A 57,671-nucleotide genomic window follows, 5' to 3' on the forward strand; every position below is an offset into this window, starting at 1 on the left:
GATCTTTTCACTTCCTACTATTTCTACATTTGCTGCCTTTAACATTGCATCTGCTGCCTCGATTGAAGCAGTTAATCCTCTTGTTTCAATTACTCCTAATGAATCACTCATGTAAATACCTCCATATTTTAATTGTTTTGAATTAATCTTAAGAAAGCTTTAATAATTTATTAACATCACTGTGTGGGCGTGGAATTACGTGAACAGCCACAACTTCTCCTACTCGTCCTGCTGCTTCTGCTCCCACTTCTGTTGCTGCTTTTACAGCACCAACATCACCCTTAATGATCACAGATACTAGCCCTGATCCGATCTTTTCACTTCCTACTATTTCTACATTTGCTGCCTTTAACATTGCATCTGCTGCCTCGATTGAAGCAGTTAATCCTCTTGTTTCAATTACTCCTAATGAATCACTCATTATTTTCTTCCTCCTCTAAAGTTCTTGTTTGGTTTTTCTTTGTATTTGTCTTTCTAGTTGGCTTCTTTACTGCTAATTTCTTTTGTTTTGGTGGATTACTTGGTATAGCATACTTTAAGATTTCAGGGTGTGGATTCGTAATCATCACTGCATTTTTTAACGGTTGATCTTGCTTTGTCTGATTGACTTGCTTAGCAGTAGCAATTGCCATGGTGACATCAGATATAGACCCTCCAACAATAAGTGAAACTAGTTTTCCACCCAACTGATTATGACTGGCGATAAATTCGACCCCGACTGATTTGCTAACCTGATCCAGCATTTCCATCGCAACAGAAAAGTACTTTGTTTCTATTACACCAATAGCTTCATACTGTGTCATGGTTTTTCACCTTCCTTATGTGGAAGCAGCTTGCCATACATGCCTTCATCTGGTTTCGGAATCGTTTTGATGGCAAGAACCTCACCATGATGAGAAGCCTGGTCTGCCCCAACCTCTAATGCCGTTTGAATAGAGGCTAAATCCCCTGTTATCATAATCGTTCGTATGCCTGAACCGACTTGCTCTACCCTAATCACTTCCACAAAAGCATGCTTGCTCATAGCATCAATAGCAGTCATTGCTGTCACAGTTCCTATTACTTCCATCAATCCTAATGATCTTTTCATATATATTCCCCTAACTTACTAGCTCACTATGGACGTTTTACTTTCCCTGTACTCAGTAGCTTTTCAAGACCTGGTGTTTGATGTGAAAGCATCCTTGTCACAATATCTTGTTGTTCAATGTATTGACTGGCTACTTGTCTGGCAGTTTCTAATGCAACTTTTACATCCGATACATTACCGGTAAATTTAACTTGAACGACTACAGGAATGGTAGCATGATCGCCAGTAACCGGATTATTACAATCCATTGCTTCAATCTCAATATCTGCTGCCTTACAAGCTTGATCCATTGCTGCCATTGCCACACTAAAGCCTAAAACCTCTAAAAGACCTACTGCTTGTCCCATCTAGCTTCACCTACCCTCTGATATTGAAACCGCCATTAGCAATTACAGTTCTCCGTTGTCTTGTAAAGGTCCTTGCTGATGTGACACCTTCACCTGTTGGTCCAGCAATCGTCATTGTCGTGAAACCTTCCCCCTGGAAGCCAACCCCCGACAAAGAGGAGCCGTTATTAACAAAAATGGTAGTACCAATTGCTTTAGCGAATTTTGTCACATTACTAATATGATTAGAGTGCATGACAGCAGTATGACGGTTACCATGTTCTGCCTTAACGGCATTTTCAATTGCCTCGTCAATTGATTTCACTCTTACAATTGGCAAAATTGGCATTAATTGTTCTAATTGGACATAAGGGTGATTCGCCTCGACTTCACAAATTAACAGCTTGGTTTGGACATTATGAATGCCAATTTGTTCTAATATGCGTGTTGCATCTTTTCCAACCCATTCCTTTGCTATTAAGTAATCTCTTGATAAATAGGAGCAACCTCCAGGGATGCCATCCGGATTTTCTTTGAGAGTTAAGCTCATTACTTTATCTAATTGCTGGTGATCCAACATATAAGCACCTTGATTTAGCAACTCAAAAATCAAATCATCAGCTACTTGATCCAGTACAAATACTTCTTTTTCAGCTATACATAAAAGATTATTATCAAATGAAGCACCTTCTACGATATCTTTTGCAGCTTGAGTTAGATCTGCTGTTTCGTCAACAATAACAGGAGGATTCCCTGCCCCAGCACCAATTGCTTTTTTACCTGACTTTAATAAACTCTTTACCATTCCCGGACCACCTGTTCCTACTAATAGCTTGACAGATGGATGATTCGCTATTTGCTGAACTGTTTCAATCGTAGGCACCTTCACCATTGTAAGCAAATTCTCAGGTCCACCAGCTTTTACAATCGTTTGGTTTAGTAATTGAATCATTTCACGAGAACTTTTTTTAGCTGATGGGTGTACGTTAAAGACAACTGCATTACCCGCAGCAATCATACTAATTCCATTATGAACGATTGTGTCGAGTGGATTGGTTACCGGTGTTACTGCTCCAATCACACCAAATGGTGTTTGCTCAACAAAGGTTAGTCCATCATCACCTGAAAAGGTTTCCGTAGTTAATATTTCAGTTCCCGGTGTTTTTTCAACTGTTAGGGATAGTTTCTTCACCTTATCTTCGTAATTACCAATCCCTGTTTCTTCTAATGTCATTTTGGCAAAATACGTTACTTTTTCTTTCACTGCTTGCCGAATGGAATGAATAATGAGTTCTTTGTTTTCAAGATTATATTGCTTCATCCACTTTTGCTGGGCATGTTTAGCCGCTTCAATTGCGTCAGCTACCTCTTCAAACACGCCATCATAGCTAGTATGAACAGCTGTAAAAGTTGTATTGTTCTCCATATCAGCAGATGAAAGCTGCTTCATTTTCAATGGTTGATGTACTTGGGCGCCTGTATATTGTCTTTCTCGATTATCAATTGCTGCTTCAACATTCTTTAGCACAGAATCAATAATGGTCTGAATATCTTTTTCATTTAATTCCAACTACAATGCGCCTCCTTTCTGTAGTTGCTCAATCACTCTTTTGGTAACTTTTTCTACTATATTTTGGATAACTTGTTCTTTTGTACGATCCATTGATTGCTTTTGCTCTGTTACATTACAAGGTGGGACACCACCAGTTTTGATCCCCATTTTGTTACGGATTTCAATTAGATCGGATATTTGATTACAATTTAATTCATTAGCTTTGTTCAAAATATTAGTAGAGTAGGTCAGCATTAATGCATAATGCTCGAGTGATTCCATTCGGTAATAGGCCTCAAACAGGTCACGTCCCCACGTTAATGCACCATGATTGGCTAGTAGTACTGCATGATGATCTTTTATCAGTGGGGTAATGGAATCAGGTACTTCTTCTGTACTTGGTGTTGCATATGGAGCAACAGGTACTCTTCCCAGCAGGACAACTGCTTCAGGCGAAACTGGTTTTTCTAGATTAATGCCAGCAATCGCATATGAGGTTGCCATCGGCGGATGGGCATGCACGACTGCATTCGTTTCTTCACTTTCCTGGTAGACTCTTAAGTGCATTTTCACTTCAGAGGATGGTTTCCGATTACCTGCTATAATCGTACCATCCAGTCGCATTTTTACCATCATATCAGGAGTCATAAATCCTTTACTTACTCCAGTAGGTGTTGTCCAGATTGTGTCAGGACCAACTCGGACAGAAATATTACCATCATTGGCAGCGACGAAATTCTTCTGATAGACACGTTTGCCAATTTCGACAATCCATTTTTTCGCTTCAAAATCACTATAATATTTCGTTTGATACATGAATATCCCTCCTTCCTAATCGCTGCGTTATTATTCAAATATTTTTGCTAAATTTTCTTTGTATGAAGGAGATATAATTCCCTTTTCCGTAATAATCCCCGTTATCAGAGAATGATCCGTTACATCAAATGCTGGATTATATGTTTTTACATCTGCTGGTGCCATTGGCTCACTGTACCATTTCGTTTTGATTTCTTCCTCAGAGCGTAACTCAATTTCAATATCTGCACCTGTCTCTGTATTTAAGTCTATTGTGGACATGGGAGCACAAACGTAAAAAGGAATTTCATAATGCTTCGCTAAAATGGCAACCCCTGATGTACCGATTTTATTCGCCACATCACCGTTTGCTGCCACCCGATCACACCCTACTAGTACAGCTTGTACTTTATTTTGACTCATGACAATAGAAGCCATGTTATCACATATTAAGGTAACATCGACTCCCGCTTCATTTAATTCCCATGCTGTTAAGCGGGCACCTTGCAACAATGGTCTAGTTTCATCAGCATAAACTTTGAAATCATAGCCTTGTTCCTGACCTAAATAAATCGGAGCTAAAGCAGTACCGAACTTTGCTGTAGCAATTGTCCCCGCATTACAGTGTGTAAGAATACCCCAACCAGGCTCTAGTACTTCTAATGCATAACGGCCAATTGCTTCACAAACTTTTTGATCTTCTTCTTTTATTGTATTTGCTTCTTCCTTTAATGCTTGTTTGATGGTAGTAATTGGTGAATTTATTTCACTATTTAATCTTGCTTCCATTCGATCTAAGGCCCAAAAAAGATTCACTGCGGTAGGTCGAGAAGAAGCTAATTTTTCTTTAGCTAACTTGAATTCTTGAGAAAATGATGCGAAATTTGTGGCCTTACTGTTTTTGGTTACGATGTAAATACCATATGCAGCAGCAATTCCAATCGCTGGAGCACCTCTTACTTTTAATTGATAAATGGCATCCCAAACATCGTCTACAGATTTTAGATGTAAATACTCTTTTTTATTCGGTAACTTTGTCTGATCCAACAGTATGATCGCGTCATTGGCATCATCAAGTTTCACCGATTCGATAACAGTAATATGTTCAGACATGTTATCTCCCCTTTTTTGTTACTGTAAATACTGGCTAATTATCCATTATATGAATAGAATTTCTTCAGCCCTTACTAATGGAACCTTTTAACTGGAAAGATCGTTTTACCTGATTTACAAAATCAGTTCCGGATTTATACGTATCTCGTTTTAAAATAAATTGCTTTGCAGCTGTTAAGCAACATTGCTCTGCTCTTTTACGTGCCTCTTCCTGTTCAATTGTAGTAATATCCGCTACTTTAGCAAGTCCAATGATACGGCGACACAACTCTAAACCAGTTACTGCTGCTGTATCTTTTAATATCGTTTCGAGGTAATATTCCTGAAAACCATCGTAACTAGCGACAAGGTCTTTTTCTGACTGATCCCATAATGTAATAAATTTTTCTTTAAACAAATCAATTACATCGCTAATAGTATTCAATAGATAAGTAGTAAATAGTTGTTGTTCCTGTTCATTGTCAATTGTTGCTTTTCCATTAGCGTAAGCAAAAATCAAATTAGCCACAACATTACCGATGTCATAACCAGCAGGACCATAAAAAGCAAATTCAGGATCAATTACTTTCGTACTGTCTTTTTTAATAAAAATAGATCCAGTATGCAGGTCCCCATGGATAAGTGACTGAGCATGAGTCATAAATTCAAACTTTAACTTCGCTGTTTCTAGCAGTAATTCTTTATCTCCCCATATTTCTTGTTCCACAAAAGAACGTGTGGCAGGAAAAACTTCATTGCGCTCACAATCATAAAAGGGTTCCGTGTAAACAAGGTCCTCACTAATTTCACACAACTCTGGGTTAATAAAGCTTTTCACTAAATCCTTTTTGTCCTTGTGATTCATCACAACATCTGACGTTAGTAGTAATGTTTTTACCATAAACGTTGTAATATGGTCTGCAAATTCCGGAAATGTTTCGTGCTTCATTAAAGCTGCTCGCATAATTTCATAGTCCGACAAATCCTCCATTGCAAAGCAGTTCATAATCGGGTCATACTGATAGGTCTTCGGCGTATACGCTGGTGCATAGTCATATTGAATTTTTAATATATCACTTTCGATTCTGTTTCGGTCAGGCGAAACTTTAAATTCATCAGAGATTCTCGCTACCGGTCCAGCTTGTTTAAGAATAAGTGAATCACCATTTCTTTCATCAATGATTCGAAAGACATAGTTTAAATTGCCATCACCAATTTCTTTACATGTTAGAACAGCATTCTCTTTAAAATAACTCAACTTCGCTTTCGCGTATTCGACTGCCTGATCTTCGTTCATGGTAAAATATCCAGTTGAAAAGTCAGTCATTTTTATACCTCCTATTTCAATTTGTAGTAAGTTATCGCTAATGCCAATGCAAATACGCCACCTTTAACGATATCCATTGCATAGTATGGCACGGACATCATTACTAGACCATTTGCCAAAATACCGATTAACACAGCTCCGACGAAAGTTCCAAACGCATTGGGTTTACCGGCTCCTAATACCGATAATCCAATAAATGCTGCAGCTACTGCATCCATTAAATAATTTCCTCCAGCGTTAATTTCAGCTTGCATCACTCGTGAAGCGAGTACGATTCCCCCGATAGCTGCTAAGAGTGCTGATAATACGTATGCCAGCACTTTATATTTATTAACTGGAATACCGGATAATCTTGCAGCTTCCTCGTTGCCGCCGATTACATACATGTAGCGACCGTGCTTTGTATAGGTAAGAAATATATGAACAATAAATACAATTACTAACATAAGAATGATGATATAGGGTGCCTTTCCTATCAGGGAGAAGACCTCGGTAATTTTCCCTTCAGAGTAACTCCCATCCGGCATAATCATATTTTCAGAGATCGTGGCACTTTTTGTATAAGTGAGGGCAACTCCTTGAACCACAAACATTGTTGCCAAAGTTAGTAACATATCTGGTATTCTCATTTTTACAATTAAGAATGAGTTTAGTAAGCCGACTAAAACCGCAGCCAATAGAGCAACGATGATAGAAATAAATGTCGGCTGGGCATACCAAACAAACATAGAGATAACTACCGCATTTGCCAAAGATGCAACTGATCCAATTGATAAATCAAAACCATTTACAGATAAAGAAATCGTTAATCCAACCGCTATGATCGTTACAATTGAAATGGAACGTAATATATTTTCGATATTACTCCATTGCAAAAATGCTGGATTAGCAATCGAAAATACAACTATTAATAAAACAATCGTCATTATCGTTCCATATTTATATAGAAATTGAAAAAAATCGAATGATTTTCCGTTTTGTTTCGGAGAAGAAAGTTTGTTAGACGTATCGGAATCGGAACTTACACTCATGAATCCCTTCCCCCTGTCGAATAGAATAATAACTGATCTTCAGTAGTTTTATCGGTCTTTAATTCTTTTACAATTTTGCCGTCATAAATCACATAAGATCGATCTGTTATACCAATAATTTCGGCTAACTCACTTGAAGCATAGATAATCGCTTTTCCTCTTTTAGCTAATTCGAGAATTAATTTGAAAATATCCTTTTTCGAACCAACATCAACACCTTTTGTCGGTTCATCGAAAATATAGACATCTGCATCAGCTATCAGCCATTTGCCAATTGCAATTTTTTGCTGATTACCTCCTGAAAGGTTGGCGAGCTTCGTATGAACAGAGGGTGTTTTGACACCTAAGTTCTCCACCATTTCAGTGGCAACTTTTTGTTCTTTCTTAAAATCTAAAAAAGACAGATGAATTACAAATGACGATAGATTAGCGGAAGTTAAGTTTGTTTTTACATTTTCTTCTACTAAAATTCCTTCTTTGCGACGTTCCTCAGGTACTAGTGCAAGTCCATATTTAACTGCATCATTTGGATGACGAATGTTTATTTTTTCTCCTCGCAGTCTAAGATTACCTTGTACTCTACCTGATTCACCGAACAATGCTTTACATATCTCGGTTTTACCTGCACCTACTAAACCTGCTAAACCTATTACTTCCCCTGCGCAAACATGAAAGGTAACGTCTTCAACCCTTTCATCATCACGCAAGTGCTCAACTTCAAAAATTGGTTCTTTGATTTCCCGAGGGATTTTAGGAAATTGTTCTTCCATCTGTTTCCCTAACATTTTTTCCACTATATCATTAATGGTGACATCTTTAATTAGATCATAACTGACAAATTGGCCATTACGCATGACGGTAATTTCATCGCATATTTCAAACAACTCTTGTAATCTATGTGAAATAAAAATGATCCCTACTTTATTGCCGCGTAACTGACGAACAATTTCAAACAGTTTTTCCGTTTCCTTGTTACTTAATGGTGCAGTTGGTTCATCTAAAATTAAAAAACGACACTCTCTCGATATAGCACGTGCAATTAATATCATTTGTTTTTCTGCCAAAGTTAATGTACTGACAAGACGACGAGAAGATAGATCAATATTTAATGTATTTAAAAGTTTCGAAGCTTCCGTATGTATGTATGCATAATTAACGAACTGCTTTTTTCCCATCCCATTAACCATTTCATTTAACATAATATTTTCACCGACAGATAAATATGGAATAAGTGCTGTATCCACCTCTTGATACACTATTTGTATACCTAAATCTTTCGCATCCTGCGGTGTATTAATCGTTACTTGTTGATTATCTAAATAAATCGAACCAGTATAATGAGAATAAGCACCAGATAACACCTTCATTAGCGTTGATTTACCAGCTCCGTTCGCTCCTATTAGTGCATGTACTCGTCCTGTATCCATGCTAAATTTGGCGTGATCCAATGCACGGACACCAGGAAAATCAATTGTAATGTCTTCCATTCTCAGTGTAGATTTTACCAAATAGATCACCCGCCTCACTTTACGGATCATGTTGATTGTTGATTTTGTAAAAGATAGAAAGCCGAACTGACAATCAATAGCTTTCTATCCATTGTGATTAATTAGAATGATGTTCTTTTAGAGTAGTCATCCAATCTTCTTCAAATTGGTCTGATTCTCCCCATCCTTCTACGACATTTGTTAAAGATTCCATGTTGACTTCTTCATCAGAAGCATTTAACTCGTCCTGTGAAATCATTGCCGGGTCTAAAGATGCTGTTTCTGGTGTTTCTTCTCCTGCAAATTTTTTCGCTAAAATCCGCACATTCACAGCACCAATTAGTTTTGGATCAACTGCTGCAGTATATTTCCATGGACTATTCTCTTCCTGCATTAATTGAAGATCTGCATTAGAAACATCTATTCCATAGATATCAATTTCTTCTCTCCCTGCTTCTTTCAATGCACGTGTTGCACCTACGGCGAAAGCATCCCAAGTAGCAAAAATTGCATCAAGTTCACCTTCAGGTATTTCCGTTAACCATGCCGCAACTGCTTCCTGCGTTTTTGTTTGTGGATCTTGTGCATCACCAAAACGCTTCACTTCATTTATACTTAGATTTTCTTCTAATACTTGTTCATAAACATTATTTCTTCTTACCATTGGTGGGAAACCGTCCACCCAAAGGTACCCAATATTAGCTTCCGGATGTTCTTCTACCAATTGATCTAATACTAATGAAGCTAGTTCTTCATCATTTTGAGAGGTTAATGTTACTCCATCTGCCTCTAAAGCCTCTTCATTTGTATCAAATGCTACTACTTCAATCCCTTTTCCCCTTGCTTCTTGTATCAATTCAACTGTTGCTTCATCATCACCGTGGGAAATGATTAGCCCATCGTAGCCTTGATTGATTGATTGGGAAATAGTGTCATGAAAACTAGCAGTATCTCCATTAGCAGAGAATGTGTCTACCTTCATTCCCAATGCTGTTGCCTCTTGTTGGGCCCCTGCTAAAAATTGTTGTGTATGGTCATCCCCGCCAATTTTACGAATTACCATAACTTCTAATGGTTCATCCTGCTGAAATGCCTCTGGCACTCCTTCCAATGCACCAGAATCAGTAGAAGCTTCATTTGTAGTGGCTGTGTCTTCTTGTCCGCATGCAGTCACTACCACTAATAGACTCATGGCTAAAGCCAATAAAGATATTTTCACCTTTCTCATCCTATAGACCCCCTGTTTTTTCATCAACATACTTCCCTTTGATAAGCATGTGTTCCCTATTAAATTCTCTTACTTTGTAACCTCTTGATTACTTCTTCTGTTAATCGATTTACCACATCTTCTGTAGAGTCTTGCTGTTGTGCTGCTGAAGTCCCTGTAGCCATTCCAGTTGCTTTTTGTAAAGATTGATTTAAATCTTGATATAAATCATCAATATTTTCTAATCCTACAGATAACCGTACCAAATCTTCTGTTACCCCAGTTGCTTCTAATTCTTCTTTTGATAATTGCAAGTGAGTAGTTGTAGCAGGATGAATAATAAGACTTTTCGCATCACCAACATTGGCAAGATGTGACCATAGTGCCATATTATTTATCAGCTTACTCCCTGCCTCTCTTCCACCTTTAATACCAAAAACCACAACGGAGCCAAAGCCGTTTTCCAAATGCTGTTTAGCATACTGATAAGATGGATGCGATGATAAACCTGGATAGGTAACCCAAGATACGGCTGGATGTTTTTCTAACCTTCTCGCCAATTCTAGAGCATTATCGTTATGTCGCTGCACACGCAAGTTTAAAGTTTCCAATCCTTGCAACAATTGAAAAGCATTAAATGGACTTAAACATGCACCTAAATCTCGTAGCAATTGGACTCTTAATTTGGTCGCAAACGCAATATCTCCAAAATCTGTAGCATAAACAATACCATTATAGCTCCGGTCCGGTTCAATAAATCCAGGGTACTTGGACGAATTCCAATCAAATTTACCTCCGTCTACAACAATTCCTCCAATCGATGTACCATGACCACCAATCCATTTCGTTGCAGAATGTACCACAATATCGGCACCTTGCTCGATTGGACGACATACATAAGGTGAAGCAAAGGTATTATCAACTATTAATGGAACTCCTGCTTCGTGGGCAATATTAGATACTGCAGGTATATCTAATACATGCAAACTAGGATTTCCAATCGTTTCAGCAAAAACAGCTTTTGTTTGAGCTGTAATAGCTTTTTTGAAATTTTGTGGATCAGTGGGATCAACAAAGTGAACGTTAATTCCATAACGTGGTAGTGTAATAGAGAATAAATTATAGGTACCCCCATATATATTGGTGGCAGCAACAATCTCATCGCCAGCGGAAGCAATATTAAGAATTGCCATGGCAATTCCTGCCATACCTGAAGCAGTTGCAACAGCTGCTACTCCCCCCTCTAATAAAGCCATACGCTTTTCAAACACATCTAGGGTAGGATTCATTAAACGGCTGTATATATTGCCATTCTCTTGAAGTGAAAATAACTTTTCTGCATGTTCTGTATCTTCAAAAACATAGGATGTTGTTTGATAGATTGGTACAGCTCTAGCACCGGTAACAGGATCTGGTGATTGCCCTCCATGTAATAACAATGTCTCTAAATGTTTATCACCCATGATGAAACCTCCAATTATTTTAAAGGTGAGATAATAAAATATAATACCACAGAATTTTAAGAATTTGTCGAAAATATTAGAAATTCTGAAAATTTTAACGAAAAATTATGAAGCGATCACGCTATTAACCTATGATAAGTCTAATAGCCCCTAATCCTGCAAATGTTAAAACTAATATTTGAAAAACTTGTTGAGGCATAATTTTGATTACTCGTACGCCAATCAATGCTCCTATAATTATCGCAGGAATAAGCCATAAATTAAAAGTTATCGATTCCACTGTCATAATACCTAAAGAAATATAAAATGGAACTTTAATTATATTAACAAATAAGAAAAACCATGCCCCTGTTCCCACAAATTCTTGTTTTGGTAAACCTTTAACGAGCAAATATACGGCCATCACTCCCCCAGCAGCATTACCGATCATTGTAGCAAACCCAGCTAATACACCCATGCTAAAGGTAAAAAGTTTTGATTTTGGTAACATTTTCACAAAACGTTCCCCTAGCTTTTCCCTGCTTATATGTAATAATATAAGTGCTAAAACTAAAATACCGATCATAGGTTTTAACTGCTCACTAGTTACCACATCTAACACAACATATCCTAGTACAATCCCTACTAATACCCAGGGCACTAGTGAAAATAAATAATGCCAAACAACATTTCTCCGATAATAGATAACAGCAAATAAGTCGCCAACAATCAGTAAAGGTAGTAAAATCCCTACAGATTCACGAGCAGGGAAAATAATCATAAAAATCGTAACGACGAAGATACCCATACTTGCTATCCCAGCCTTGGCAAAACCGATTAAAAGGGCTGAAAAAATGATAACTAACCACTCTATTATAGTTAATTCAAAAATGATAAACACCTCACTCTATAGATGCGAAAATACTAACCTTATTAATAAACGTTAATCTTCACTCACTAAACATTTTCATATTTTGATGGATCACTAGAATTGATTAAACTATCAGATTGACAATCAACCAAATTAAGATAAAACTAATAATCATCGTGATATTAGAGGCTGTTCCAACCAATCTTTGATTGTAACCAAACATAATAGCGTAAGGCAATACAGATGCTGGGGTTGGTAAGATAAACCCGATCAATAATGTAAACTTAAACATATCTTCCACCGGCAGCCAGATGTAACACGCAAAGCCTGCAATCAAACCAATCCCATATTTTGTGAATAAAAACTTTACAATAAGCTTTCCATATCCTTTCGCAAATGAAAAATTTAAGTATAAACCTAATAATAGTAAGGATAGGGGCATGTTTGCTACAGAGATCACACTGGTTACATCTATCATCATATCAGGCAACTCAACACCGATAATATTAATTAAACACATGATAAGATATGTTTGAAGTGGAATCGACTTAGATATTTTTACAATAATGGACCTTGTTTCTAGCATTCCGCCACTTCCTGCATAGGCACCTGCAATAATATAACTGAGGCCAAAAACAATAAAGGCATTCCCTACATCAAACATGCCAAAATATGTTAATCCATCAAATCCAAATAAGCCTTCTACTAGTGGATATGCAAATAATCCAATATTTAACCCTGGTACCATCATACCAAACGTACCTTTTATATCCTTCGTAGCATTTCGGAATACTGTAAGTGCAATAACAGCATTAACTACTCCATATACAAATGCAATAATAACTAAATAAAATAGGGAGGCTGTGAAGTCTACATCACTGAAAGTAACGATAATTAAACATGGTAACGTTAAGTTAAAGACTATCCTTGCTATTCCTTCCCCATCTTTCTCTTTTACAAGATTACATCTTTTTAATAAATATCCAATTCCAATAATAACAATAGAAATAATAAATTGCTCATTAAATCCGCTCATCTGACTGTAACTCCCTGCTGTATTCATTCTTTTTCACTGCTTTTACTATATCACATTATGCAATAATTCATATTTATCTTAATCTTTTGACATATATATATCCAGACTGTACCATTATAATGGAAATAATTGAAAAGAAAAAAGGGGGATTAGTTCTCTCTTAAAGAGAGGCTAAATATTATGACTGAGACTTGGTATTTTATTGACACACAGAAACAAACACCTGCCTATAATATGGCTGTCGATGAATGCTTATTAAATTGGCATAGCAACAAAAAAATACCGCCAACCATTCGATTTTATGAATGGGTTCCGGCAGGCTTGTCGGTCGGTTATTTTCAAAAAACTGTTAATAAGATTGATTTAGAAGCAGTCCGCAATCATGGGATTGAACTTGTCAGAAGACTGACCGGTGGACGTGCTGTTTTACACGATCAAGAATTAACATACAGTGTAATCGTTTCGGAAGAACACCCTAAAATGCCTAAGTCAATAAAAGAAGCGTATATGGTACTTTCTCAAGGGTTGTTAGAAGGATTCCGTTCACTAGGTATAGATGCATCCTTTGCCATACCTGAGGGGAAGTTAAATACTACACAGTCTGCTGTATGTTTTGAAGAACCTTCCTGGTATGAACTTGTAGTGAATAATAAGAAAGCAGCAGGAAGCGCCCAAACAAGAAAAAAAGGAGTTATTCTGCAACATGGCTCGATCCCTTTAACGGTAGATAATGATAAACTGTATGATTTATTTATTTATCGAAATGATAAAGTAAAACAAAGGGCACGTGAGGCGTTTAGTGATAAGGCAATTTCCATCGAGCAAGCCACCCATCGTCAAGTCACATTAGAAGAAATAAAAAGTGCCTTTAAAAAAGGATTTGAGAAAGGTTTAGAAATTGAGTTAAAAGAATTTACTTTTAATGAGGAACAACAACAAGAAATCCAGACGTTAATGGAAAATAAGTATTTGAATGATGAATGGAATCTTTCTAGATAGGAGCGATACATAATGGCAAAAGATCAAGAACATCTAAGAAAGCCTGAGTGGTTAAAAATTAAAATAAATACAAACAAATCTTATAATCGTTTAAAACACCTAATGCGAGATAAACGTTTAAACACAGTTTGTGAAGAAGCGAAATGCCCGAACATTCACGAATGCTGGAGTGAGCGTAAAACAGCAACCTTTATGATTCTAGGTGATACTTGTACAAGAGGTTGCCGCTTCTGTGCAGTAAAAACCGGTCTACCGAATGAATTGGATTGGGGCGAGCCAAAAAGAGTGGCAGAATCTGTGGAAATTATGGGCTTAAAGCATGTGGTTGTCACAGCAGTTGCCCGTGATGACTTAAAAGACGGTGGTGCTGCTGTATTTGCTGAAACAGTAAGACAAATCCGTGAAAGAGTGCCCGGTTGTACAATTGAGATTTTGCCTTCCGATATGAAAGGTGACTACGAAAGCTTACATACATTAATGGACAGTGGTCCTGATATTTTTAATCATAACATTGAAACCGTCAGAAGGCTTACCAAGAAAGTCCGTGCAATTGCTATGTATGACCGCTCACTTGAGTTGTTGCGCCGAGTCAAAGAAATTGCACCAAATACACCGACAAAATCAAGTATTATGGTTGGTCTGGGTGAAACAAAAGAGGAAATCATTGAAGCAATGGATGATTTACGCGCAAACAATGTAGATATCATGACGATAGGTCAATACTTACAGCCAACTAAAAAGCATTTAAATGTAGAACGTTACTATCATCCGGATGAATTCAATGAATTAAAGCAAATCGCCTTATCCAAAGGATTTAAACACTGTGAAGCTGGTCCTTTAGTTCGTTCATCCTATCACGCTGATGAACAAGTAAACCAATCTGCTGCACAGCGCCGTATTCAATATATGAAAGGCTATGAGGAAACGAGTGGCGAAGAGCTAAAAAACTTCACTTTTTAATGAATTTGAGGGAGACTGAAGATGACTAACTACCAAGCGCTTTTCTTAGATATTGATGGCACTATTTTACGCCGTGACCATACGATTCAAGATTCGACAAAAACAGCAGTTAAACAAGCACAAGATAAAGGGATAGAAGTTTTTTTGGCAACCGGACGTCCACTCCATGAAATTGATGACATTGCCAATACATTAGGTATCGATTCTTTTATCGGATATAATGGTGCATATGCCACGTATAATAACAAAACCGTTGTCGACGAACCTATATCAGGAGAAGTAATTGATCACTTTTTGCATATCGCTGAGAAAAATGATCATGAAATAATTTTTTATACAAGTGAATTAAACTTAGTTACTTCTACAACTAAGAAGCTTGTACAAGACTTTATTGAGTATTTCGATTTAAAGGATTATCAACGATATGAAGACGCGTATCGAAATCAAATACTTGGAATAACACTTATGAACCTTCACCCCGATGATCCTGCTCTCTATCACTTTGAACAAGAGGAGATGTACTTTTCTCAAGTGAACGTTCAAGGTCTCTCACATTGTTATGACATGATCAGGGAAAATGTGAACAAAGGGCAGGCTATCAAGAAAGTGCTCCATCAGTTAGATATTCCAACAGAAGCAGCAATTGCTTTTGGGGACGGAATGAATGATAAGCAAATGTTACAATTTGTCGGTGAAAGCTTTGCCATGGGAAATGCAACGCCTGAAGTTTTCCAATATGCTAAATACCGTACCACTTCCGTAGAGGAATCCGGTATCTATAATGGTTTGAAACGATTAGGAATAGTGAAGGAATAATCACTGATTAAATAACAACCTTTAGGAACTACTAGAAGGAGACTAGTTGGTTTTTCTTGATAAATCCATTGTCTTCCCTTTTCCTTTTAGATTTCTCTAATATAATGGAGTAAAAGTCAATTTGAGGTCATTAATAAATACACAAAGAAACCAACTTCCTTTTAGAAGTTGGTTTCTTTGTGTTTCGTGAAAACAGACACCTTAAATGGATAGGGGAGCAACAAGCTACATACATATAAGCAGGCTAAAAGTGGACTGATATTTTAGGCTTACATGTACTTTATTAATTAATGAACTTTCCACATTCATTAATTAATATGTTAGATATAATATAACAAAGGATTTGGGGTACGACAGTAAACTTGTTAACATTTCTTACAAGGTATTTTTCTTAAAGTGAACGCCCATTTTTTCGAAAACTGGTCATTTACCCTAACTTATTTGACTCATATACATACATTAATTAGTGACAATACACAAGGAGGTTGATATGAATGAGCTATTACGGAGGTTCATGTGGTGGTTATGGTAGCGGATATGGATACGGCGGTGGTTACGGCGGCGGATTCGCTTTAATCGTTGTACTTTTCATCTTGTTAATTATTGTTGGTGCTTCCTTCTACCATTAATAAAATATATACAGGATATCCTGTTCCACCTAATGAGAAGGTCCCCGGCAATACCGGGGATTTTTACTTATAAAGATGGACTGTTCAACATTCTAACACGATACACTCCACCAGCAATTTTATTTTTATTTGAAGAAAACGTAAGCGTAACCTTTTCTTTACCATCCACTAGTGTAGTTGGTAGCCGATATGTTTTTGAATAGAGCTCACTAATATTAGGTTGATGAAAGTACTCTTTTGCGAGCATATACCCATCAACTTTTATTTCAAATTCTCGCTCCATCCTCCTTCCCTCTATTTCCATCGTGTAATCACTTTTATTGTACGTAATAGATACATACATCTCTTTTTCGGGATCCACTTTTAAATCGTAGCTGAAATATCCACCATCCCTTGCTTCTCTCCAACCGCAGTGAACGTCATTACTATAACCAGAATAGGAATTTTCAGCTTTCATATTGTGATCTACTTCAGGTTGTTGTTCATTAGGAGTAACTTCATCCACAATAATTTTTTGCTCACGTGTTCTTCGTTTTCTTTCCCCATCACCAAAATCTTTAAATTCCTGCTCCGACATGATATTCCAATAGATAGTATAGCGTTCATGATGAATATCATAGAAAGGCTTTAATAGGATCCGCCTATCACCAGGACGAGCGATTGGCTCTGTTTCAAATAACAATTTTTTTCTATCCTTTATTTTTACCCAGTCTTTCAATGGTTTATCTGTTACCAACGTCGGTACATCAATTAATGGATGATTATTTAATGCCTGATGATCATCAAGAATATCCGTTTCAGGAAAGTTTTCTCGACCTAATGCCCCTGCTAACACAATAGGTCCGTACATAATGACTTGTTTCTTTCTATCGTCTTTCGCATAATAACGATGTAAATCTAATGGTAATTCATATGCTATCTGATCACCATTCTGCCAGTTATGTTCTATAATAAGATATCCGTTATCTTCTATGGGTGTTATTTCAGCTCCGTTTAGTTTGATTGTAGGCGCTTCTGACAACCAGACCGGCTTTCTGAAAGCAACTTGCTTTACTCCATTGGTTATTTTTTCAATTGTGAGGGTTGTCCTCGACTGATATGGGAAATTCGTTTGCTGTCTTATCACCATGTCCTCATTCATTTCTGACCATTCTGCTGAAATAAACAAATGAACATATAATCTGTCATCTATTTTTTCAAAAATACGTCGGTTATACCTTGCTGGGTTCTCCATTCCTGTTCCTGTACAACACCAAAACGAATTATCATGAGAATGATATACTTTAAAATGGCCCGGTTCAGAAGATACAAAGTATGTTTTCATTCCTGAGTCAGGGTCTTGTGATGCAAGAATATGATTATATAAAGCTCGCTCATAATAATCATAATAGTGAGCTGAATGATCCCAAGCAAAAAGAATTTCTGTTAATTTCAGCATATTATAGGTATTACATGTCTCTGTTGTTAAGATTCCAAGTTCTTCATCATTTTCAGGACCGAAATGCTCACGAATACTATTTCCACCTATTGCATACGTACGATAACGAACAACTTGCTCCCAAAAGAATGTTGCTATTTGTTTATATTTTTCTTTCCCAGTGATATTGTACAGCTTTGCTATACCAATCACTTTAGGAATTTGTGTATTGGCATGTTTTCCTTCTAAATCATCTTGTTTGTTCGCTAACGGTTCCAATACCTCTTCATGATAGAATTTTTCCGCCAGCTCTAAGTAGCGAAAATCCTTTGTTATGACATAAAGATCTGCAAATGCTTCATTCATTCCACCATGCTCACACGTCAACATACGCTGAAACTGCTCTTTTGTTAAATGTTTCAATCCATTATAGGCCCAGTCAGCAAGCTTTGTTACGATCTCTAAAGCTAAGGTAGAGCCGGTTTGTCTATGGACATCGATCAGTCCAGCATATATTTTATGGATGGAATACCATGGTACCCAAGATCCGCCCAGGTTAAAGCGCCCTGCTTCAAACTCGCCGGAAAACACATTATCAAAACAATCACGTGAGAAACCACTTACATAACCGTCCTTATCAAAGGACTGAACAATTGCTAATTCCGATAAGGCGTACTCTATTTTATCCATTAATACTTTATCAGCTGTTACTTGATACATCGTTGCCGCCGCTGACAACCAATGACCAATCGAATGCCCAGCGATTTCCATTGACTCCCAGCCACCATATCGTTCTTTTTTAGCTGTTTTACCTACAGCTTCATAGCAAGGTGCAACTAGCCGATCAATATCTAAATAAAGTAAATATTCCTTTCCTTTTTGTTGGGAACGCCTAAACATACCCTCTAATAATTTTACATTTCGCATTAACTCCACCTCCGCAACTATTTCAATTACTAGTATGACGTGTAACCTCATTTTTGTACATTCACAATTTATAAAATTACATATCTTTTTTTTGGATTTCTGATAAAATAAATTTATCAAATTTGGAAGGAGCGATCATTTTGTCTCATCCAGTCATCATATCAAGCAGTTCATTCCCACTTATTCATGAAATAGGTTTAATGACCGATAAAGTAGGGATCGAAAAACACCCTGATCGTGTAATGCCAAAATTAAATGTATTTGTTTATGTAACCAAAGGACAATTACAGGTGATAGAAGATGGTGAAGAATATAATCTGAAGAAGGGGTCCTATCTTTTTCTTAGAAAAAACGTCCATCATTGGGGAAACGAATTCTATCAACCAGGATCTGAATGGTTTTTCATTCATTTTTTCACGCATGATATACAAGAAAACGCCACTGAGTATAGTACGTATGGAAAAACTTCACTCTTTCATTATGAGGAATATCAAAGAAAATTAACCATGCCTAAATTTGGGGAAATGTCCCACCTTGGTTATACGCAATCTCAACTAGAGCAAATATTAGAAATGTTTGAATCCTCCCACCCTATGAGGCCATTTTTAACCAGTATGCATACACATCAGTTTTTTCTAGAGTTATACCTCGAAAATCTAGAAAGCTTTTCAAATATGAAAACAAATAGAATAGTAGCCAAAATGATTCAATTAATGGATGAACAAGACAGCCATAAACTATCTAGCGAAGAACTTTCGGAAGGCTTAGGGATGAATTATGCTTATCTTTCTACTTTGTTTAAAAGTCACACAGGAAAAACCATCACTCAATACCAAAATGAACGGATGGTGGAAAAAGCGATTCAATACTTTCGAAAGGATAACTATAATGTATCAGAGGTAAGTGACATATTAGGATTTTCTAATCCTTTTTATTTCAGTAGAGTGTTTAAAAAAGTAACAGGCATGTCCCCAACTGATTATCTTAGACAAATATATCGCGGGTAAACGTTTAGCTATTGATGGACGATTGTTCCATTCCGAATATTGATAAGCAATTTTAAATGTTCCGGTAAAGTGCTTCGCTTCCACCGTATACATCTTTTCACCGTGTCATCTATACCATCAGGAACGGCTTCAATCACTTCATCAAACATAGATGATTGTTTTCAGCCCCTACGCTCTACCTATAAAAAAGATTCTGATCATACAAAACGAATGATCAGAATCTTTTAACGGTTAAATTTTAACCCGGTCTAGTTTATTTTCCTTTTGTGCCTTGTCCCTTGCTGTGCAGCGAGAAGAGATTGGTATCGATCGAGAATTGAATCGATTGACGTTCTCTCTCTCGCTTTAAGGCTAGCTGAATTAGTTGATCAGTTAATTGTTCAAAATCTTTACCGCTCGGTTCCCACAAATAGAAGGAAAGTGAACCCGGAATCGTATTGATTTCATTGACGAATACTTCTCCTTCAGGATTTAGCAGGAAGTCAATTCGGGATACTCCACTAGCATTTAATAAACGAAAAGTTCTCTCAGCTAGTTCTTTTACCTTCGCTGTTGCTTCTTCGCTAATTTCTGCTGGAATAATACGGTTTACACTTTCCATCCCTTTTGTATCTCCAGTTTTACCACCGCTCTGATACTTATCTGCATAGGATAGAATTTCATCCGTACTCAACACTTGTTCACAGACAGAACTTTCTACCTTTTCATAATCACCAATAACAGAACAGTTAACCTCGGTCAAATCTGTTATCATCTTCTCAATAATAACTTTAAAACTGTAGGATATCGCAAGCTCAATGGCTTCTTCTAATTCCTCTTCATTATCTGCCTTTGAAATGCCAACACTGGATCCAAGATTAGCTGGTTTGACAATAACCGGATAACCGATCTTTTCAGCTAATTGTTTGATTTCATCTTGCCGATCATGCCACTGACTGGAGTAAAACCACTCATAATCAACGATCGGTACACCGGAATCACGTAAAATTTGCTTCATCATCACCTTATCCATGCCAGCTGCAGAAGATGCAACATCACAACCAACATAAGGAAGGCCTAATAATTCAAGGTAACCTTGTAAAGATCCATCCTCACCGTTTGTACCGTGGATAACCGGAAACACAACATCGATTGTTGTGATGATACCCTTCGAAAACAGCGAGCGTTCTTTTTTCTTTAATACAATATTGCCTTCGCCTTCCTGTTCTAAAACGACTTTATCAGCTTGTTTAAATAACTGATCCAAATCCTTATAGTTATCAATATTGGTTAATACATCCCCTGTATACCATTCTTTCGATTTACTAATATAAATTGGTACTAGATCATATTTTGATCGATCGATTGCATTAAATGCTTGAAGTGCTGAAATAACAGACACTTCATGTTCTACAGATACACCACCAAAAATTACGGCTACTTTCGTTTTCACAGAGTATTCCTCCCAATAAATTACTCATTATATGTGTCAGGTAAATCATTTTCCAAGAGAACTATAGCATCTTGGCGATTTAATGCTTGAATTTGTGATATTGCATGATTTAAGTCTTTCGCGATAAACAATTGCTCTTCTGGATAGCCTTTTTCCCGTAGGCCGTCTTGAATTGGTTTCGTCTGTTTTGCTCCCACTAAAATCACATAATCACATGCATCAGCGGCATATTCACCAAACGCCTTATTATATTGATATTCCTTATCACCTAATTCTACCATACCTGGCGTTACCAAGACCTTAAAGCCTTCCATGGAAGAAAGAACCTCTAAAGCCATACGTGAGCCAGTCGGATTTGAATTAAAACTGTCATCAATAACGGTTAAATTACCGAATCCTTTTTTTATTTCCATTCGGTGTTTGACTGCCTGAATCTTCTTGACACCAAGTTGTAGCTTAGAGAGCGGTACACCCATTTCCCATGCCAGACTAATAGCAGCTAGAATATTATATACATTATGCTTCCCTAATAGTTTTGTTTCAAAATCAGCGTCTAATGTTCCTGCTTTATTTGTTACTCTAAAGGTTGTTCCTTTTTTATGAAAACGAATATCAGAGGCTAAATAGTCTGCTTCCTTATCATCAATCGCAAAATAAACTTTGCGACACTGATTTTTCGGCGTATAAGACATAATGTTCTGATCGTCTCGATTGAGAAAAGCAATACCGTCTGATGGTAATGATTCTACGATTTCATACTTTGTTTTTTGAATGTTCTCTAGTGTTTTAAATGTTTCTAAATGCTGTTCTCCAATTGCGGTTAAAATAGCATATTTATGACTAACTAGTTCACAGATTTCTTGAATATTACCTGGTTCTTTTGCGCCCATTTCTGCAATAAACACATCATGATATGGCTTTAATGAGTTACGAATAGTGATCGTAACACCGATTTTCGTATTAAAACTGTTCGGTGTTTTTAACGTATTAAAATGTGTAGACAGTATGGTATCCAAAATAAACTTCGTACTTGTTTTACCATAGCTACCTGTTATACCTACTGTTTCGGTATTTTTAGCACTATCAATAATACGTTTCGCATCTTTATAGTAATATTCTTTAATTCTATTTTCGATCGGTTTGTTAATGAGGTTAGCTAATAACACTATTCCGTACGTTAGGATAGAACCTACTACAATAACTAAAGCTGCATAACTTAATGGATAATCATTCCATATAAAATGTAAGCTTGTTGCGAGCAAGAACAAGTAAATAATCGCAGTGGTTACAATCAGGCGTTTCACACGAGCAGTAACAGCCAGCTTTTTCTTTTCTTGTTTATTTCTCGGTACAAACAGTCCTAACAATACAATAAGGAAAATAAGCCAGTTCCATTCGAAAATTAAGAGAAGGGATAATATAAGTGCCAGCCACTCATGAACAGGTACTACCTTTGTCCAATGATCTGTCATCCACCGCCACAATCGATTGTTAAAATAACTATTTAATTGCAACATATGGATCGCTTGTTTCGTTCGGAAAAAAATATACACCATCCACAATACACTTACAATGGAAAATATTATTTGCATGATCAAACTGCTCCTTTATCTTCTTCTAAAAAAGTATCTACAATTACTGCAACACGACGCTTTTGTTCTAAAAATACGTAATGTCCTGCATTTTCAATTAATGCTAGGCCTGCATTCGGTATTAATTTCTCCATGATTCTCGCATCCTCTACAGGTGTTGCCGTGTCATTTGCACCCCAAATTAATAAAGTAGCTGCTTTAATATTTGGCATATGGTGCTGTAGATCCTCGTTAACAACTTTACTTAAAGTTTGTTGCATCACCCTTGACGCGTTTTGATAATCAGAAGATCCAGCTTTCCCACGATATTTCGCAATAATAGCTTCTTTATATCTATTTAAAACTGGTAAACTCAATACCTTTTTCAATGCTTTATATGTGTACACTTTGACATAATAATCTGCTTTACGTTTTGGCTTTACACCAGCACTGCCTATTAGGATCATTTTATGTACATTATCCTGGTGCCGATCTGCATATTTTATCGATACCCTTCCACCAAAAGAATGTCCAATTAATATTGGGTTCTGTATACCAAGTTTCGCTAAAAATTGTTCAAAAAAGTCAGTGTACCTACCTACATCCCAAGCTTCTGGTGGTTCATCACTTTGACCAAATCCAGGAAAATCCAAGGAGGTAACTTGAAAATGAGCACTTAAACTATCTTGTAAGTCCTCAAATAAATCGAGGCTCGTTCCCCAGCCATGAAGCATTACGATAGGACGACCCTCACCAATTTGTCGATAATGAATGTTTAATTGATCTATTTCTATAAACACGAATGAACGCTCCCTTATCAATCTCAGCTTATATCTTTCGCACATCACTTCTACTATATGACGCAAACATACTATTTAGAAAGAAAAATTTCATATCCTTTATCATATCATAAAACTTAAAAGAGAGATAGACATAATGTACCTTTATCCAGTCCATCAGCCTATCCCACTATTTACAATAAGTTTGCCTTCATTAATCTTCTTCGAATTATTATCCCTAACCAGCTTGCAAGAATAGCTTTGATAATTCCTACAACCAGAAATGGAATGACTCCTGAAGCAATTGCTGCACTCCAGCTTAAGTCTGCTACGAATTTAAGCTGTGTCATACCAAACGCTAAGGTAATAAACATTCCCACAATATTTGCAATTAATGCCATCTTAAAATTAAAGGTAGTTTTTTCTAGTATAAGTCCAGTAACATAAGCGGTAGCGATAAAGCCAAAGATATAGCCTCCTGTAGGTCCAACTAAAACTTGTGGTCCTCCCATTAAACCGGCGAATACCGGTAGCCCAATCATTCCAATTAATAAATAAGCAATCATCGAAAGTGCTCCGAGCCTGCTGCCAATAATTGTTGCTGTAAGACCTACTGCTAATGTCTGTCCACTAAATGGCACTACCCAAAGTTGAACTTGTAATTGTGCTAATATACCTGTGATCGCCGCAAAAATACTTGCTAAAATAAGTCCTCGTAATTTGTTTGAATGCATATTCCTCCCCTTTCTGTTAACCAATACGAAATTAAAGTTAACATATTAAGGTGGAAGTGACAACTATTTTGGCGAAAAATATAAATAATGAAACATACCAACTCATACTACATCCATTGATCCTATTTATGATGCTTTAAAAGTCAGAGTAAAATAAGCAATTACACAAGCAAATGAATGAGTTCGCAGTTTATGATAAGACCAAGAAGAAAAACATTCTTTATGCAGACAGTTCTTCTTCTTGGTTGGCTCTTTACTATGATGAAAGCTGACACTTATGTGTTTCTACTAGATCTTTACTCATTTGATTATTCCTTCTATAATCTCCCATCTCATAATTCCGGGATTCTTTTTGATGAACACTTGTTAGTTTAATATTGTTCTAAGAATATATTATCTGCATATCAATTTTTGTTTTACTATGTCAGATACTAGTTCCATGCCTGTTACTTTACTTACGTGGATTACTTCATCTAACACTTTCAGGCTTTCAACCCATTTACTCAATAAATTTGGCTGATTGGTTACATAAGAAGGTTCAAAGCGAACACCTTCTTCACCATCAAAAATGGCCACATAAAAAATATCCGATTCCACAATATCTTGAAAGAAATGACTTCCATAGGATAACTCCGGCATAAAACCTCGTGAATAGGATGAAACTTCACATATTGCATCCACATGTTGAATTTCTGAAAAGTGAACAGGTACACCAAGCGATGGTGTAGAGGTTCCCCAACGTCCAGGTCCCACAAGAAATACACGTTCATTTTTTAGCTCTCTTGTTATCTTACCAATGGTACGAGCCACACTATATTTGTCCTGTTCACTTAGCTTTAGGTAACCATCCATATCTACATAAATACAATAGTCTATCGGTAGACGCACATTACCACCCATAAAATTTCCTTCTGTTTGAATGAAACAGGCATCGTCAGGTGTCATTTCTGGTATGTCTACTGATTTCCCAAGCCCTTTTGTTTGTAATGGTCGGCATTGAACGATGTTAATTTTAAAGGTATCTTTATCACGGAAATTAGCAGTAAATTCCACATCCACAGGATAATCATAGACACGAGCTATTTCGGCTAAAATCTCTCTCATTACCTGTGGAAATCTAGAATTTTTTAGTAAATTTTTAAAATCAAGAATATATGGAGTCGGCATGTTTTTATACCCTAAATCCTTTAAACGAAAGGCGGTTTCTGTATCAATTGAAGCAAAGAGATTTCGGTCAACGTCCCATACATTGGCTATTGCCTCATCTAACTGAATACTAGTCCATTTATTTTCAGATATCGATAAAACGTCCACTCCATGCTGTGAAAACTTCTTTAAATCATCCATGTGCATTAAAGGCTTCCGTGTCGGCTGATCTAGCGTCACGATTTTTGCGTAGTCATCTATGGTTCGGTCAACTGCTCTAGTACCTAACCCGAATACTAAACGAATCATTCCTGCTTCCATATCTACACTTTTATCCCATACATAGAGATTAGAAGAGTTGCCAACACCGGCAATATGCGGAAAGAAGTTATCCTCATAATGGTCCCCAGATACACGCTGAATCAAAATTGCCATTTGTTCATCTTTTTCAAATAGACCGCGGTTCATCCGATATTCTAATGCATCTTCATTCATCGTACTGGCATATACAGTACGTATGGCATCTTCTAATGCTTGATAGCGTTCTTCCGGTGTGCCCTGATTAACACAAAAAACGCTATCGTACTTCCCAGCAAATGCATTTCCAAAATTATCTTCTAACAAGGAACTGGAGCGAATAATGATCGGTGATTGACCGAAATATTCGAGCACTTGGATAAATTGCTCTTTTATATTAGAAGGAAATTCACCATTTAACAATTTCTCTCTTAATTCACGTGCATACTTATAATAACCTTCTTTCGTTTTTTGTTTAACACGAAGTTTCCACCAGCCATTCTGAACGATATACGTATAAAAAATGTCAGAGCCAATATAGAAAGAATCATGTGCTTCCATATATTTCGTAAAGCGATTCTGCTTGTCTTCTTCTAGTATTTTTCTTGCTAACAGCATTCCTACACTTTTACCACCAATAAATCCTGTTCCAACTTCTCTTGATGCAATCGTTAAAATGTCTTCTAACGTAAAATATTGATCACATAAATCAAACATTCTTGATTTTTCGCCAATCAGCAGTGTCATCAATAATCTCTTTGTTTGTTCCTGCGTTGCTTTATCTTTTTGCAGATCGCTTCGTGCTCTTGCAAAAATAACATCCCAATAGTCCATCCGTTCTTCCACACGATTAATGTTAGAAAATAATGCTGAAGCTTCTGAACTTGCAGTTATACTTTTTACGCGGTCATCTTCAATTAAATGTGGAAAGAACATCGTAGGAGAATATCGCTGCTCTACTTTTAATGGATGAATATAATTCTTTCCTTCTACTTCGTATAAATCTAATAAAACCTGAGTTGTTTCGCGTATACCGGCAATTGTACTATACGTGTGTACGTTACGGTTAATAGCAAAATAAGCTACCGTATCTAGTTCATATAAATAAGGACAGCAAACTTTAAAAAAGTTACCAATCATTAAATCAGAATACCAGCTTGATAATAGATCCGTTAAACTATCGAAAACATAAAAGGTTTTAAACCCTTCGTTTTCGATTAATCGGTGGATTTCTGTAGCAAAGCTTTCAAATCCTTTCTTTGCGTCCACCTGGTGTTGCTTCACTTCCTCCCGGTCTACTAGTGGTTCGTGTTTACCGAAACGAACGTAAATTACTTTTCGTTTATCTTGTAATGCTTTATCTACATAAGGAGTGATAATATCTTTGTATGCTTTAATGTTATCCACTTGCCATACCACATTATCCCCTAATCTCAACGAATCAATAGTCTTGTCAAATCCAGGAATTCCAGTGGAGATTTTTAATTCCATTTCCATCTTGATCACCAGCCACTTCATAAAAAATACTTCTATTCTAATTATAACATCATCTTTTGATAATCCTATATCTTTCAGGCATCAATACGTTCCAGTAAATCGATAGGATGAAGACTGGCTTTTTTGAAGGTACAGTAATATTAGTTTAATCAACATGAAATTTCTTACTTTTTTCCTTTATCTATATGAATGGTTCACAAAAATTCTTTAAAATAGACAATCACCTACGAAACCACATCCATAAATGGGCGTCATTTCAATTGTCTTCTTCTCGATACCTTGTCACTTCTTGTAAATCGTGATGTCGCTTTTTCTCTTCATACATTAAGGAATCTGCATGATGTAACAATTGATCCAACGTTTTACCGTTGTCAGGGTAAAAACTTATCCCTATGCTCGCTGTCAAGAGGATCTCTGTATTGTTAATTATTAATGGCTGTTTTATAACTGTTAATAATTGATCACATAGAGTCTGAGCCTCTAATTTTGTGGATAAATCCATAACAGCAACAAATTCATCACCCGCTAAACGATAAAACGTTACAGGTTTCCCTTCTTCAAATTGCTTCAGACGTTCTGCAAACACTTTTAGTAATGAATCTCCACCACTATGTCCAAGTGAATCGTTCACTTGTTTAAATTTATCCAGATCAATAAATACTATGACAAATCGTTCTGATTGTGTTTGTTTAGCTATCCTCTTAGTAACGTTCGTATGAAAAGAATAACGATTCGGTAAATCTGTTAAGGTGTCAAAATGGGCCAAACGGTATAATTTTGACTGTGATTCTATTAATTGATTTGTCCTTGCTGTCAGTAAGTCATTTTTTTTCTTAGCATCGGCAAACATAGCCTGAAGCTGGGAAGCAACTTTTTCAATGTTTTGACCTAGTCTTGAAAATTCATCAATTGCAGTAGCTTCCCAATAAAATGTTTCCTGTCGTTTCATTTTACCCGGTAAATCACTTGTTAATTGTGTAAGTCGTTGTAGAGAATTGGATAAGATGCGGTTGACTATCATTCCAATAATCAATGCAATGACTAATACGAGTAAAGCAAATACTAAATACTCACTAAGATCATGAACTAATGCTACTACACTACTACTAACTGGAATAATCAAATAGGTCCGTTTGTTTAAAAAGGTTGTTTCTCCAATATAATAGCCTTTAAACCAATTTGATATGGATTGCTGCCTCGACGGGAGCCAAATACGACCATTCGGATGAATTTCTTTGACAAAACCATCCTCAACGGCATTAAGATGAAGGGCTTTTTCACCCGTATCATCAGTATCGAGCCATATGTGCTGATCTTGATCCATCATATAAATCCGTTGGTTAGTGGTGTCTATCCATTCATCTACTATTGATTGGATGCTAGCTTTCTCTAATTCTTCGTTTAGTTCATTATTTAGCGTTCCAATCGACTCCATCTCTGCAACCTTTTGCTGTAAGCGCTCTTCCAGTTGCTGGTAGTGAAGGTAATAATCGTGATACATCTCCTGTTCAACATCTCTTCCATTAACTAAAAAAATAATAAGTAATGGAAAAACAGCAGAGAATATTAATAAATGGGAAATTACCTGGCCAAAATATAATCGTGGTTGTTCATGAAACCAACTTTTTATTTTCGAAAAAAGCGGAAGATAATCACAAAGCATGTCAGCTACTAAAGCCGCAAATATCGTAGCAGTAACCGTCTGAAGAATCATGAAATTAGTTAAAACCCTTAAATCATTAAAGTTATTAGAAAAGAAAAATACTACAACAACGTATAGGATAAAAACAATGAATGAATAGGCAAAACTCCATGTAAAAAGGTCTCTCCCTTTCTTCGTATACAAGCCTCCAATGATCATTACTTCAAAAACACTTAAAAAAATCAAATAGTTACTTATATCTAAAAAAAACGTAAGTAAGCTTAAGCAAATCGTTAGCAGTACAGCAAAGCGAAAGCCGAATACTCGAATTGATGCTAAGTATAAAACGGGAGCAAAGCTTATCGTAATACCGAAAACCAATGGAACAGAAAATAATTGCGCAATGACAGATAAAGTTAAGACCAGTATAAACAACGTACATTTATTATTGATGACATTACGCATTTTTTTGTCTCCTCACCAAATGATCTCTATATTCGAAAGAAGGATAAAAAAACCTATACAAAACAATGTATAGGTTTCCTTTTGTTTATCTCAGGCAACCTAGCCATCATGGCTTATTCACCTTAATCTGCAGTGTACATTTCTATTTTTACTAAATTTGCTGTTATTTTCATAGTACTATTATATCACGAATTCTAACATATCTCTCCAAAAATATAAATCCATTCTCCCAGACAATTACCAAACCCAATTAATTGATCAGTAAAAAAAGAGTAATCCACTCTTACTAGCTTGGATTACTCTTTTTTTATTATATAGAAATATTTTAGATACGCTAAGTTTAGTAGCAGTTATTCTGGTATTACTGTTTCACCCTCCCAAGCGAGCATGCCACCTTCGATATTTGTAGCTTCAATTCCATTTCCATTGAGAAATTCAGTTGCTCGACCACTTCGGGCGCCAGAACGGCAAACTATGTAATAATGTTCTTCTCCATTGAACTCTGCTAAACGATCCGGTATTTCTCCCAATCTTATATGTTTTGCACCCGGAATTACACCTTGTAGAACTTCATCATCTTCGCGCACATCAATGATATTTATTTTTTCTCCATTTTTGATTCTTTGGGCTAATTCGGTCGCTTGTATTTCTTTCATTATTAATACCTCCATTGTATATCTTCAAGCAATGTGCAACACCTGTTATTCACTTGATTCTCTCATGATGATACCATTATTGAAGACTCATTGCTAACATTTACTATAACAGCTAAGAATTAAAGAGAACAGGGTTGAGGCAAAAGAGTTGTGAAGAAGGAAAAATAGGAACATTCCTATCTATACGCTCTCATCGTTTTCGGCAAATCACCTCGCTCTAACCACGGATTCATCTTAACTTTTGCAAAGAAACCGCCCGCAAAGTGAATCTTTAGCTCGTGTGAGTTTTGAAGATCAGGACGATCAAGTATTACCGTTGGGAACAGGACGTGACCGTAGTTAGCCGACCTACAGTAGTCACACTGAATCAGATTGTTCAGTCCCTATTCTCCCTATTTCGTTTTGCCCAATCTCTACTTATTTACAAGCAATTACGATACCAAGTGGTTTATGCTCCATTTTACTGCCTTTCATAGGTTCAATTAAGGCTCCTTTTTGGTAGAAAAACTTCGTCTTTTGGAACCGTTCAAACATTGACACAAATTCTCCCTCTGTCATTTGGTGTACATGGAATGGTGAACCACAAGGCTTACCTTTACCTTTTCCAAACGGAGTGGACATAATTAAAGTACCACCTGGTTTAAGCAATTGATAAATATTATCCATAAACTGTTTTTCATTCATAATATGTTCAATTGTTTCAAAGCTTAAAATTACATCAAATGAGCCTAATCGATCAGGCAATCGCGGATCTGTTACATCTGCCACTTTAAAATGTGATAACGGATGATAATACTTTGTTTTAGCATATTGAATTGCTTCGGGATCAATATCAATACCAATAATTTCTTTCAGAACTTTTTTAGATTTCTTGGCAATAACATGTACACCGTAACCCACACCTGTTGCAAAATCAAGTACTCTACCATAAACATAGGGAACAGAAAAATGATAACGGGCTATGTGTTCAATGAGTAAATCATTTGTTATGTCCATATTCTCAGGGATAACACGCTCTCCAGTATCCTTAATCAATTTCATCACCGCTTTTTCATAATTCCTATTAAGCATACCACACTTGTAATTTGGATGTGGTCATTACATTCCATGTTCTTGGATGACCTTTATTTTCACTCAAATTAAAAAAAGTTAATAGGTTATCATCAACCTATTAACTCTTTCAGCTTATTTAACTATTAACACTGGACAATGTACTCTTTTGGCAATTTTATGACTGACACTACCTAGGATCATCGTTTGGACTCTGTTTAACCCACGACTTCCTACTACCACAAGGTCATATTCATTCTTATTGGCAAAATCTACAATAGCAGGACCTGGTTCCCCGTGGACTATATGCGTTTCACACTCCAGTCCAGCTTCTTTGATTATTTCTATAACTGGCTTTAATTTCTCTCTTCTTTCTTTTTTCACTTCATATTTATCTAAACCGTGCAAAACATCTTCCTTTGCTGTTTTGTCATCCACTACATAAACAATATCCATTTTACTCTTGGCCATTTTTGCAATTTTTACCGCATGAGATGCTGCTCTAATAGAGTGATCGGATCCATCAGCCGCCAGTAATACCTTTTGGTACATCTCTCCACCTCATTTAATCCAATTAATGACCTGAAGCTTTCGATAAGCCACCGATTTTTTGCTTCAATTGGTTACTTTCAGCATTTAGTCCTTTATACCTTACATTAACATGATTTTGCTCAAATTTCGACTCAATTTTGTCTAAAGCACCAATTGCAGAATCATCCCATAAATGAGCAAGACTCAAATCAATTTCTACCTCTTCTAATTCCTCATTAAAATTAAATTTGGCTACCAAGTCATTAACCGAAGCGAAAAAGATTTGACCATCTACTTTATATATCTTTTTCTTTCCTTCAATTGCTTCCAATTGTGTCACTTTCACTTTTGAAATCTTTGCAGCAAAGAAAATAGCACTTAGTAGTACTCCTGTTAACACACCAATAGATAAATCGTGGGTTACCACTACAGTTCCTACCGTAATTATCATAACTGCAGCATCTGTTCTAGGAATTTTGTGCAAATTTTTGACAGCTGACCAATCAAAGGTACTAATAGATACCATGATCATCACACCTGCAAGTGCAGCCACCGGAATTTGCACTACAACATTTCCTAATACAAAGATTAAAAACATTAAAAATACACCAGCCACTAAAACAGATAAGCGGCCGCGGCCACCTGATTTTACGTTAATAACGGATTGACCTATCATCGCACATCCTGCCATACCTCCAAAGAAGCCAGACACAATATTTGCAATACCTTGTCCACGACTTTCTTTATTTTTATCGCTCTCTGTATCTGTCATATCATCGACAATGTTAGCTGTTAATAATGATTCAAGCAGACCTACAATCGCTAATGATAAAGAATAAGGAAAGATAATTGCTAACGTTTCAACGTTTAATGGGATATCCGGAATTAAAAAGACCGGAAGTTCAGAACTTAAATTACCTAAATCACCCACAGCCCGTACGTCGAAGCCAAAATATATCACTATAGCTGTAACTACTATGATTGCAACTAAAGTAGATGGTACAGCTTTCGTAAATCTTGGAAAAATATAAATTATTGCCAGAGTTAAAGCCACTAAGCTATACATTACCCAACTTTCACCTTCAAAGTGTTCTAATTGCGCAGTAAATATCAGTATGGCCAGTGCGTTAACAAATCCCACCATTACTGAACGTGGAACGAATTTCATCACCGCTGCTAATTTAAAGATACCAAACAGAATTTGTAATACACCAGTCAAAATTGTTGCTGCAAGTAAATACTGTAAACCATGATCAGCTACCAACGTAACCATCAACAATGCCATTGCACCTGTAGCTGCTGAAATCATCCCAGGTCTGCCACCAACAAAGGCGATCACCATTGCTATACAAAAAGATGCATACAAACCGACCATTGGATCTACACCAGCTATTATAGAAAAGGCTATTGCCTCTGGAATCAATGCTAATGCTACCACTATACCGGCCAGAATGTCACCTTTGACATTTCCGAACCATTCTTGTTTTAATTTTGCTATGTTCATGAAGCACCTCTTTCTCATTTATTTCCACTACTCTGATTCCCTCAGAGAAATTTTCCGAAATGAACAGAAAGAATCATAACATAATTCACAATTTGGACAAAACTTCATGAAAACGCAAACAAGAGTTTCAAAGTCTTATTTACTACCACATACGTTTGTATTCTATTATTTTCTATAAAACTGCAATCATAATTTTTTCCTCTTTCTGATTACCTCCCGCCGAAATGAAACCGCCAGAGTCAAGAACAAGTCCAGCTAAAATCATTTATGGACTCTTCAATATTGGTGAATTAGCATATGTGATCTGGACTAGAAAAAGATACCAAAACTAGTAATAATCAGAATAACTTGCCATCATACATTTTCTCAAACTTCTTCATTATAGACAGTATGTTTACACCCTAATTAGAAAATGGTTTACTTAAACCATAAAAGCTAATCATACCCTCACAACAACTACTACTTAAAGCTGTATCTCTAATCCTTCGGTCCATTCACGATTAAAACGTCGATTAAATTTTCTAATCGACGTTTTCACTCATTTCAATTTATTAGAGTTAGAATAGCTTTTGCCAAGTCCTTGGACCTACAATCCCATCAACTTGTAAATTATTTCGTCTTTGAAATTGCTTTACTTTCTCTTCTGTCTCTGGTCCGAAAATGCCATCGACTTTTGCACCTACTTTGCGTTGAATAATTTTAACAATTTCTCCTCTACTTCCGCTCTTGGTAATTCCAGGATAGTTCGCTACTAATGTAGTTTTCTGGTCCAATCTTCCTCTTGTAACAGGACCTACAATTCCATCAGCTGCTATACCTTCTGACCGTTGAAAGGCTTTTACAGCCGCTTCAGTCTCTTTTCCAAACACACCATCTGCACCATATCTGTTTAAATGAAAACCTAGCTTGATTAGTTCTCTTTGCAGGTTTTGCACTTCGTTTCCGCTACTGTTTTCTCTTAAAGTGTCACTTGAACTAAACTGATTTAAATAAGAAATTGGATTTACTGTTGAGGATTGTTTATCAGCTCGATAGCCATATGGAGGGGCAGTCTCTACTTTTGTCCGTACTTCGTAATGCAAATGGGATCCGGTTACAAAACCAGTCCTTCCTTGGTACCCAATTACTTGGTTTTGCGATACAGTTTGCCCATTGTTGACATTGACAGAATCTAGATGAGCATATAATTGAGCTCTGTTGTTACGATCCCTTATTAAAACAACGTTTCCATATCCTCCTAATCCTGTACCATTTTGACCATATCCTGCATAAATGACAGTTCCTGAAGTAAATGCATGAATGGGGGCTCTGTGTGATTTCACTAAATCGACACCAGCATGAAATTCTCTTGCCCTTCTAATGGGATGGGTTCTATATCCATAAGGACTTGTAATCTGGTACCCACGAAAATCCGCCATCAGTTCTCCTCCCTTATCGTTTTTTTACTCTACTAAATGTTTGTTTCACCATTTGGTGACAAAACACAGCCATACCAGTCGACATAATCCCGTCTACAATCGAAGATATTGTCCAACCATACAAAGTACATGCTGCAAAAATCCCAACGATTAAAATCCAAATAATCAGCCAATCAGGAATAAATGGTGTTCTTTTACAAGCATATCCAATAAACCAGAGCGCTGGTACGATAAAGTAAAAATCTCCACAATTAAATAGAAAAATTCACTCATCTCTTGAACACCCACCTCCTCTGATTTTCCACTATTCGAACCATTAAACAGTCAACCGTTTTTCCAGAACAATACATAGTATATGCTTTCACCCCCTATAATGTTATGGCGTTTGACATTAGATGTCTCTATTTTTATAATCGACTAGATGTAAATGAAGGTGTCTAAAATAAATTTATTATTCTCAAAAAAAGTTCCTGCTTAAAAAAATGGGTAAATGTAAAGAAAACAGGGAATACCAATAATAGTATTATTAGGCATACTTTATCTCTGAATCAGTTTTATAAAGGGGGGAACTATGTCAGCAAAGAAATGACATAGGTACATATGAAGCAAACAGGATCCATTAATGATAAGATCGGAAAAGTTGGTAGCGTATTTATTATTTCAACAGTTTTAGTTACTATTTTCGTACTATGGGGAGCTATATCACCAACGTCCCTAAGTGATGCAGCAAACTCTGGACTTGAATGGATGATTACCAACTTTGGTTGGTTCTATATGTTAATTACTGCCTTATTTGTTTTATTTGTTATCGCAATAGCAATAAGTCCATATGGAAAAATTCGCTTAGGGAAAACAGATGATAGACCAGAATATTCATGGTTTTCATGGATCGGAATGTTATTTGCAGCTGGTATTGGAGTTGGATTTGTATTCTGGGGAGTTGCTGAACCAGTATTATATTACATGGATCCTCCATTAGGCTATGAGCCAGGTACAAGGGAATCAGCATTAGCTGGTTTAAGATATGGAGCATATCACTGGGCATTACACCCTTGGGCTATTTTTTCTATTGTGGGGATGACTTTAGCTTATGTACAGTATCGAAAAGACCGTCCTGCCTTAATTAGTTCAGCATTTTATCCAATTTTAGGAGAAAAAGTAAATGGGTGGGCAGGGAAGACTATTGATACATTAGCTGTATTAGCAACTTGTACAGGTGTTGCAACAACTTTCGGTCTGAGTGCAATGCAAATTACAGGTGGATTATCTCATATCACACCTATTCCAAATTCGCCTTGGACACAACTAGTGATCATTTGTATCGTCACTATATTATTTATGTTGTCAGCAGTTCGTGGACTTGATAAGGGAATAAAGATACTAAGTAACATTAACTTAGTTGTAGCTGGCTTACTTCTATTATTTGTCATTAGTGTCGGCCCTACATTGTTCATCGCTGAAAGCTTTGTAACCACACTTGGTGGTTATATAACAAATGTTATTCCAATGGCACTTACGTTAACACCTTTCTCAGAAAGTGAATGGTTAGGAACAAATACTATTTTCTTTTGGGCATGGCATATTGCCTGGGCTCCATTTATGGGGATTTTTATTGCTCGAATATCAAAAGGAAGAACTATACGGGAATTTATGGCTGGGGTGCTTATTGTCCCTTCACTGCTTGCCATCATCTGGTTTACAACATTTGGTGGAACTGGATTAAACATTGAAATGTACGGAGCAGGTGGTCTAGCTGATTTAATTAATTCCGAAGTTGAATTAGCTTTATTTGCTACTCTTGCTGAACTTCCATTAAGTTTTATCACCAATACATTAGCAATAGTCTTAATTCTAATCTTCTTTATAACTTCAGCTGATTCTGCCTCGTTTGTACTAGGTTCCATGACATCTAATGGTGACCTAGAACCAAAAAATTCGGTAAAAATCATATGGGGACTATTGATTGCTGGAGCTGCAAGTGTATTATTGTTCAGTGGTGGTGGCGGATTAAGCGCATTGCAAACAGCTTCTATTATAGCTGCCTTACCTTTTGCCATTGTAATGATACTGATGATCATTTCTGTTGTGATTACAATCGGTAAAGATTGGACACTCGAACAAAAACTGCGGAGAAGAAGACGTGAAAAACGGGTAAAAAATGAAGTTAAAGATGAATTTGCCGAGGACTTTAAAGATGAGTTTAAAGATGATTTACGGGACGATTTTAAAGATGATGTAAAAGAAGATATTTACCAGGATATGAAAAAGGATTTTTATGAAGACTTTAAAGAAGAAATTTATGATGAAATGAAAGAAGAATTGTATGATGATTTCAAAGAGAAAATATATGATGAGATGAAAGACGAAATTATTGAAGAAATTACAGAAGAAGAAGCGACAGAAAGAGATAAACCAAATAAGTAATACTTAACACCTCCTTAAGCAAATTTCTTTCTTTGACTGATATATTTATGTCAGAATAGGATAGATACTTAAGAGAGGTGTTTTTTATGCAAATTGAAATATGGTCAGATTTTGTATGTCCATTTTGCTATATTGGTAAAACAAAATTAGAAAAAGCGATCGAAAGATTTCCGGAGAAATTAAATATTTCGATTCAATATAAAAGTTTTGAACTAGATCCAAACGCTACTAACTATGCAGGAGAAAATATGCATGAATCTTTAGCTGCTAAATATAATATGACAATCGATCAAGCAAAAGAAGCCAATCAACAGATTTCTCAACAAGCAAAAGCTGTCGGGTTAGACTTCGTTTTTGATACAATGAAACCGGGCAATACCTTTACAGCACATCGTTTAAGTAAATATGCTGCTAAACAGGGGCGAGAAGCAGAATATGTAGATACAATATTGTACCACTATTTTACTTTATCTAAAGATATTAGTGATAAAGAAACACTCTTTTCTATAGCAACTGAGCTTGGTTTTGACCAAAAAGAAGTTCGCCAAATTTTAGATGATGAAACAATCTACGCCGACCTGGTCAGACAAGATGAATCCGAAGCGCAAAACTTAGGCGTTACAGGTGTTCCATTCTTTGTTTTCAACAAAAAATATGCAATATCTGGAGCTCAACCCATCGAAACGTTTATGCAAGCACTAGAGAAAGTAGCGGAAGAAGAAAACAATCAATTAGAACATTTGCATTTTCAACAAGGTAGCTTTTGTGACGGCGATAATTGTAAGTAGTGAATAGGATAATCAATACTAAAGACACTTTATCAAATGATGATACGGTGTCTTTTTTAGTTCTTTAGTCCTGTTTTATTCGTTATGTAAAAAGTTTTAGATTTCTTATCGTTTATTATTCGGAAACATGTTATAATTAATTTGAACTATTTTATTCTGATTTATATTTAATACACCATGATAAAATACCTAAACAAAAATATGAAAACCCTTACCAATCAAAACAAAAAAGTACGGAGGATGTATGATGAGAAACGAATTTATAAGCAAAAGTAAAAGCGCTATCAAGAAAGCAAAGCAACTATTATTAAATACGTCAAAAAAAATAGCGAAAAGCACAAACCAACTAAAAAGAAAGGTTTTTAATAAAGACTCTCAAGCGTCACAGCAATTCCTTCCTGACAGCAATGTATTAAAGAAACATTCTATTAGCACAAAAATACTAATAAGTATATTAGCAACTGTCTTCATAAGTGTATTGATCGTAGGTATTGCTGCTTATATTATATCTAACAATATTATTAAAGAAAAAGTTACAGAAGCTTCCGAACAAACCATTGTTCAGTCCGGAGATAAATTAGATTATTTAATGAATCAATACAAAGATCGTGTAACGGAAATATTAATGGCTGATAATTTTAGTAACACATTAACTGAACTAGATAAGTTTGAGGAAACGAATAATTTTGAATACTTCAATTTAAAAAGTACGATAGATGATGCCCTTACTCAGATTACGATGATAGATAATAATGTGAGTCTTTATCTATTACATACTGAGAAAGAAAGATTAATCTCGTCATCTGAAACTGTCCCAGAAGAAGAGGTATTCAGTTCTGATTGGTACCAAGAAGCTATTGAAGCTGAAGGTTCTACAGCGTGGATTGGTGGCCTTCCTCAAGGGGTCAATGGCAATCAGGCAGTTCCTACAGTGTCATTTGGTCAAAAATTAAGAATCGGTGGTACTGAATATATTTTAATTGTAGAATTAGATACCGTTGTGTTCGAAGACGCTCTAGAAGACGTTAGGTTTGGCGAAGATGGGTTTGCCAGTATTGTAGATCGAGATAATCAGGTTGTTTTCTCTTTTGATCCTGAAGAAATATCCCAACCATATGCTTATCAAATTGCTGTTGACTCAGATAAAAACGTAACAGAGGATAATGGACAACTTATTTTCCAAGATGAATCTGGTGCTACAGACTGGTATTTAGTAGGTTCTGTCTCTGAAGCAGAATTAACAAAAGACACTACCATTATCTTTTATGTAACTGCTGGTATTATCTTACTGTCTTTAATTATCTCTATTATTATTGCAAGCGGAATCGTGAAAACAATTGCAAGACCAATTGCAAATGTTTCAAGTCTAATGGCTTCTGCACAAAATGGTGACCTGACTGTAAGATCAAACGATACCTCACGTAAAGATGAAATAGGTCAATTAACAAAAAGCTTTAATCTAATGCTAGAAAATATTGCTGATATGATGAATCAAACAAGAGATTCTGCAGAAAAAGTATTAAATGCTGCCATTGAGTTAACCGATATTTCTCATATGCAATCACAATCTGCAAAAGAAGTTGCCGCTGCATCGGAAGAAATTGCAAGTGGTGCTACAGGCTTAACTGATGAAGCAGAAAGAGGAAATACATTAGCATCCAGTATCCATGATGAAGTAGAAAATGTATTCCAAAATAATAGTGAAATGGAAAGTCATGCGATAACCGTACTTGAACGAAGCCATGAAGGGCTTGAAAAAATGGATGAGCTAGTTACGAAAACCAAAGATGGCGAGCAAATGACAAATGCACTTGTCGAAAAAGTAGATACGTTAAAAGAAAGTACAGAGCAAATCAATCAAGTAATGGAAATGCTGACAAACGTTGCACAGCAAACAAATTTACTTTCATTGAATGCTGCAATTGAAGCAGCACGTGCGGGAGAGGCTGGTAAAGGTTTCGCAGTCGTCGCCGATGAAATCCGAAAACTTTCTACACAATCTAAAGATTCCATTGATAAAGTAGAAGAAATTACAACTGGTATTGTGAATGAAGTAAATGAAACGTTAGAAGTCTTAGAAGAAGCCACACCTCGTTTCAAGGAACAAGTAACAGAAGCAGAAGATACACAAATGATATTAAATGGTGTCGGAGACAGTATGAGCACATTTACTACAAAGATTCAACAAGTTACCCAGTCTATTCAGCAATTAAGAGACTCTCAGGAGGTGCTTACATCAACCATACAGCAAGTAAGTGCTACAGCACAGCAATCTTCTGCCATTAGCGAAGAAGTGTCAGCCACTACAGAGGAACAATTAAAGGTAAGTGAGTCACTTGTTTCTACTTCCGATGAATTAAAGCAGCTATCAGAAGAGCTCCAAGAAATGATGAAGAAATTTAAAGTATAACAAATATGCCACTCGTGAGAACGGGTGGTTTTTTTCTGTGACTAGAAGACTAAGTATCTAACCTAAACAGTTTACCTCAAGCACTTCTTTACCTGCCAGAGTTCTAAAGCCTATAACCTATATTGCTTATTGAATGTTAGTTTAAAGCTTTAAATTTATTTGGGTAACAAATGGAGGACTAACCTCTATATTCACCACCTGGGTATAATGAAACGGAATATAATCGTTTGCTTTGCGACTTTGTTCGTCTATTTTTCTCAGATAGGTCAATATATTTACTTGCATACACATAGGCGGTAGTTTGATCATATATAATAACCTGATTTTTGCCGTATCCAGTTAGATCGCCAAATACTAAATAGCCATCTTTCGGAAAAGTTGTCACGATATTGTTATATCCATCATAGATCGTTGGATATACATTTTCTCCTCGTCTATAGGCTATAATATAATCTAGATCATTGTCATCCCAATCACTCATGGTATCAATAAGTAAAGGAAGAGATGTCATTTTACAGTGGACTCTGATTCTCCCATTCAGTGCATGTAAAAACCCTCACATCCTTATGTGGGGTTACAATTAATCGAATTATCAATTTTCTGTATCCTGTTTTTCGGATATAACCGTTATATGTTTTTCTAAAATTGATAGTTTAAATGGCGTAGTAAAACCTTTATCCCCATCAATATTGACAACTTTTTGCGGGTTAGTCTCAATCTTGGCTGATTTTACCTTCCAATATTCTATCTGATCCTGTTCTTTTAACATATGATTCCATAAATTAGTTAACATTGATACACTTTCTAAACCTGAAAGCTCTTTAATCACAAAAATATGCAAGTAACCATCATCAATATTCGCTTCTTTTAGCACATGCTGCAAACCTGCAACGGTATCTGTAACGGTGACTAGAACTAACATTGCTTCTAACTGCTCTCTTCCATTTTCGTCTTCAATGGTGACAGAAAATGTTTCTTTTTCTGCAAACTTTTTTAAACCTTCCATAAAATAAGCAAGTGAACCTATTTTAGACTTTTGTTCAGAAGTAACTTGATAGGTTGCTTCTGCAATTGTTCCTAGGTTAACCAAGTTCATAAAATAATAACCATTTATTTTACCAATATCCGCCTTTTTGTTCGTTGGATTTTCCAATACGTTTATCGCTTCTTCTGGCTTTAGGGGAATATCCAACGCTTTAGCAAAGTTGTTTACTGTACCTAATGGAATAATATGAAGGGAAGGTCGATTGATTTTATTAGCTATACCATTGATTACTTCATTAACAGTTCCATCCCCTCCTAAGACAGAAATGAGATCCATGCTCTTATCACTTGCCTCTGAAGCAAATTTCTTAGCGTCATTCTTCTTCTCAGTTACTCTCATCACTATCTGATAACCTTGATTTATTAGTAGGTTTTCCACTTCTTTTTTAAACAGATCAGCCTTCTCCATACCTGCACTTGGATTGACTATTATCATTGATCGTTTAGATTGCAAGTGAGTTCCTCCTCGTATTACCACAATAAATCTTCATTCTCATCCATGTACATTGGCGAAATGTCCATAAATAAATAGAGAGCATCATCTAATGGATAGGAAAAAGTACGAATTCTTTCACCAGTTTCAATATCATTATATAAATCGGAAAGAATTCCAGACTGTTCCTCTTTCATACGGATCACGTTTTCGATGAAATATGGTCGCCAACTCCAATTTTTCCCTTTGATTGTTTCATCCCACACCCATTCCTGGTCCATATGTAGAAAGTTGACTGTTTTTTGAAAGCCATCTTCATCTGTTACATAAATTCGGAAAAAAATATGTTCCATCTCTTTTGCAAGACTATCAATCTGTTCATCTAAACTTTTATTATTCTTCTTTATCAGCTTCCATTTCTCCTGAATACGATCGTTTAGGGTAGCAGTCAGCTGAAATTTAGTCGTCAATTTTGCTCTTTCAACTTCAATGAACTGCTGTATATTTTGACGAAACCTTTCTTTTAATATGTTCTTATCCAAAAATGTATCAGTTGATTCCGCTAGGAAATTTCCTTGATAAAATCTGCCATTGTTTCGCCAAGCATAATGAAAATGATAGTTAGAGGAAATACCGTCAAATAGTAATTCAGCTCCTAGTTTACGAGCGAGCAAGGACAGTGAATATATGATTCCGTGAAAACCATTGGAAATTGACTCGTTTTGAAGTGCTTGTAAATCAACTTTTAAAATATCGGGTTCCATGAGGCTTATCCGATCTAAGTTACTTGTTCCCTTACCTAGATCATCAATCGCTACTTTTACTCCCATTGTTTTTAAATATTTAAACGTATGTGTCAACCATTCAATATCTCCGCGAAACTCATGTTCTGTGATTTCGATGACAATTTTGGAAAGGTCCAGACCCATTTCCTGATATTTAAGCAAATGATTAATGAATTGATCTTCTTTATCAAGGGCCAGGTAGTTTGCATGAACATTTATATATAAGTGCTGATTCATCCCTAGTTCGACATACTTCTTTAATGCGAGATCTTGTACCTTCTGATCAATTTCCATTTTAAAATCGATAGGAACGCTAGCATCATGGAAAAATGAACCTAAATGAATTGTTTCCTCGTCTATTTCTAACCTTCCCAGAACTTCATAGCCCGTCACTTCATGACTATCGGCACTAAATATCGCCTGGAAATATGGCTTTACTTTATCTGCATGCATCATTACATCTAAAGGATCCATCTTGATTTCCCCTCTCCTTTACATTAATTGTAACTGCTCAGAATCGTTTAATCAAAAAAATAGTCTGAATTCGATTGGAATTCAGACTATTTATTAGTTCCTTTAGAATTTTGCTTGGTATCGATCTAATTCCCATTCTGTAACGGCAATACGGTAACTGTCCCATTCATCTTTCTTCAATGACAGGTATTCGTTGAACGCATATTCACCAAGGACTTTTTTGCCAATTTCGCCCGCTTCTAATGCTTGAATCGACTCTCCTAAAGTTGTTGGTAAGTTTTCAATACCGCGCTCTTCACGTTCTTCATCACTCATACTGAAGATGTCATCAACAATTTCTTCTGGTGTCTGTAGCGATTTTTCCACGCCATCAATACCTGCTGCTGCAATACTAGCATAAGCATAGTAAGGGTTGGCACTTGGATCCGGGCAACGGATTTCCACACGAGTCCCAGCTCCACGAGTTGCAGGGATGCGTACTAATGCAGAACGGTTTGACGCAGACCACGCGATATAACAAGGAGCTTCATAGCCTGGTACTAGACGCTTGTAAGAATTTACTAATGGATTTGTAAAAGCAACAAATGATGGTACATGGTGTAACAATCCAGCGATAAAGGCATAGGCTGTTTCTGATAATTGACGGGAATCCGATTCATCGTAGAATGCATTCTTCCCTTCCTTCTCATCAAATAGCGACATATTAACGTGCATTCCGTTACCATTCTCACCAAATACTGGTTTCGGCATAAATGTTGCACGTAGCCCGAATTGTTGTGCCACTGTTTTTACTACCCATTTAAAAGTAGTTGCGTTATCTGCTGTAGTTAATGCATCAGCAAATTTAAAATTGATCTCATGTTGCCCTTCAGCAACTTCGTGGTGAGATGCTTCAATAGTATATCCCATTTTTTTCAATGTTTTATAGATTTCGAGTCGTACGCGTTCCCCTAAATCATATGGTGCCGGTTCAAAATAGCCACCTTTATCATGAACCTGTTGAGTCGGCTGCCCTTTTTCATCTGTTTCAAATAAAAAGAATTCTAATTCTGGACCTACACTAATGGAATAACCTTTCTCTTTTGCTTTATCTGCCGTTTTTTTTAGAATATTTCGCGGATCTCCCTCAAATAATGATCCATCAGGGTTCGTTACACTACACAAAAAGCGTGCTTCTGAGTAATTTTCCTCTTCTGTCCAAGGTAAAACTGCAAATGAGTTCAAATCTGGTAATAAATATAAGTCTGATTTATTTATTGGTGTAAAACCTGTGATGGATGAACCGTCAAACATTGTTTTACCTGCAACAACATCGTCTAATTGTTCCGCTGTTACCGATACTTGCTTTAACGATCCTTCGATATCAACAAATTGTAAATGTAATAATTCTACATGTTTTGTCTTCATCTCTTCTTTAATCACGTCTAATTGTGATACAGTGTCCACTGTTTTCTCTGGAGCAATTGTTGCCATTTTTCATTTCCCCTTTTCCATGTAACTTTTTTTAACATCTATTGTTACTAACCATCCTACAATAGTTGCCATTATATCGTCATGGTTTTTGTTAGAAAATCTAACAAACTTTTTTTCAAAAAAATAAATGTAGTTTTTTTAATCCACACTTGCCCCGGCGACTATCAAGTCGGCTTATAAAAATCCAAGTAGAACGGAAAAAAATATAAAATGAAGAGCAAATCCGATTCACTTCAGATTTGCTCCATCTTTTATAATGATAATGACGTGATTTAGTATGGTAGGAAAAACTAAAAGATTTTTTCTATAGATACGAAAACCGCTAATGTTTTTTCATAAACTCCTTTAATGCTTGCCATTCCTCTAAACTTAGCGTAACACCTTTCCCCATTTTTTCGTGATTTGGCGCCCAGTCACGGATATCGTATTTTGGTTCACGATTATTCCAACTAATAAGGTTTACTTCCTTCTTCCACCCTTTCGAAGATTCTGAAAGTATTGCTACCTGTTCAATAATTTCAAATTTAATACCTGGCAAATCAATCTCTCCTTTAAAATCAGCTAATAAGTTTATCTTTTATTGATTCGATTTTATGGGAAGACAAAGGGAGAATCAAGTTATTTAGAAAAATACATTCTATTTACGATAAGTTATATTTATTTAGTGAATTAGTTAAACCATCTCCTGAACTGTTACATTACGGATAGCATTAATTTGCTCGTCTAATGAAGAGATAATTTCCAGTACCTTTTCAACATAAATAAAGGAAAAGAAGCAGTCAGTGGTAACCGACTACTTCTTATTTTTCATACGTCCTTTCACATAATCAATAAATTCATTTGCTTTCTCTTCCGGTGGTTTTGTCACAACACTTACCAGAACAAATAAGATAGTAGCTACCACGATTCCCCACAAACCAGACTTCAAGCCAAGCAATAAACCGCCAGTTGCTTCAATGTAAATCACGAGAAGACTACTGATCGTGACACTGATGATGACACCGGCTGCTGTACCTTTTTTCCAGAAGAATGTCCCAATTATTGCCGGTACGACAACAATTAATCCAGCTGAGGATGCAACAGAAAGTACCGCAATTAAGTCAAGCTCTAATTGGGCAAATAAATAGGATAATACAGCAATTACCGGGATGACAATTTTACCGATTAATAACTGCTTGCGGTCTTCTGCGTCCCCTTTAACATGGCGATATACATCTCGCGAAAATAAAGATGATAATGTTAATAATATGGAATCAATCGTTGAAATCGCAGCCGCCATTATCCCCACCATCACTATCACCCCTAAAATTGGTGGAACCACTTCAGAAGATAACAACATTGGTGTAGCTAAATCCGCATTTTCTAAATCCGGGAACAGAATAGATGCGGAAAAACCCCATACAACAGATACGATTGTATAAATAAGTCCAAAAATCAAAAAACCCATTAACATATGACGCATACTTTTTAACGAGTCAGGCATAAAAAGTCGTTGACTGACTTGCGGATTGGAAATACTAAAGAAAAACCATGGTATTGTCAAACCTAAAAATGTCCAAAAATTAAAAAATCCATTTCCTGGAACTGCTAATGCCTGTGGATCATTTGCTTCAATCGATGCAAAAAAACCACTCATCCCCCCTAAACTATTCACAATCAATATAACGACAATAGAAGAAGTAATAATCATAATAAGCGATTGTAGGGAGTCAGTCCATGCCACTGAACGAATCCCTGCAATATAGGAAAAGATAAGAGCTACTATCGTTGCAATAATAACACCTGTGGTATACGGTATTGCGTCATTTGTCACACCTTGCAGTAAGTATCCAATTCCTGTTAATTGAACAGCACTGTATGGGATCAGGAATAAACAACTAGCAATCGCTGTAACTACAGCTACCCATTTGTTTTCGTAACGATCCCCTAACATTTCTGAAGGTGTTACGTAACCATATTTTTTTCCGACTAACCAGAAACGTGGACCAAATATAGCCACAAGCGAAACACCCATAAAGTAAATAATTTCAAATCCTAATGCACCTACCCCACCATTATAAGTGAGACCTGCGAGTCCGACTAACATAAAAGCACTATAAGTAGTGGCGCTGTAGCTTAAAGCAGATACAAATCCATTTAATTTTCGTTCGCCTAAAAAATAGCCAGCCATACTGTTTTGTTTGCCATTCCTTGATAAAAATGCAAGCACAATCGCAATTACGACATAGATTGCAATGGTTGACCAAACAAGAGTTGTGCTCATTCCTCCCCACTCCAATCTGCCGTTAATAAGTAATTCGCCAGTATGGTAAGGATTGCTAATACCAACCAAATCAAAAAGCTTCCATACCATTTCGTGACATCACTGAGGAATGTGTAAGGAATCACATATCCAAGAATAACAATAATCAAAATAATAAGTCCCCAGAATTTTTCTTTTTGATTCACTTCTCTCACCTATCCTTTCGTGTCATGATTCTTATTATACAGATTATTATACATGTGTAAAGACACCTGTTGTAATATATTTCGATAAGATATTTGAGCTACATAGCTATCAAGATAAAAAAAAACGGCCAGCTTGAACAACTGGTCGTAAAATTAATCCTCTGGCGGATCTGGATTTTGATCTTTTAATACCTCTAATGCTGAACGCTTCTTCTTTTTCTTCTTCCAACGTTCAATATGAATTGTAGGTGATTCATAATTATCGGATGCGGTAATATCACGATTGGAAGCCCGCATGAATGACCATGCTAATAAGAACATAATGAAAATTAACGGAAAGCCACCAACAATACTAGCAGTTTGTAAAGTATCCAACCCACCTAGAAACATTAATGTTAATGGCATAATACATAAGGTAAATGCCCAAAACAGTCGGTTCCATCTTAATGGTTCATTTTCCACTTCTTTTTGTGCAACAGATGCTAAAATAAAAGAGGACGAATCGAATGTAGTTGCTAAGAAGATAATCGCCAAAATGGTAAAAGCTCCAACCATTAGACCTGGCAATGGCAACTGACCAATAATCGCAATAATTGTAGCGGGTGCTCCAAAATCATTCATATGACTTATTGCATCGAATTGCTCTGTTAACTGTAAATGTAACCCATAGTTACCCATAATACCGAAGAAGAGTACACAACCAAGTGTCCCGTATACCATCGTACCCAATATCATCTCACGAATCGTTCGCCCTCTTGAAATCCGGGCGACAAATAAACCGACGAACGGTGCATATACTAGCCACCACGCCCAATAAAAGACCGTCCATTCTTCTGGGAATCCAGATTCGGTAAATCCCCCCAAATTCTCAAACGGTTCAACCCATGTCGCCATTTTGAAGAAATTGTGTAACAAAATCCCAATGGAGTTAAAAGTAGTTTCTAATATAAATCGAGTAGGACCAAGCACGAGAATAAACGCTAAAATAAAAAGAGCTAACCATAAGTTGATATCACTTAAAACTTTAATACCACGTTGTAAACCTGAATAGGCACTGACTGCAAAGATAACCGTACAAACGAGCATAATAACTGCTTGCAACCATAAGGTAACTGGCCAACCGGTTAAATAATTTATTCCTTCTGCGATCATTGGTGCTCCTAAGGCTAAAGTAGTCCCTGCACCACCTAACAATCCAAAAATAAAGAGAATATCAATTAATTTTCCAAGGACGCCATCTACTAACCCACCTAAAACCGGTCTAACAGCTTCACTTACTTTTAATACTGGTTTCTTGCGGACATAAAAAAAGTACGAAATTGGTAAAGCTGGTAATGTATAGATCGCCCATGCTATCGGTCCCCAATGAAAAATCCCATAAGCAGTTGCCCACTGAATTGCTTCTGTTGATTCACCTTCCAGACCAAATGGAGGCTCTTGATAGTAATAAACCCACTCAATAACTGACCAGTATAAAATACTAGAACCAATCCCTGCAGCGAATAACATCGCCGCCCATGAAAAAGAATTAAATTCAGGTTTTTGTCCCTCATCACCTAACTTGACATGACCATTCTTACTAAAGGCTACATATAAAAGAAAGGCAAATATAATCAAACCCATCGCTAAATATAACACCCCAAAATTAGTTGTCATAAATGTATTAGCCATGCCAACTATTTCTTTCCCCGCTTCTGGGAACAAAACAAGAGGTAAAGTAACCACTATTAACAATAAAAATGATCCAATAAACGTTGGCCAATCAATAAGTCGATCTCTCATTGTTCTTACACCTTCCATTTTCAGATTACTCTTAACTTGCCCACAATCTGTTAAACCAAACAAAAAAAGCTAGGACAAAAGAGTAATTAGATAGAAAAAAATCCGAACATTAAAGCCTAAGTACACATACCGCCTCGGTAAAATACTTTGCTTAGTTCAGATTGTTCGGATTCTCGTTCTACCTATTTAATTATGTCCAACCGCTTTTTATTACTTTTTCTTCTTATAATATTGTTTTGAGACGTTTCTTCTAATATGAATGTTATACCATAGCAATGCAATCGCAATAATGAAAATAACGAGAGCCGGAACATGGATAACACCCGTTAAATCTAAAATCATCATGATAACTAATGCAGTCAATAATGGTATCCGAATTTTATTATAGTTCATGAAATCCCCCTTTTAACCGCTTTCATTACTTAATCGTATCATAAGCAGGGAAAAAAAGCATGTACTGGCCAATTAAAAGTGATTATTTACTCTCTTCTTTACTTCCGGCAAAACTTCCTTCGCTAACAAATCCACCGTTTTTATGATTGATTCTAGTGGTTGACCACCGAAATCTACTTGTGCATAAAAACGATCATGAGAAAACAGCTTATATTGATAATGGATTTTTTCAACAATTTGTTCTGGAGTCCCTACAAATAGCGTGGATTCTTTACTCGTAATAAATGCTAAATCCGTTCTGGCTGCACCCATGGCACCACCAATACCCTGTTTCGTTAAGTGCTCCCAATAGTTTGCATAATATGGATAAAAAGCTTTCTCCAGTTCTGTCTCTGTTTCACGTATTAACGTATGACCAGCTATGGCAACTTGTGGTTTATTTCCCTGGTAAACCTCTCGATATCTTTGTACCAATGGTTGATACTTTTTGGCAATACCACCGATCATCACTACTGTTAAGCCACATCCATTACGACCAGCACGTTCTGCACTTTCGATCGTCCCGCCTACCCCAATTGATATGGGCAATCTTTCTTGTAGAGGACGTGGTGCAATCTCAGCTTCTTCCAAGGCTGACCGAAATTTTCCTTTCCATGTCACTGTCTGCTGTTTGTTCAGTTGTAAGAATAATTGTAAATGCTCTTCGAAAAGTTGATCATAATCACTTTGGTCATAACCAAACAATGGAAACGATTCAACAAAAGCTCCTCTGCCTGCAGTAAATTCTACCCGTCCACCTGATAATAAATCGAGCGTCGCAAAATCTTCAAATAACCTTACTGGATCTGCAGTATTTAATAGGGATGTTAATGCTGTCAGCTTTATCTTGCTTGTTTTTTGTGAAATTGCTGCAAGTAACATCTGTGGTGAAGAAACGGCATAATCTAAACGATGATGTTCTCCCACACCAAAAAGATCTAAGCCTACCTGATCAGCATATTGAGCCAATTCGATCAACATATCTATTCGTTCTTTTGTGGTTACTTCCTGTTTTGTGATTGGATCTTCTAATATTTCGGATAAACTATAAACCCCAAACTGCATTGTATTCTTCCTCTCTCTATTTCGTAAAAAATGTGTCCCACTTAGACCATGGATATTGATCAGGCGGAAATGACATCCCACTGATTTCTTCTTGACGAACTGGATGGACAAATCGTAATTTGTGCGACCATAACGCAATTTGCTGACCAGGCTTGTTCACCTTATCACCATATTTCTGATCACCATATAACGGATATCCTCGTGATGCAAACTGAACCCGAATTTGGTGGGGACGTCCGGTATGTAAATTGATTTTTACTAGACTTAATCCTTGATCGCTTGCTACTAGCTGATAATCAAGTATCGCTTTTTTTGCTTTTGGATTATTTTTAGACGATACACTTACGATGTTATGACGTCGGTCTTTCCACAAAAAATCGACCCATTCTCCAGCAGGTTCAGGTACCCCTCTTACAACAGCCAAATATGTCTTATCCAGCTGATTTTTTCGAATCGTGTCAGATAGTCTTGAGGCAGCCTTGGAAGTTTTCGCAAACACCATTACACCACCCACTGGTCTATCTAGTCGATGGACTAACCCTAGGAATACATTCCCTGGCTTTTGATAACGTTTCTTGATGTCTTGTTTCAAAATAGTAAGCAAATCTTCATCATTACTTTGATCTTGTTGCACAGGTACATTGACCGGTTTTTCTACCATCAATAAGTGATTGTCCTCATATAATACATGGATATTCATAAGAAACCCCTTTTTATTAGATTATTCTCCTGGCAAGAGCAGCTTCTATTCATTATTTTTCTATGGTTATTCTAACATAAAAAAGATCCCCTAAATACTAGGAGATCTTTATATTTTTTATTCTACAATTAATGTTGCTATCATCTCGTTATGGCCAACTCCACAAGGAATTGAACATCTAATCGTATATTCACCTGCTTCAAGTGTTGTAGTTGCAGAACCCTCATCAGCCAACACAATATCCGTTCCCTCAATTTCTATCCCATGAAAACCTTCTTCATTTGTCAGATTAACGGTAACCTCTCCGGCTGGCACAGTATATTCCTCTTGATCAAATTCCCAGTTTAAGGCTTTAATATCAACTGTTTCTCCATTGCCAGTTGCTGTTTCCTCTGTTTCATTTGAATTATTCTCATCATTACTGCCACCACAAGCTGCCAGCACTATTGTTAATAATATCATCCAACCTAAAAGTAGCTTTTTCATCGCTATATAGCTCCTTTCCGTTCCTTCTAAACCATTTCGTTCATAACATACGATTAGATTTATTATAACGATTTCTTTCTTTCTTTATCTACTACTAAGGCATATTCTTCATAAAACGTTCATATTTAAGTCCCTAATGAATTAGGCATTCTGACTTTCGAAATATCTTCCAAACTGTACTTCTTTATAGTAAACTAATTTTCAAAGTTTAAAAACAACTGGGGGAAACATCATGTTAGCAAAAAAATGGTTGATCAGTTTACTTATTTTAATTGTCATACTTTCTGCCTGTGGCACAGCACCGATGGAAAAGAATCAAAATGAGACATCCTCATCTAATACTTCTGTCGAAGATAAAATCTCTCAAGAAAATAGGGAACCAGCTGATGAACATGAAACAGTGACTTTGGAAAATGACAGTTTTTCCAATGCAACGGTTAGTCGTGTAGTCGATGGCGATACACTCAATATTGAATTAAATGGACAAAAAGAAACCGTAAGACTTTTATTAGTAGACACACCTGAAACGAAACATCCTACCCTACCTGTTCAGCCTTTTGGTCCAGAAGCCACTGAGTTTGCTATAGAAAAATTGGCAGGAAAAGATATTCAAATTGAATTCGACGGACCGAAGCGAGATAACTATGATCGAATGCTTGGATACATTTGGGTAGATGGTGAAAATTTTAATCAGCTTTTATTGGAGGAAGGTTTAGCACGCTATGCTTATGTCTATGATCCTCCCTATATCCATCAAGACGAAATGCAACAAGCAGAACAACAAGCACGAGATTCGGGTATTGGTATCTGGAGTATCGATGGATATGTGAACGAAAATGGCTTTAATCATGAAGTGGTGGAAAATGATCCTACAGGAGAGCCAGAAACTCCAGAGGAGGATATATATTATACTAATTGTACAGAAGCACATGAAGCAGGGGTAACTCCTCTACATGAAGATGACACCGGTTATGGAAGTCATTTAGATCGTGACGGTGATGGAGTAGCTTGTGAATAATGAAGAAATGCCCGAAAGGATAAGATCACCAATCGGGCTTATTTAGATGATAGATTATTCTTTCCAGATAAGGTTGCGCCATAATCTTTTTTATCACCTTATTTTTCATTTTCCTGCTTATACTCTCCAATCTTTCTTTAAAAACGATGGATTAATCTATAAAATAATTTTGTATTCAGATCTATTTGTTCTTGTACATGTTGTATTGGTAACTGTTTAATAGTTGCTATATGCTTAATTACCTCTTTTATCATATTCGGATGCGTCATTTTTTCTTGAAAAGGTCCTTTGAACGGCCATGGTCCATCGGTTTCTACCATCATTAACTCAATCGGATAGCTTTCGACTAATTCCTGAATCTCTTTTTCATAGATGCAATCTGGTGTCACAGAAATCATATAGTTACTGTCTATCATCCGCTTAATGGTGGTAGCATCTCCTTTAAACCAATGAAAGTGGGCATGTTTGACGCCATGCTTAGCTAATAGATCACACACTATCATCGCATCGTCATATACAGCATGTAGCACAATCGGCAAATCATATTGCACGGCAAGAGTCATGAATCGCTCTAATATATCGATATAGGCTTGGAGATCAAGATTAGGCTCCTCCATTCTTTTGTAATAAGGCAGGCCTACTTCACCAATCGCAACTATTTGGTCATGATGTGTTTGAATCATTGTTTCGATCTTCGTTATTTCTTGTTCTGTTGAAATCAGTTGTTCCGGATGCCAGCCAAACGCAGGAAATACCGTTGGGTATTGCTTTGATAACTGCCGTACTTTTTCGCAGCTTGTTAAATCATTCGATACCGCAATCATACCATCAACTTCTAATGTTTCCATGATCTTTTTTTGCTCATTGGGCTTGTACCAATCCAAATGAATATGTGCATCAATCATCTATAACACCTCGTAATGTCTGATAGATTTGCTTCTTTTTTTCTAGGAATACTTGTGTTAAAGTTAATGCTTCCTTTCTAGGTCGATTGAAATCAATCGCAAATTCCTTGATTACGTTAGCAGGCTTGGAACCTAAAACAAGCACTCGATCAGATAAAAAAATTGCTTCTTCAATATTATGGGTAACAAATAAAACAGACGGTCGTTCTTGCTCCCAAATTGATAATAGCCATTTTTGCATTTCTAACCTTGTAAACTCGTCTAATGCCGAAAAAGGTTCATCTAAACAGATGAAAGTTTGCGGACTTAATAGACTGCGAACAAAGGCTACCCGCTGACGCATCCCACCAGATAATTCATGGGGATAAGAATTGACGTAGTCCTTTAAGCCAGCTCTTTCCAGCATCTCAAGTGCTTTTTGTTTATCAGGCTTTTGAAATAATTCCACACCCAGAATGACATTTTCGAAAACTGTGCGCCATGGGAAAAGGGATGGTGTTTGCGGCATATAGCTGATCGCACCTTTTTTTCCGTTTATCGTTTCATTATCTAATCGAATCGTGCCATGATCAGCTTGATAAAGGCCGCCAATCAGATGAAAAATAGTACTCTTCCCACTGCCAGATGGTCCAAGTAAGGAGACAAATTCACCATCATTGACTGTCAGATCTAAATTATTCAGAATCGTTTGTTCACCAAAGCTCATTGTAATATTCTTCAGTTCTAGCGTACTCATCAAGAGCCCTCCTTTCCCGGTTGCCATTTTAAGATGATTTTTTCAGTAGCTATAATAATTACAAAAAATATCAGGCATAAAATCATAATAAATAAAATTGCAACAAAAACCCGGTCAGTTCGGAAAGAGGAAGACGCTAATGTCATATATACACCAATTCCTTGATTTGCACCTAACCATTCCGAAATAACAGCCCCCATTACACTATAAGTAGCTGAAATCTTTAGCCCAGAAAATAGTTGGGGAACTGCATGAGGCAGTTCCAACTTTGTAAATATTTGCTTTTTCGTAGCACCCGCCATTTTCATATAATGAACTAATTCGGGATTTGTATGACGTAATCCATCGATTGTAGCTACAGCAACTGGGAAAAAACATACAAGAGTTATAATTAATAATTTCGGTGTAACACCAAACCCAAACCAAATAACTAACAGTGGTGCGAGTACAATAATTGGAATATTTTGTGACATAATAAGTAATGGATAGAGCGCTTCTCGAATTTTGGGCAGTAAATGAAGGACTATTGCAATAATTAGCCCTACACTGATACCGATGGCAAATCCACTTACAGTCAGAAAAACAGTTGACCCGATATGATGCTGATAATTATCCCAACCGTTGATCGCTTCTTGCATAATAACTGTAGGTGCAGGAAGAATCCAAGTTGGAATATTAAGTATTCGACTAGAAACCTCCCATATAAGTAAAAGACTTACGATCACGATAACTGGTAAAAACGCTTTTCTTAACATGAGGCATGCTCCTATTTAATGGCCACTTCTCATCGTTTGCTGCCACTTCTGGTAGCTTACTGGCCACTTGTTCAATTTGCTGACCACTTTTGCATTTAACGATATTTTTTGGTAAGTTCATTCATCGATGCCTGATGATCTTTATGTGAATAGATTTTCACCTGTGATATGACACTTGGACAATGTAACTCGTGCATACGCTGGTTCATTTTTTCAATAACAGCTAATAATTCGCCTAGATTCCCTTCCATTGTAGTTTCCAATGGATTGACTTGATATTTGACACCTGCTTGTTCGATGATCTTAATCGCTTCATCAACGAAAGGGATTGAATCCTCCCCATTTGGTGTTTTCGGAATGATTTGTATACTTACTAATGCTTCGGCCATTCATATCCCTCCATTATTCTGGTAAAAATTCGTTAGTAAATGCCGCTTCTACATCGAGTTCACGTTCTAATAAGTTATTTTCAAACATAAATTCTGCGTAATTGCGCCAAACTTCGGCTGATTGCTCACCCCATCTGTCAGCATCTTCTTGATATTTTGGTGAAATCCATTCCTGGCTTGCATGAACTAATTCTTCATCTAGATCCGGTACTGCTTCAGTTAAAATGTCTGCTGCTTCACTTGGATTGTCAATCGCATCGTGATAACCACGAGTTACTGCAGTCATAAATTGTTCAATTGTTTCCGGATTTTCTTCAATCATTGTTTCATTTGTTGTAATAACTGGCGTATAGTAATCTAATTTTTCCGAATAGTCCGTGAGGTAAATCATATCAATTTCCGTTCCACGAAGTTCTGCCTCAATACCCGTCCATCCATAGTAAATCCAGGCAAAATCGACATCACGTTCCACTGCTGTGAAAAAGTCCGTATTTCCTGTATTGACAATTTCAACATCTTCTACGGAGGCATCTTCTTGTTTCATTAATGCATCGATAACTGCTGACTCAACAGGAGCACCCCATCCACCATACGTTTTTCCGGAAAAATCAGCTGGTGATGTAATCTCTTTTTCCACTGGTGCGGCGAATCCAGATGTATTGTGCTGGATTATTGCTGCAACTGAAACAAGTGGAATATCTTGCGTACGTGCTTCTGTTACTTGTTCTTGATAACTAATGCCAAATTCTGCCTGACCAGAAGCTACGGTCTGATCTGCTCCTGCTTCTCCTGGCATGACTATTTCTACATTTAATCCTTCATCTTCAAAATATCCTTTTGATTGTGCAACATAAAGCCCAGTATGATTAGTGTTAGGCGTCCAATCTAATACTAATGTAACCTCCTCTAATTCTTCCTGTGCATTTTCTTCATTCCCACACCCAGTGAGAATAAAAAAGCTAATTAATACAAGCAAAACTTTTTTCATCATAATCCCCCTCTTTATCTTTCTCTTAGGGAACATATAAGAAAACGCCCAGACATTTAGCCTAGGGCGCAAACATAAAGATATCCAATATCTCATATGTTCCCTACGCTGGTGCTAACCAGATCAGGTTCTAAGGGTCAGCATCTTACGGATACAGTCTCAACCGGCAACACCGGTCCCCCTACATTCATTATTTTATTGCTACATAATACTTTGACATAATTCCAGCTTTTCTTCAAGTTTTACCTCACTAGTAGAAAAGTGTAGAGCACTTGGCGAGTAACTTTTACTCTTCTTTTCCTACAAAAAAACGAACCTCTTCACCAAGTGGTTCGCTTCTTCTCCTTAACCATGTATTTTATTTGCTATGTCCACCACACGTTTTGCTTGGTGTTTTACGGCAGCTTGTACATCTTCTACCATAGAACCATCTTCTTGGCTTTGTGTAACACTTGTTCCATATGGATTACCTCCAGCCGGATAAATAACATCATTAGAATATCCTGGTGGGACGATAATCGCACCCCAGTGCATCATGGATATATAAAGACTTAAAACCGTTGCTTCCTGTCCACCATGTGAATTAGAAGCTGAAGTCATTGCACTAACAACTTTGTTTACTGTCTTACCAGCTGCCCATAAACCTCCTTGTGTATCAATGAATTGTTTCATTTGGGAAGCTACATTTCCAAATCGAGTCGGAGTACTGAAAATAATTGCATCTGCCCATTCAAGATCTTCCGTTGTGGCAACAGGGATATCTTTAGTTTCTTCCATGTGTTTTTCCCAGTCTGTATTCTGTGCAATCGCTTCTTTTGGTGCTGTCTCTGCAACGCGCACGACTTTCACTTCCGCTCCAGCTTCTTTTGCTGCTTCTGCTGCCCAATTTGCTAATTGATAATTTATTCCTGTTGAACTATAGTAAACCACTGCTAATTTTATCATGTTGATAAAACTCCTTTTCATTCTTTAATATTTTTGTTTTGCCCACTTTTTTGAAATGTATTCCTTATTTATTCCCTAATGTTTTACTGTTATATCTGTATACAAAAAACACGGAGTGATTATGCACTCCATGTTTATCTTAATAATCCAAAGCCTTTGTCAGTGCTTCTAGATTACGTTCCATCAACGTAAAATACGTTTCTTCATTTTCTATATCTTCCTCGGTCAATACTTCTAAATTATGAAACTGAAGTGACTCTACATTTGCTTCAGATTGAATTACTTGCGCTACATTTGGTTCAATATTTTGCTCAAACATTAGATATTTAATACCTGATTTCTTCGTATGATCAATAATTCGCTCCAATTCTTTTTGAGACGGCTCTTGAGAAGGCGATATACCAGATATCGCAATCTGTTCGATACCATATCTGTCCTCCCAGTAGCCATATGCAGCA

At 36.6% G+C, this 57,671-nt stretch carries 55 protein-coding genes, 1 pseudogene and 1 riboswitch (1 of these 57 running past the window's edge); of the genes and pseudogenes, 9 read left to right on the forward strand and 47 right to left on the reverse strand.

Features of this window, described 5'->3' with window-relative positions; all coding sequences use genetic code 11:
- The 15 genes and pseudogenes from ACTNEP_RS00005 to ACTNEP_RS00075 all read right to left on the reverse strand — a co-directional run.
- Nucleotides 1-111, reverse strand: a 111-nt coding sequence (locus tag ACTNEP_RS00005; RefSeq protein ID WP_441159964.1) for a BMC domain-containing protein, incomplete at its 3' end; no start/stop codon positions are given.
- A gap of 37 nt (nucleotides 112-148) precedes the next feature.
- The gene (locus tag ACTNEP_RS00010; RefSeq protein WP_441159491.1) at nucleotides 149-421 is read right to left on the reverse strand and encodes a BMC domain-containing protein; all 273 of its coding nucleotides are present in this window, start codon (nucleotides 419-421) and stop codon (nucleotides 149-151) included.
- Nucleotides 414-803 carry a BMC domain-containing protein gene (locus ACTNEP_RS00015; RefSeq protein ID WP_441159492.1) on the reverse strand — a complete coding sequence of 130 codons (390 nt, stop codon included), beginning with the start codon at nucleotides 801-803 and terminating at the stop codon, nucleotides 414-416. Before ACTNEP_RS00015 ends, ACTNEP_RS00010 begins: the two co-directional genes overlap by 8 nt.
- Nucleotides 800-1,090, reverse strand: coding sequence for a BMC domain-containing protein (locus ACTNEP_RS00020; protein ID WP_441159493.1), 291 nt, complete (start codon nucleotides 1,088-1,090; stop codon nucleotides 800-802). Before ACTNEP_RS00020 ends, ACTNEP_RS00015 begins: the two co-directional genes overlap by 4 nt.
- Nucleotides 1,091-1,116: 26 nt before the next feature.
- Entirely contained in the window at nucleotides 1,117-1,437 is a 321-nt protein-coding gene (locus tag ACTNEP_RS00025; RefSeq protein WP_441159494.1) for a BMC domain-containing protein, read from the reverse strand.
- 10 nt (nucleotides 1,438-1,447) lie between these two features.
- On the reverse strand, nucleotides 1,448-2,986 hold the full coding sequence (locus ACTNEP_RS00030; RefSeq protein ID WP_441159495.1) for an aldehyde dehydrogenase family protein: 1,539 nt from the start codon (nucleotides 2,984-2,986) through the stop codon (nucleotides 1,448-1,450).
- Nucleotides 2,987-3,784, reverse strand: coding sequence for a class II aldolase/adducin family protein (locus ACTNEP_RS00035; RefSeq protein ID WP_441159496.1), 798 nt, complete (start codon nucleotides 3,782-3,784; stop codon nucleotides 2,987-2,989). It abuts the gene before it with no gap.
- Between the two features lie 30 nt (nucleotides 3,785-3,814).
- Nucleotides 3,815-4,876 (reverse strand): S-methyl-5-thioribose-1-phosphate isomerase, encoded by a 1,062-nt coding sequence (gene mtnA / locus ACTNEP_RS00040; protein ID WP_441159497.1) that lies wholly within the window; start codon nucleotides 4,874-4,876, stop codon nucleotides 3,815-3,817.
- Between the two features lie 64 nt (nucleotides 4,877-4,940).
- Nucleotides 4,941-6,182: an S-methyl-5-thioribose kinase gene (gene mtnK / locus ACTNEP_RS00045; protein WP_441159498.1), complete on the reverse strand. Its 1,242-nt coding sequence runs from the start codon at nucleotides 6,180-6,182 to the stop codon at nucleotides 4,941-4,943.
- Between the two features lie 11 nt (nucleotides 6,183-6,193).
- Nucleotides 6,194-7,213: an ABC transporter permease gene (locus ACTNEP_RS00050; RefSeq protein WP_441159499.1), complete on the reverse strand. Its 1,020-nt coding sequence runs from the start codon at nucleotides 7,211-7,213 to the stop codon at nucleotides 6,194-6,196.
- A complete protein-coding gene (locus tag ACTNEP_RS00055; RefSeq protein WP_441159500.1) occupies nucleotides 7,210-8,730 on the reverse strand; it encodes a sugar ABC transporter ATP-binding protein in 1,521 nt (506 codons plus the stop codon). Before ACTNEP_RS00055 ends, ACTNEP_RS00050 begins: the two co-directional genes overlap by 4 nt.
- A gap of 88 nt (nucleotides 8,731-8,818) precedes the next feature.
- On the reverse strand, nucleotides 8,819-9,928 hold the full coding sequence (locus ACTNEP_RS00060; RefSeq protein ID WP_441159501.1) for a sugar ABC transporter substrate-binding protein: 1,110 nt from the start codon (nucleotides 9,926-9,928) through the stop codon (nucleotides 8,819-8,821).
- Nucleotides 9,929-10,085: 157 nt separating this feature from the next.
- Nucleotides 10,086-11,370 (reverse strand): annotated as a pseudogene (locus tag ACTNEP_RS00065) (O-acetylhomoserine aminocarboxypropyltransferase/cysteine synthase family protein); the annotation flags it as partial.
- 124 nt (nucleotides 11,371-11,494) lie between these two features.
- Nucleotides 11,495-12,250 (reverse strand): sulfite exporter TauE/SafE family protein, encoded by a 756-nt coding sequence (locus tag ACTNEP_RS00070; RefSeq protein WP_441159502.1) that lies wholly within the window; start codon nucleotides 12,248-12,250, stop codon nucleotides 11,495-11,497.
- Nucleotides 12,251-12,344: 94 nt separating this feature from the next.
- Nucleotides 12,345-13,256 carry an AEC family transporter gene (locus tag ACTNEP_RS00075; RefSeq protein WP_441159503.1) on the reverse strand — a complete coding sequence of 304 codons (912 nt, stop codon included), beginning with the start codon at nucleotides 13,254-13,256 and terminating at the stop codon, nucleotides 12,345-12,347.
- 180 nt (nucleotides 13,257-13,436) lie between these two features.
- Between ACTNEP_RS00075 and ACTNEP_RS00080 the strand changes: the two genes are divergently transcribed.
- The 4 genes from ACTNEP_RS00080 to ACTNEP_RS00095 all read left to right on the forward strand — a co-directional run bounded on the left by ACTNEP_RS00080 (nucleotide 13,437) and on the right by ACTNEP_RS00095 (nucleotide 16,660).
- The gene (locus tag ACTNEP_RS00080; protein WP_441159504.1) at nucleotides 13,437-14,255 is read left to right on the forward strand and encodes a lipoate--protein ligase family protein; all 819 of its coding nucleotides are present in this window, start codon (nucleotides 13,437-13,439) and stop codon (nucleotides 14,253-14,255) included.
- 12 nt (nucleotides 14,256-14,267) lie between these two features.
- Nucleotides 14,268-15,215, forward strand: coding sequence for a lipoyl synthase (gene lipA, locus ACTNEP_RS00085; protein ID WP_441159505.1), 948 nt, complete (start codon nucleotides 14,268-14,270; stop codon nucleotides 15,213-15,215).
- A gap of 21 nt (nucleotides 15,216-15,236) precedes the next feature.
- Nucleotides 15,237-16,031, forward strand: coding sequence for an HAD family hydrolase (locus ACTNEP_RS00090; RefSeq protein WP_441159506.1), 795 nt, complete (start codon nucleotides 15,237-15,239; stop codon nucleotides 16,029-16,031).
- Nucleotides 16,032-16,525: 494 nt separating this feature from the next.
- The gene (locus ACTNEP_RS00095) at nucleotides 16,526-16,660 is read left to right on the forward strand and encodes a YjcZ family sporulation protein (protein WP_441159507.1); all 135 of its coding nucleotides are present in this window, start codon (nucleotides 16,526-16,528) and stop codon (nucleotides 16,658-16,660) included.
- 67 nt (nucleotides 16,661-16,727) lie between these two features.
- On the opposite strand, the gene ACTNEP_RS00100 is transcribed toward ACTNEP_RS00095, so the two are convergent.
- Nucleotides 16,728-19,004, reverse strand: a complete 2,277-nt coding sequence (locus ACTNEP_RS00100; RefSeq protein WP_441159508.1) for a beta-L-arabinofuranosidase domain-containing protein — start codon at nucleotides 19,002-19,004, stop codon at nucleotides 16,728-16,730.
- Between the two features lie 140 nt (nucleotides 19,005-19,144).
- Between ACTNEP_RS00100 and ACTNEP_RS00105 the strand changes: the two genes are divergently transcribed.
- Complete coding sequence (locus ACTNEP_RS00105; RefSeq protein ID WP_441159509.1) at nucleotides 19,145-20,011, forward strand: AraC family transcriptional regulator; 867 nt, start codon at nucleotides 19,145-19,147, stop codon at nucleotides 20,009-20,011.
- Between the two features lie 253 nt (nucleotides 20,012-20,264).
- On the opposite strand, the gene ACTNEP_RS00110 is transcribed toward ACTNEP_RS00105, so the two are convergent.
- The 12 genes from ACTNEP_RS00110 to ACTNEP_RS00165 all read right to left on the reverse strand — a co-directional run bounded on the left by ACTNEP_RS00110 (nucleotide 20,265) and on the right by ACTNEP_RS00165 (nucleotide 34,944).
- Entirely contained in the window at nucleotides 20,265-21,443 is a 1,179-nt protein-coding gene (locus ACTNEP_RS00110; RefSeq protein WP_441159510.1) for a D-alanine--D-alanine ligase family protein, read from the reverse strand.
- 20 nt (nucleotides 21,444-21,463) lie between these two features.
- Entirely contained in the window at nucleotides 21,464-23,035 is a 1,572-nt protein-coding gene (locus ACTNEP_RS00115) for a UDP-N-acetylmuramoyl-tripeptide--D-alanyl-D-alanine ligase (RefSeq protein WP_441159511.1), read from the reverse strand.
- Nucleotides 23,036-23,037: 2 nt separating this feature from the next.
- Nucleotides 23,038-23,814, reverse strand: coding sequence for an alpha/beta fold hydrolase (locus tag ACTNEP_RS00120; RefSeq protein ID WP_441159512.1), 777 nt, complete (start codon nucleotides 23,812-23,814; stop codon nucleotides 23,038-23,040).
- Nucleotides 23,815-23,987: 173 nt separating this feature from the next.
- Nucleotides 23,988-24,527: a biotin transporter BioY gene (locus tag ACTNEP_RS00125; protein ID WP_441159513.1), complete on the reverse strand. Its 540-nt coding sequence runs from the start codon at nucleotides 24,525-24,527 to the stop codon at nucleotides 23,988-23,990.
- A 393-nt stretch (nucleotides 24,528-24,920) separates the two neighbouring features.
- Nucleotides 24,921-27,488: a PEP/pyruvate-binding domain-containing protein gene (locus tag ACTNEP_RS00130; RefSeq protein WP_441159514.1), complete on the reverse strand. Its 2,568-nt coding sequence runs from the start codon at nucleotides 27,486-27,488 to the stop codon at nucleotides 24,921-24,923.
- 235 nt (nucleotides 27,489-27,723) lie between these two features.
- The gene (locus tag ACTNEP_RS00135) at nucleotides 27,724-29,574 is read right to left on the reverse strand and encodes a diguanylate cyclase domain-containing protein (RefSeq protein ID WP_441159515.1); all 1,851 of its coding nucleotides are present in this window, start codon (nucleotides 29,572-29,574) and stop codon (nucleotides 27,724-27,726) included.
- A 350-nt stretch (nucleotides 29,575-29,924) separates the two neighbouring features.
- Entirely contained in the window at nucleotides 29,925-30,230 is a 306-nt protein-coding gene (locus ACTNEP_RS00140; RefSeq protein ID WP_441159516.1) for a rhodanese-like domain-containing protein, read from the reverse strand.
- A 417-nt stretch (nucleotides 30,231-30,647) separates the two neighbouring features.
- A complete protein-coding gene (locus tag ACTNEP_RS00145) occupies nucleotides 30,648-31,265 on the reverse strand; it encodes a class I SAM-dependent methyltransferase (RefSeq protein WP_441159965.1) in 618 nt (205 codons plus the stop codon).
- 150 nt (nucleotides 31,266-31,415) lie between these two features.
- Nucleotides 31,416-31,832 carry a universal stress protein gene (locus tag ACTNEP_RS00150; protein ID WP_441159517.1) on the reverse strand — a complete coding sequence of 139 codons (417 nt, stop codon included), beginning with the start codon at nucleotides 31,830-31,832 and terminating at the stop codon, nucleotides 31,416-31,418.
- Between the two features lie 22 nt (nucleotides 31,833-31,854).
- Nucleotides 31,855-33,315: a SulP family inorganic anion transporter gene (locus ACTNEP_RS00155; RefSeq protein WP_441159518.1), complete on the reverse strand. Its 1,461-nt coding sequence runs from the start codon at nucleotides 33,313-33,315 to the stop codon at nucleotides 31,855-31,857.
- A gap of 557 nt (nucleotides 33,316-33,872) precedes the next feature.
- Nucleotides 33,873-34,733 (reverse strand): peptidoglycan-binding protein, encoded by an 861-nt coding sequence (locus ACTNEP_RS00160; protein WP_441159519.1) that lies wholly within the window; start codon nucleotides 34,731-34,733, stop codon nucleotides 33,873-33,875.
- Between the two features lie 13 nt (nucleotides 34,734-34,746).
- Nucleotides 34,747-34,944, reverse strand: coding sequence for a phage holin family protein (locus ACTNEP_RS00165; protein WP_441159966.1), 198 nt, complete (start codon nucleotides 34,942-34,944; stop codon nucleotides 34,747-34,749).
- 389 nt (nucleotides 34,945-35,333) lie between these two features.
- Between ACTNEP_RS00165 and ACTNEP_RS00170 the strand changes: the two genes are divergently transcribed.
- The 3 genes from ACTNEP_RS00170 (at nucleotide 35,334) to ACTNEP_RS00180 (ending at nucleotide 40,355) form a co-directional block, all read left to right on the forward strand.
- A complete protein-coding gene (locus ACTNEP_RS00170; protein ID WP_441159520.1) occupies nucleotides 35,334-37,157 on the forward strand; it encodes a BCCT family transporter in 1,824 nt (607 codons plus the stop codon).
- An 86-nt stretch (nucleotides 37,158-37,243) separates the two neighbouring features.
- Complete coding sequence (locus ACTNEP_RS00175; RefSeq protein ID WP_441159521.1) at nucleotides 37,244-37,945, forward strand: DsbA family oxidoreductase; 702 nt, start codon at nucleotides 37,244-37,246, stop codon at nucleotides 37,943-37,945.
- Between the two features lie 247 nt (nucleotides 37,946-38,192).
- A complete protein-coding gene (locus ACTNEP_RS00180; RefSeq protein ID WP_441159522.1) occupies nucleotides 38,193-40,355 on the forward strand; it encodes a methyl-accepting chemotaxis protein in 2,163 nt (720 codons plus the stop codon).
- Between the two features lie 178 nt (nucleotides 40,356-40,533).
- Here the strand turns inward: ACTNEP_RS00180 and ACTNEP_RS00185 are convergent, their stop codons facing one another.
- From ACTNEP_RS00185 to ACTNEP_RS00240, 12 genes are all read right to left on the reverse strand, one after another.
- Nucleotides 40,534-40,866 (reverse strand): hypothetical protein, encoded by a 333-nt coding sequence (locus ACTNEP_RS00185; RefSeq protein ID WP_441159523.1) that lies wholly within the window; start codon nucleotides 40,864-40,866, stop codon nucleotides 40,534-40,536.
- 81 nt (nucleotides 40,867-40,947) lie between these two features.
- Nucleotides 40,948-41,853, reverse strand: a complete 906-nt coding sequence (locus tag ACTNEP_RS00190; RefSeq protein ID WP_441159524.1) for a diacylglycerol/lipid kinase family protein — start codon at nucleotides 41,851-41,853, stop codon at nucleotides 40,948-40,950.
- A 17-nt stretch (nucleotides 41,854-41,870) separates the two neighbouring features.
- Complete coding sequence (locus ACTNEP_RS00195; RefSeq protein WP_441159525.1) at nucleotides 41,871-43,091, reverse strand: EAL-associated domain-containing protein; 1,221 nt, start codon at nucleotides 43,089-43,091, stop codon at nucleotides 41,871-41,873.
- Between the two features lie 102 nt (nucleotides 43,092-43,193).
- Complete coding sequence (gene glnA, locus ACTNEP_RS00200) at nucleotides 43,194-44,564, reverse strand: type I glutamate--ammonia ligase (protein WP_441159526.1); 1,371 nt, start codon at nucleotides 44,562-44,564, stop codon at nucleotides 43,194-43,196.
- A 322-nt stretch (nucleotides 44,565-44,886) separates the two neighbouring features.
- Nucleotides 44,887-45,102, reverse strand: coding sequence for a YdbC family protein (locus ACTNEP_RS00205; protein WP_441159527.1), 216 nt, complete (start codon nucleotides 45,100-45,102; stop codon nucleotides 44,887-44,889).
- A gap of 255 nt (nucleotides 45,103-45,357) precedes the next feature.
- The gene (locus tag ACTNEP_RS00210) at nucleotides 45,358-46,827 is read right to left on the reverse strand and encodes a sodium:solute symporter family protein (RefSeq protein WP_441159528.1); all 1,470 of its coding nucleotides are present in this window, start codon (nucleotides 46,825-46,827) and stop codon (nucleotides 45,358-45,360) included.
- On the reverse strand, nucleotides 46,824-47,012 hold the full coding sequence (locus ACTNEP_RS00215) for a hypothetical protein (protein WP_441159529.1): 189 nt from the start codon (nucleotides 47,010-47,012) through the stop codon (nucleotides 46,824-46,826). The genes ACTNEP_RS00210 and ACTNEP_RS00215 overlap by 4 nt, the downstream gene beginning before the upstream one ends.
- A gap of 153 nt (nucleotides 47,013-47,165) precedes the next feature.
- Nucleotides 47,166-48,794, reverse strand: a complete 1,629-nt coding sequence (locus ACTNEP_RS00220) for a BCCT family transporter (protein WP_441159530.1) — start codon at nucleotides 48,792-48,794, stop codon at nucleotides 47,166-47,168.
- Between the two features lie 210 nt (nucleotides 48,795-49,004).
- Nucleotides 49,005-49,187, reverse strand: coding sequence for a hypothetical protein (locus ACTNEP_RS00225; RefSeq protein WP_441159531.1), 183 nt, complete (start codon nucleotides 49,185-49,187; stop codon nucleotides 49,005-49,007).
- Between the two features lie 72 nt (nucleotides 49,188-49,259).
- Nucleotides 49,260-50,291 carry an LLM class flavin-dependent oxidoreductase gene (locus ACTNEP_RS00230; protein WP_441159532.1) on the reverse strand — a complete coding sequence of 344 codons (1,032 nt, stop codon included), beginning with the start codon at nucleotides 50,289-50,291 and terminating at the stop codon, nucleotides 49,260-49,262.
- 16 nt (nucleotides 50,292-50,307) lie between these two features.
- Entirely contained in the window at nucleotides 50,308-50,991 is a 684-nt protein-coding gene (locus ACTNEP_RS00235) for an RluA family pseudouridine synthase (protein ID WP_441159533.1), read from the reverse strand.
- Between the two features lie 117 nt (nucleotides 50,992-51,108).
- Nucleotides 51,109-51,477: a cytochrome C oxidase subunit II gene (locus ACTNEP_RS00240; protein ID WP_441159534.1), complete on the reverse strand. Its 369-nt coding sequence runs from the start codon at nucleotides 51,475-51,477 to the stop codon at nucleotides 51,109-51,111.
- A 232-nt stretch (nucleotides 51,478-51,709) separates the two neighbouring features.
- Between ACTNEP_RS00240 and ACTNEP_RS00245 the strand changes: the two genes are divergently transcribed.
- Nucleotides 51,710-52,495, forward strand: coding sequence for a thermonuclease family protein (locus ACTNEP_RS00245; RefSeq protein WP_441159535.1), 786 nt, complete (start codon nucleotides 51,710-51,712; stop codon nucleotides 52,493-52,495).
- A 137-nt stretch (nucleotides 52,496-52,632) separates the two neighbouring features.
- On the opposite strand, the gene ACTNEP_RS00250 is transcribed toward ACTNEP_RS00245, so the two are convergent.
- The 7 genes from ACTNEP_RS00250 to ACTNEP_RS00280 form a co-directional block, all read right to left on the reverse strand.
- Nucleotides 52,633-53,400 carry a TatD family hydrolase gene (locus tag ACTNEP_RS00250; RefSeq protein WP_441159536.1) on the reverse strand — a complete coding sequence of 256 codons (768 nt, stop codon included), beginning with the start codon at nucleotides 53,398-53,400 and terminating at the stop codon, nucleotides 52,633-52,635.
- Nucleotides 53,393-54,136, reverse strand: coding sequence for an ABC transporter ATP-binding protein (locus ACTNEP_RS00255; RefSeq protein ID WP_441159537.1), 744 nt, complete (start codon nucleotides 54,134-54,136; stop codon nucleotides 53,393-53,395). Before ACTNEP_RS00255 ends, ACTNEP_RS00250 begins: the two co-directional genes overlap by 8 nt.
- A complete protein-coding gene (locus ACTNEP_RS00260; RefSeq protein WP_441159538.1) occupies nucleotides 54,136-54,891 on the reverse strand; it encodes an ABC transporter permease in 756 nt (251 codons plus the stop codon). The genes ACTNEP_RS00255 and ACTNEP_RS00260 overlap by 1 nt, the downstream gene beginning before the upstream one ends.
- A gap of 95 nt (nucleotides 54,892-54,986) precedes the next feature.
- On the reverse strand, nucleotides 54,987-55,280 hold the full coding sequence (locus ACTNEP_RS00265; RefSeq protein WP_441159539.1) for a thiamine-binding protein: 294 nt from the start codon (nucleotides 55,278-55,280) through the stop codon (nucleotides 54,987-54,989).
- A 13-nt stretch (nucleotides 55,281-55,293) separates the two neighbouring features.
- Nucleotides 55,294-56,268, reverse strand: coding sequence for an ABC transporter substrate-binding protein (locus tag ACTNEP_RS00270; protein WP_441159540.1), 975 nt, complete (start codon nucleotides 56,266-56,268; stop codon nucleotides 55,294-55,296).
- A gap of 83 nt (nucleotides 56,269-56,351) precedes the next feature.
- Nucleotides 56,352-56,461: riboswitch (TPP riboswitch) on the reverse strand.
- Between the two features lie 152 nt (nucleotides 56,462-56,613).
- Nucleotides 56,614-57,213 (reverse strand): NAD(P)H:quinone oxidoreductase, encoded by a 600-nt coding sequence (gene wrbA / locus ACTNEP_RS00275; RefSeq protein ID WP_441159541.1) that lies wholly within the window; start codon nucleotides 57,211-57,213, stop codon nucleotides 56,614-56,616.
- A 139-nt stretch (nucleotides 57,214-57,352) separates the two neighbouring features.
- On the reverse strand, nucleotides 57,353-57,671 hold the 3' portion of the coding sequence (locus tag ACTNEP_RS00280) for a metal ABC transporter solute-binding protein, Zn/Mn family (RefSeq protein WP_441159542.1). 803 nt of this gene lie beyond the right edge of the window; 319 of the gene's 1,122 nt are visible here — the last part of the coding sequence; its start codon lies off the right edge, out of view — the gene reads right to left on this strand; the stop codon is at nucleotides 57,353-57,355.

It is taken from the genome of Gracilibacillus sp. HCP3S3_G5_2 (assembly GCF_052063305.1).
Classification (GTDB): domain Bacteria; phylum Bacillota; class Bacilli; order Bacillales; family Amphibacillaceae; genus Gracilibacillus.

Bases quoted from the DNA above. Each gene is read 5' to 3' on its own strand.
- ACTNEP_RS00010 (WP_441159491.1), bottom strand. From the start codon at position 421: ATGAGTGATTCATTAGGAGTAATTGAAACAAGAGGATTAACTGCTTCA.
- ACTNEP_RS00015 (WP_441159492.1), bottom strand. From the start codon at position 803: ATGACACAGTATGAAGCTATTGGTGTAATAGAAACAAAGTACTTTTCT.
- ACTNEP_RS00020 (WP_441159493.1), bottom strand. From the start codon at position 1,090: ATGAAAAGATCATTAGGATTGATGGAAGTAATAGGAACTGTGACAGCA.
- ACTNEP_RS00025 (WP_441159494.1), bottom strand. From the start codon at position 1,437: ATGGGACAAGCAGTAGGTCTTTTAGAGGTTTTAGGCTTTAGTGTGGCA.
- ACTNEP_RS00035 (WP_441159496.1), bottom strand. From the start codon at position 3,784: ATGTATCAAACGAAATATTATAGTGATTTTGAAGCGAAAAAATGGATT.
- mtnA (WP_441159497.1), bottom strand. From the start codon at position 4,876: ATGTCTGAACATATTACTGTTATCGAATCGGTGAAACTTGATGATGCC.
- mtnK (WP_441159498.1), bottom strand. From the start codon at position 6,182: ATGACTGACTTTTCAACTGGATATTTTACCATGAACGAAGATCAGGCA.
- ACTNEP_RS00050 (WP_441159499.1), bottom strand. From the start codon at position 7,213: ATGAGTGTAAGTTCCGATTCCGATACGTCTAACAAACTTTCTTCTCCG.
- ACTNEP_RS00060 (WP_441159501.1), bottom strand. From the start codon at position 9,928: ATGAGAAAGGTGAAAATATCTTTATTGGCTTTAGCCATGAGTCTATTA.
- ACTNEP_RS00075 (WP_441159503.1), bottom strand. From the start codon at position 13,256: ATGAGCGGATTTAATGAGCAATTTATTATTTCTATTGTTATTATTGGA.
- ACTNEP_RS00080 (WP_441159504.1), top strand. From the start codon at position 13,437: ATGACTGAGACTTGGTATTTTATTGACACACAGAAACAAACACCTGCC.
- lipA (WP_441159505.1), top strand. From the start codon at position 14,268: ATGGCAAAAGATCAAGAACATCTAAGAAAGCCTGAGTGGTTAAAAATT.
- ACTNEP_RS00090 (WP_441159506.1), top strand. From the start codon at position 15,237: ATGACTAACTACCAAGCGCTTTTCTTAGATATTGATGGCACTATTTTA.
- ACTNEP_RS00095 (WP_441159507.1), top strand. From the start codon at position 16,526: ATGAGCTATTACGGAGGTTCATGTGGTGGTTATGGTAGCGGATATGGA.
- ACTNEP_RS00100 (WP_441159508.1), bottom strand. From the start codon at position 19,004: ATGCGAAATGTAAAATTATTAGAGGGTATGTTTAGGCGTTCCCAACAA.
- ACTNEP_RS00115 (WP_441159511.1), bottom strand. From the start codon at position 23,035: ATGCAAATAATATTTTCCATTGTAAGTGTATTGTGGATGGTGTATATT.
- ACTNEP_RS00125 (WP_441159513.1), bottom strand. From the start codon at position 24,527: ATGCATTCAAACAAATTACGAGGACTTATTTTAGCAAGTATTTTTGCG.
- ACTNEP_RS00130 (WP_441159514.1), bottom strand. From the start codon at position 27,488: ATGAAGTGGCTGGTGATCAAGATGGAAATGGAATTAAAAATCTCCACT.
- ACTNEP_RS00135 (WP_441159515.1), bottom strand. From the start codon at position 29,574: ATGCGTAATGTCATCAATAATAAATGTACGTTGTTTATACTGGTCTTA.
- ACTNEP_RS00140 (WP_441159516.1), bottom strand. From the start codon at position 30,230: ATGAAAGAAATACAAGCGACCGAATTAGCCCAAAGAATCAAAAATGGA.
- ACTNEP_RS00150 (WP_441159517.1), bottom strand. From the start codon at position 31,832: ATGTACCAAAAGGTATTACTGGCGGCTGATGGATCCGATCACTCTATT.
- ACTNEP_RS00155 (WP_441159518.1), bottom strand. From the start codon at position 33,315: ATGAACATAGCAAAATTAAAACAAGAATGGTTCGGAAATGTCAAAGGT.
- ACTNEP_RS00160 (WP_441159519.1), bottom strand. From the start codon at position 34,733: ATGGCGGATTTTCGTGGGTACCAGATTACAAGTCCTTATGGATATAGA.
- ACTNEP_RS00170 (WP_441159520.1), top strand. From the start codon at position 35,334: ATGAAGCAAACAGGATCCATTAATGATAAGATCGGAAAAGTTGGTAGC.
- ACTNEP_RS00175 (WP_441159521.1), top strand. From the start codon at position 37,244: ATGCAAATTGAAATATGGTCAGATTTTGTATGTCCATTTTGCTATATT.
- ACTNEP_RS00180 (WP_441159522.1), top strand. From the start codon at position 38,193: ATGAGAAACGAATTTATAAGCAAAAGTAAAAGCGCTATCAAGAAAGCA.
- ACTNEP_RS00185 (WP_441159523.1), bottom strand. From the start codon at position 40,866: ATGACATCTCTTCCTTTACTTATTGATACCATGAGTGATTGGGATGAC.
- ACTNEP_RS00195 (WP_441159525.1), bottom strand. From the start codon at position 43,091: ATGGATCCTTTAGATGTAATGATGCATGCAGATAAAGTAAAGCCATAT.
- glnA (WP_441159526.1), bottom strand. From the start codon at position 44,564: ATGGCAACAATTGCTCCAGAGAAAACAGTGGACACTGTATCACAATTA.
- ACTNEP_RS00210 (WP_441159528.1), bottom strand. From the start codon at position 46,827: ATGAGCACAACTCTTGTTTGGTCAACCATTGCAATCTATGTCGTAATT.
- ACTNEP_RS00220 (WP_441159530.1), bottom strand. From the start codon at position 48,794: ATGAGAGATCGACTTATTGATTGGCCAACGTTTATTGGATCATTTTTA.
- ACTNEP_RS00225 (WP_441159531.1), bottom strand. From the start codon at position 49,187: ATGAACTATAATAAAATTCGGATACCATTATTGACTGCATTAGTTATC.
- ACTNEP_RS00230 (WP_441159532.1), bottom strand. From the start codon at position 50,291: ATGCAGTTTGGGGTTTATAGTTTATCCGAAATATTAGAAGATCCAATC.
- ACTNEP_RS00235 (WP_441159533.1), bottom strand. From the start codon at position 50,991: ATGAATATCCATGTATTATATGAGGACAATCACTTATTGATGGTAGAA.
- ACTNEP_RS00240 (WP_441159534.1), bottom strand. From the start codon at position 51,477: ATGAAAAAGCTACTTTTAGGTTGGATGATATTATTAACAATAGTGCTG.
- ACTNEP_RS00245 (WP_441159535.1), top strand. From the start codon at position 51,710: ATGTTAGCAAAAAAATGGTTGATCAGTTTACTTATTTTAATTGTCATA.
- ACTNEP_RS00250 (WP_441159536.1), bottom strand. From the start codon at position 53,400: ATGATTGATGCACATATTCATTTGGATTGGTACAAGCCCAATGAGCAA.
- ACTNEP_RS00255 (WP_441159537.1), bottom strand. From the start codon at position 54,136: ATGAGTACGCTAGAACTGAAGAATATTACAATGAGCTTTGGTGAACAA.
- ACTNEP_RS00260 (WP_441159538.1), bottom strand. From the start codon at position 54,891: ATGTTAAGAAAAGCGTTTTTACCAGTTATCGTGATCGTAAGTCTTTTA.
- ACTNEP_RS00265 (WP_441159539.1), bottom strand. From the start codon at position 55,280: ATGGCCGAAGCATTAGTAAGTATACAAATCATTCCGAAAACACCAAAT.
- ACTNEP_RS00270 (WP_441159540.1), bottom strand. From the start codon at position 56,268: ATGAAAAAAGTTTTGCTTGTATTAATTAGCTTTTTTATTCTCACTGGG.
- wrbA (WP_441159541.1), bottom strand. From the start codon at position 57,213: ATGATAAAATTAGCAGTGGTTTACTATAGTTCAACAGGAATAAATTAT.